This window comes from Ectopseudomonas toyotomiensis, from assembly GCF_900115695.1.
GTDB classification, from domain to species: Bacteria; Pseudomonadota; Gammaproteobacteria; order Pseudomonadales; family Pseudomonadaceae; genus Aquipseudomonas; species Aquipseudomonas toyotomiensis.
This window is the reverse complement of record NZ_FOXK01000015.1, coordinates 1-55731: the sequence shown is the minus strand read 5'-3', so window position 1 is coordinate 55731 and position 55731 is coordinate 1. Positions and strand designations below refer to the sequence as shown.

The following is a 55731-nucleotide window of genomic DNA, read 5'->3' as shown; positions in this document are numbered from 1 at the left end:
ACGTCAGCGCCGCCCACGCCGAGATGCGGGTGCTCGACCAGCTCGAAAGCGAACATGCGCAGGTCGACCGCCGAAGTCTGACCCTCTACGTCAGCCTCGAACCCTGCCTGATGTGCTACGGCCGTATCCTGCTGGCCGGCATCACCCGCGTGCGCTATCTGGCGCGCGACCGCGATGGCGGCTTCGCCCTGCATCACGGCCGCCTGCCTCCGGCCTGGGCCAATCTCGCTTCCGGCCTTGCTGTGGTTCAGGCCAAGGCCGATCCCTACTGGCTCGACCTGGCCAAGCAACTGATCGAGCGCCTGCAGGACCGACAAGCCATGCGCGAGCGCGTGCTCGCGGCCTGGCGCGGCGGTCGTTGAAAACCGTAGGGTGCGCCGTGCGCACCGAAATTTGCAGGCATCAGCCAGGGCCAGCGGAGCATTGGTGCGCGCGGCGCACCCTACGCCTAGTCCTTGCCCAACCCGTGCTGCCGTAGCTTGTTGGCGATGGTGGTATGGGAAACACCGAGGCGCTTGCCCAACTGGCGGCTGCTGGGATGATCGCGGAATAGCCGCTCCAGCACCGCCTTCTCGAAGCGGCCGAGAATATCGTCTAGGCTGCCTTCCACCGAGAACTCACCCAACGGCTGCGGCGCCCCGTAATCCGGCAGTCGGATATGCTCGGCCTTCACCGTGCCGCCATCGCACAGCGAAACCGCCTGGAACAGCACGTTCTCCAGCTGCCGCACGTTGCCCGGCCAATGGTAATGAGCCATGCGCTCGAAGGCCTGCGGCGCCAGTTTCGGCAGCGCGCAGCCGATCTGCCGGCTGGCGGAATCGAGAAAGTGCTCGACCAAAGGTGCCAGGCCATCGAGGCATTCGCGCAGCGGCGGGATATGCAGGCTGAGCACGTTAAGGCGGTGGTAGAGATCCTGACGAAACTCGCCATGGGCGCAGAGTTCGGACAGGTCGACCTGGGTGGCGCAGATCACTCGCACGTCCAGGTACACCTCCTCGTCGCTGCCCACACGGCGGAAGCAACCATCCTGCAGAAAGCGCAACAGCTTGGCTTGCAGACGCGGGCTCATCTCACCGACGCCGTCGAGAAACAGCGTGCCACCAGCAGTCAGCTCCAGCAGGCCAAGCTTGCCTTCCGGGCGCGCGCCTTCGAAGGCGCCGGGGCCGTAGCCAAATAGCTCGGTCTCGGCCATGGACTCGGGCAGGCCAGCGCAGTTAAGTGCCATGAACGGCGACTGCCCACGCGGGCTGGCCAGGTGACAGGCGCGCGCCAGCAATTCCTTGCCGGTGCCGGTCTCACCCTCGATCAGCAGCGGCGCATCCAGCGGCGCCATGCGCCGAGCTTCCTTGACCACCGCCGCCATCACCCTGGAGCTCTGGAAGATCGAGTCGAAACCACGCAGCTCCTGCTTGCGCACATGGTAGATACGCTCACCAACACGATCGGCGCGATGCAAGGTCAGCACCGCGCCAGCCAGCGCCTCGCTGTCGTCGTGTTCGTTCTGCAGCGGTGCGATATCGGCGAGAAACACATCGCCCTTGATCTTCACCCGCAAGCCGTTGATTCGCGTCTTGTTGGCGCGCACCAGCTCCGGCAGGTCGAAGTCCTCGGCGTAGCGCGACAGCGCCATGCCCGGTACCTCGTCCACACGCACACCGAGCAACTGCGCTGCGCTGCGGTTGGCGGCGACTATGCTGCCGCCCATGTCGATGGACAGCACCGGAAAGTCCAGCGCGCCGAGCAACGCATTGAGTTCCAGGTGACGCCGCTCGCTGGGCATCAGCCCCACGCGCTTGACGCCGAACACGCCGGCGATGGCCTCGAACTTCGGCCTCAGCGACTGGAACTGCAGGTTGATCAGATTCGGACAGTGTAGATAGATGGCATTGCCCTGCTCGCCACCGACTTCGCCCCGGGCAACGTTGATGCCGTAGTCGACCAGCAGGTTGAGGATGTCCCGCAGGATGCCGACACGGTTCTGGCAGTGGACCTTGATACGCATGGCTCAGGCTCTTGTTGTTGTAGCCGCCGGGTCACATAAATCGGAGATGGCGGCATAATTTTCGTCAAGAATATGTGACATCCAAACGCAGCAGCAAGCCGAAAAATCGCCATACCGGCAAGATCGTAATCAAAAGTTTACAGTTTCCCCGTGCAATCCTGAGCTGCGTTGCTTCTGGCCACCGTTTCAACCCGAGCAATCAGCGGCATGCTCTGGTCAAGACAAGAACAACAGCCCCCCAGAAGGAGGCAGCGATGAAGAGTACGCAGTACCTGGCACGGGAACCGGACGAGAGTGGCTTTATCCATTACCCGGAAAGCGAACATCAGGTGTGGAACACCCTGATCACTCGCCAGTTGAAGGTGATCGAGAACCGCGCCTGCCAGGAATACCTAGACGGTATCGAGCAACTCGGTTTGCCGCTGGAGCGCATTCCGCAGCTCGGCGAGATCAACCGTGTGCTCGAAGCCACCACTGGCTGGCGCGTGGCGCGAGTGCCGGCGCTGATCCCCTTCCAGACCTTCTTCGAGCTGCTGGCCAGCAAGCAGTTTCCCGTCGCCACCTTCATCCGCACGCCCGAGGAACTGGACTATCTGCAGGAGCCGGACATCTTCCACGAGATCTTCGGCCACTGCCCGCTGCTGACCAACCCCTGGTTCGCCGAATTCACCCATACCTACGGCAAGCTCGGTCTCAAGGCCACGAAAGAGCAGCGCGTCTACCTGGCGCGGCTGTACTGGCTGACCATCGAATTCGGCCTGCTCGACACCCCGGCCGGCCGGCGCATCTACGGTGGCGGCATCCTCTCCTCGCCGAAGGAAACCCTCTACGCGTTGTCCGACGTGCCCGAACACCAGCCCTTCGATGCACTGGAAGCGATGCGCACGCCGTATCGCATCGATATCCTGCAGCCGGTGTACTTCGTCCTGCCCGAGCTCAAGCGCCTGTTCGAGCTGGCTCACGAAGACATCATGGCGCTGGTGCATCAGGCCATGGCGCTGGGCTTGCACGCGCCGAAGTTTCCGCCGAAAGCCGCGTAGCCTTTTAGCTCCCCTCGCCCATTTATGGGAGAGGGGTTGGGGTAGAGGGTAGAAGCTATCAGCGCCCTCCCTCCAACCTTCTCCCGCTAGCGGGAGAGGGAGCTGTTCGATCCCCCCTTACCATCTATGCTCTGACCTCGAATACTCAAGGAGCCTGAAATGACCAGCCTTGCCCAAGCCCAATGCGAAGCCTGCCGCGCCGATGCGCCGAAAGTGACCGATGAAGAACTGGCCGAGCTGATCCGCGAGATCCCCGACTGGAACATCGAGGTACGCGGCGACCATATGGAGCTGGAGCGCATATACCTGTTCAAGAACTTCCGCCATGCCCTGGCCTTCACCAACGCCGTTGGCGCCATCGCCGAGGAAGTCGGCCACCACCCGGCCCTGCTTACCGAATGGGGCAAGGTCACCGTCACCTGGTGGAGCCACGAAATGCGCGGCCTGCACCGCAACGACTTCATCATGGCCGCACGTACCGACGTGCTGGCTGCCAGCGCCGAGGGTCGCAAGTGAGCCATTTCGCCAAGGTCACCCGCGTGCCGGGCGATCCCATCCTCAGCCTGATGGAAGCCTATCGCCTAGACAGCAACCCGGCGCGCCTGGACCTCGGCGTTGGCGTCTACAAGGACGCTCAGGGCCTGACGCCGATCCCGCGTGCGGTGAAGCTGGCCGAGCAGCGCCTGATCGATGTCGAGCAAACCAAGACCTACATCGGCGGCCATGGCGACGCGGCGTTCGGCACGCTCCTGAGCCAGCTGGTGCTCGGTGCGGACTCGGCACTGCTCGCCGAGCAGCGCGCCGGCGCAACGCAAACACCGGGCGGCACCGGCGCCCTGCGTCTGGCGGGTGATTTCATTCGTCACTGCCTGCCGGGGCGCGGTATCTGGCTGAGCGATCCGACCTGGCCGATCCATGAAACCCTGTTCGCCGAGGCCGGACTCAAGGTTGGCCACTACCCCTACGTCGGCGCCGACAACCGCCTCGACGTGGAAGCCATGATCGCCGCCCTGACCCACCTGCCCAAGGGCGACGTGGTACTGCTGCATGCCTGCTGCCACAACCCCACCGGCTTCGACCTCACTCCACGTGATTGGAAACGTGTGCTGGAGGTGGTCAAGGCGCGTGAGCTGCTGCCACTGATCGACTTCGCCTACCAGGGCTTCGGCGATGGCCTGGTAGAAGACGCCTGGGCGGTGCGCCTGTTCGCCACCGAGCTTCCAGAGCTGTTGATCACCAGTTCCTGCTCGAAGAACTTCGGCCTGTATCGCGAGCGCACCGGTGCTCTGATCGTCTGCGCCGGCGACGCCGAAAAGCTCGTCGACATCCGCAGTCAGCTGGCCTCCATCGCGCGCAACCTGTGGTCGACGCCGCCCGCCCATGGCGCTGCGGTGGTGGCGCAGATACTCGGTGACGACGAGCTGAAAGGGCTCTGGCTGGACGAACTGGAAGGCATGCGCCTGCGCGTCGCCAGCCTGCGCCGCGGCCTGGTCGAAGCGCTGGCACCCCATGGTCTGAGCGAACGCTTCGCGCATGTCGCCGAGCAACGCGGCATGTTCTCCTACACCGGCCTGTCGCCGCTGCAGGTGCAACGCCTGCGCGAGGAGTTCAGCGTGTACATGGTCGGCAGTGGCCGCGCCAACGTCGCCGGGCTGGATGCCAGCCGGCTGGAGCAGTTGGCCGACGCCATCGCTCGCGTCTGCGTGAACTGAGTTCACAGGCGGCAGGTCTTAATGACCGCCGCCTGCCCCCTTCCCGGCTATAGTGCGGTCATCGCCATTCACGACGGATTCGCCAATGGCCGTACCCAGCAACATCCTCTTTCGCGCCTACCAGCGCATCATCCACAGCCTGGCGTTCTACCCGACGCTGATCGCCAGCGGCTTCTTCCTGCTGTGCCTGCTGACCATGGCTGCCGAGTACCAACCGTGGATGATGGCGTTCAAGGATCACGTCGATCTCGGCCTGGTAAGCAATGCAGACAATGCCAGGCTGATCCTCGGCACGCTGGTCACGGGCATTCTGTCACTGATGGTGTTCAGTTTCTCGATGGTCATGGTGGTGCTCAACAATGCAGCCGCATCGCTGTCACCACGGGTGATTCCGGGCCTGGTCAGTAGCAAGGCGCACCAGAAAACCCTGGGCTTCTACCTCGGCACCATCCTCTACGCGCTGCTGCTGATCACCACCATCGAGCAGGGTAACAATGAGCGGATACCCAGCCTCGGCGTGCTCATAACCCTAGCCATGGGCATCGTCTGCCTGGGCCTGTTCGTGCACTTCATCCGCTCGATATCGCAGTCGATTCAGGTCGAGCACATCCTCGGCAACCTCTACAGCACCAGCCTGGCAAAGCTCGATGCCTGCATTGGTGGCCCGGCATCGCGCGACGCCGCACCACCGTGGCCGGCTGACAGCGACTGGGTCACGGTTAACGCGCAGCGCAACGGCTACTTCAAGGAGCTCAACGTCAAAGAGGTCAGCACGCTGCTGCGCCGCCATCAGGTGCGTATGACGGTAATCGCCCACCGCGGTTTCTTCGTCAGCGAGGGCCATCCGCTGTTTCGCCTGGAACGTCCGCTGGATGAAGCCGTGTGCCAGCAGTTGCTCGATTGCTTCGACTTCTTCATCGAAGAGTACGCCAGCACCCATTACTTCTTCGGTTGCCGGCAGATGTCGGAAATCGCCGTGAAGGCATTGAGCCCCGGTATCAACGATCCAGGCACGGCGATCAAGACGGTGGACCTGCTCAGCGTACTGCTGAGCAGACGCCTGGCGCTGTCCGAGCGAGACTTCGCCAGCCTGCCCGACGAGCCACCACGGCTGTGCTACCAGGAACTGTCGCTGGACCAGTTGCTGCTACAACTGCTGGGGCCAATACGCGTCTACGGTGCGGCGGATGTCAGCGTACTGGTCAGCCTATTGCAGGCCTTCAAGAACCTGCTGCATCGCCCCACCAGCACGCAGCAGCGCGCCGATCTGCTGCGCCACGCGCGCAGCGTGCGCGATACCGCCGAGCGCCATCTGACCGAGCGTCGCGAGCGCGAGGAAATCAACGATTTCATCACACGCATCAACCGCACGTTGCAGGACTCGGAGCAGCCGCTGATGCCTCTGAAGGTTGCAAGCGACGCCCCGTGATGGGGCAAAACGTGCCGCAGGGAAATTGCACGACCGTTTATCAGTAAAAATAATCCTTAAAAATCAAAAAGATAAAAAGCAATCACAAAAAACATGGCGTACTTCATGCTTGCCATCAGGGGCACAGTTCCCTAGGGTAGTTTGCATGTGGTCCCTGATTGCCCCCATCAGTTCATTGCTGAGCGGGGTCGCGTTACTCCTGCTCGGCAATGGTCTGCTCAACACCCTACTGACCCTGCGTGGCGTCGCCGAAGGCTACTCCACCACGATGCTCGGACTGATCATGTCCGGGTACTTCGTCGGGTTCCTCCTCGGTACCTGGCTGGCGACTCCGCTGGTCAAACGCATCGGGCACATTCGCGCGTTCGCCTGTTGTGCCGCACTGGCTGCCATCGCCGCCCTGCTCCATTTGCTGCTGATAAATCCCTGGGTCTGGCTGGGCCTGCGGGTGCTCTATGGCCTGGGACTGGTGACGCTGTACATGGTCATCGAGAGCTGGCTCAACGCCCAGGCACCCAACGAGAAGCGCGGCCAGGTGTTCGCCGTGTACATGGCGGTCAACCTCGGCGCCCTGGCGCTGGCCCAGCAGTTGCTGCACCTGGCCGACCCGGTGCAGTTCACCCTGTTCGCCATCGCCGCCATCCTCATCAGCGCCGCGTTGATGCCCATTACCCTCACCCGCCAGGCACAGCCAAGCCTGCCCGAAACACCACCGAGCAACCTGCGCCAACTGTGGAACATCGCGCCGCTGGCGATAGTCGCTGCCGGCCTCTCCGGCCTTGCCATGGGCGGCTTCTGGGGCATGGCGCCGGTCTACGCCAGCCTGGCCGGCTTCGATACGTCCGGCGTCGGTCTGCTGATGACCGCAACCATTCTCGGCGGCGCCCTGCTGCAATGGCCCATCGGTATCTACTCGGATCGCCACGACCGACGCCAGGTGCTGCTCTGGGTGGTGATACTGGCGGTCGCCCTGGCGCTGATCATGAGCCTGCTGCCAGCCGGCCCGCTGCTGCTAGGCGCCATCTTCATCTGGGGCGGCCTGGCCTTCGCCATCTACCCCATCGCCGTGGCGCAACTGATCGACCAGTTGCACAGCGACGAGATTCTTTCCGGCTCCGCCAGCTTGCTGATGGTCAATGGCATCGGCTCGGTGTGCGGGCCGCTATTGGCCGGCCTGCTGATGGAGCAGTTGGGCGCCAGCGCACTGCCGCTTTACTTCGCTTGCACCCTCGGCCTGCTGGCCGCCTACACCTTTTACCGGCTGCGCCATGTCAGCGATCTGGTCAGCGGCGACGCCGCACACTTCACGCCCATGCTGCGCACCAGCCCCACGGTATTGGAGCTGATGCCCGATGCGCCGCCACAAGACCACGAAGCCACGGAGGAACCTTCCCCCCACGCCTCCTGAACACCTGGCAGGCTGTTGAAAAACGACCTGCTGAAGGACGGCTGTTTCGGCAAGGCCCCGAGCCTACCCCAAGCAGCCAGAAACCCGGCCCCTCGGCCACGCGCATTCGCGCCGAGCCGCAGCGGCCACTTCTGGAGAAACAACGATGCTATTAGCTACCGATCTGGATGGAACCTTTCTCGCTGGCGACCCCGAAGATCGCCTGAGCCTTTATCAGACCATCGCCGCCCACCCCGAGATCAAGCTCGCCTACGTCACCGGGCGCAGCCTGGAGGCGGTGCTGCCGTTGCTGGCCGACCCGACGCTGCCGCAGCCGGACTACATCATCGCCGACGTCGGCGCGACGCTGGTGCATGGCGACAGCCTGCAACCGATCCAACAGCTGCAAAGCGTGGTCGATGCCCGCTGGCCCGGCGAAACCCAGGTGGCCAGCGTCATCGAGCCGTTCGGCCTGGAGCGTCAGGACGTGCCGCAGGCACGCCGCTGCTCCTACTTCTGCACGCCTGAACAGGCGGCCAACCCGGCGCTGCGCGAGATCGCCGATGAGCTGGGTTGCGACCTGCTGTACTCCGCCGAGCTGTACCTGGACTTCCTGCCCAAGGGCGTGAACAAGGGCAGCAGCCTGCAGGCCCTCGCCGACTGGCTGGAGCTGGGCCACGACCAGGTACTGGCAGCCGGCGATACGCTCAACGACCTGTCCATGCTCAGCGCCAGCTTCCATGGTGTATGCGTCGGCCAGTCGGAAACCGCACTGCTGGAAGCCACCGCCAACCACTCGCGCACTCTGCATGCCAGCCGCCCTGGCTGCGGTGGCATTCTCGAAGCCTTCGCCCATTTCGGCTTTCTCGGCGAGCACGGCATCGCTGCCGAACGCCGCCAGGCCGCGCAACCAGGCAAGGCCGAGCTGGTGATGGTCTATCACCGCCTGCCTTATGAGGAATACCGCAATGCCGCCGGCAAGCTGCAGCGTCGCCGCCCGACCTCGCCCAACGGCATCATTCCCACCCTGCTCAGCTTCTTCGGCGACGGCCGTCCCGGCTCCTGGGTGGCCTGGGCCGTACACGAGGACGGCGACGAGCCGTTCGACAGCCACACCACGGTGGACGCCGAGCGTTATCCCAAGCTCACCGCCGCGCGGGTCAAGCTGAGCAAGGAAGAAGTCGACATCTTCTACAAGCGCTTCTCCAAGGAAGCCTTCTGGCCGACCCTGCATACGTTCTGGGAACGCGCGATATTCAACGAGGACGACTGGCAGGTGTTCCTCAAGGTCAACCGCGCCTTCGCCGAACGCACGGCGCTGGAGGCCGCCGAAGGCGCCATCGTCTGGCTGCATGACTACAACCTGTGGATGGTGCCAGCCTACCTGCGCGAGCTACGCCCGGACCTGCGCATCGCCTTCTTCCACCACACCTACTTCCCCTCGGCCGACGTGTTCAACGTGCTGCCCTGGCGCCGGCAGATCGTCGGCAGTCTGCTGCAGTGCGACTACATCGGTTTTCACATTCCGCGTCAGGTGGAGAACTTCGTCGACGTCGCCCGTGGTGTGTTCCCGCTCAAGACGCTGGAGCGGCAGAGCTGCGCGCCGCGCTTCATCACCTATGGCTGCGCCGTGGGCCTGGAGCGCATGACCACCGCGCTGGACACCGGCACGCGCCAGGTCAAACTCGGCGCGCACCCGGTCGGGCTGGATATCGACCGCGTACGCAACGCCCTGGAAGCGCCGAAGATCAAGGAGCTGATGGGCCAGCTGCGTGAGGAAATGAAAGGCGTGAAGCTGATCCTCTCGGTCGAGCGCCTCGATTACACCAAGGGCATTCTGGAAAAGCTCAACGCCTACGAGCGCCTGCTGGCGGATAACCCCGAGCTGATCGGCAAGGTCACCCTGGTCACCGTGTGCGTGCCGGCAGCGCGCGAGATGAGGGTGTACGACGAACTGCAAACGCAGATCGAACAGGCAGTCGGTCGCATCAACGGCCGTTTCGCCCGCATCGGCTGGACGCCGCTGCAATTCTTCTTCCGCAGCCTGCCCTTCGAGGAAGTCAGCGCCTGGTACGCCATGGCCGATGTCATGTGGATCACCCCATTGCGCGATGGCCTGAACCTGGTAGCCAAGGAGTTCGTCGCAGCGCAAGGCCTGCTCGGCGGGCGTGGCGTGCTGGTGCTGTCGGAGTTTGCCGGCGCCGCGGCCGAGCTCAAGGGTGCGCTGCTGACCAACCCGCATGACCCGGCTGATCTGGCGCAGACCTGCTACCTGGCGCTGAACCTGCCCAAGAGCGAGGCCCAGGCGCGCCTGCGCGAGCTGTTCGATATCGTCTGCTACAACGACATTCGCCGCTGGGGCGAGGAGTTCCTCGCGGGCGTGCAAGTACAGGAAGAGCCCGAGCCGCTGACGCTGGTGAGCTAGATAGCTCATCGCGGCTGAAGCGGAGTGCCGCCCAGCCGCTCCTGCGGCCTGATTGGTCCGTAGGAGTGGCTGGGCGGCATTGCATTTAAGCTGCGAAGACGTGGTGTGGCCCGAATTGCATCCGGCCCAGGTTCGAGAACCTCGCCGTCAACCCTCCTGGGTATCGACCATGCAGTTGATCATCCAGGACACGCCGAAACGGTCGGTAAGCATGGCGAAGCGGGTCGCCCAGAAGGTCGCCTGCAGCTCCATCTGCACCGAACCACCGGCCGACAATGCCTCGTACAGGCGCTCGGCCTCCGGCACGTTGTCCACCTGCAGGGAAACGGAACACCCCTTGATCCCCTCATAGGGGTACTGCGGCAGATTATCGGAAGCCATCAGCAACTGTTCGCCGACGGTCAGGCAGACGTGCATGACACGCTGCTGGTACTCGGCCGGAACCTCCATGTCCTCGGGGCTGTCGGCGTAGCGCATCATCTCCAGCTTACCGCCGAAGATCTCGGCGTAGCGGTTGAAGGCGGCCTCGCACTGGCCATCGAACATCAGATAGGCATGCATCTTCATCGTTACTCTCCTTGATTTTCACTGCTCATGCGCGCGCGAATACGGTTTTCCTGCTCACGCAACTCGGGGGTGAACTCGGCGCCGAAATCCTCGGCCTCGAAGATCTGTCGAATCTCGATATCGGATTCGCCAGGCATGGGATTGGGGCAACGCTTGACCCAGTCGATGCAGGCCTGCAGCGACTCGACCTGAAAGATCCAGAAGCCAGCTACTAGCTCCTTGGTCTCCATGAACGGGCCATCAATCACCGTACGCTGCGCCCCGGAAAAACGCACCCGCGCGCCCTTGCTGCTGGGCTGCAGGCCCTCGCCGGCGAGCATTACACCGGCTTCCACCAGCTCTTCGTTGTAACGGCCCATGGCCGTCAGCAGCTCTTCGCTGGGCATCACACCGGCTTCGGAATCGGCCGTCGCTTTGACAATCACCATGAAACGCATCGCCTTTCTCCTTGTTCGAGTCGAAGTCGCGCGCAGGGTGTCTCCCTACGGCTGACAGTGAACCCAGGGCGGGGTTCTATGCAGTAGTCGAATGGGCGACGGAAGAATAGACAGGCACATTGAAAAAAGTTGGTGCGCGCGCACGCCGCTCAACCCGTAGGGTGTCGCGGGGCCGCCTAGGTCATGCGCACCGAGTCATTCACCGTACTCACAATTGTCCACCACAGCATCACCGCCCCAATCCGCCGGATATACGCCCTCCTTCACCAAACGATGAAAGCTCGACCACGGCCAATCCGCCACGCGCGGCACCAGCCCATGGCGCACCGGATTGAAATGCAGATAATCCAGATGCCGCTGGTAATCGTCTTCATCACGAATGCGGTGCTCCCAGAAGCGCCGCTGCCAGAGCCCCGACTCGCGGCGCAGGCTACGACTCAAACTGACCGTTCCAGGCACCGCCACTGCCTGGGATGTCAGACGTTTGATCATCGACCAGCGCGCCCCAAAATCTGCATCACCCTGGGGCATACGCCAAAGACAATGCAGGTGGTCCGGCAACAGCACCCAAGCCTCGATGACGAAGGGACGGTGTAAACGGACTCGTTCGATGGCGCGTCGCAAGGCTGCGCGCAATGGCGCATCGGTCAACACAGGGAGGCGCTGGTGGCTTACCAACGTAAAGAAATAGCAGGCGCCCGCATCGCGAGCGCGGCGGTAGTTGGACATTCCTTGTCTCCTGAATCTTTGCCGGCAGATTCAGGATAGTCGGCGGTGCGCGCGGCGCACCCTACAGGTAGAACAGCGCAATTCCCGTAGGGTGCGCCACGCGCACCGACTCCAACTCAAACGCGGAAGCGGCTGACCATGAACTGCAGCTGGCCGCCCAGGCGCGCCAGCTCGGCCGAGGATTTGGCCGTTTCGTCGCTGGCGGTGGCGGTCTGCTCGGAGACGTCGCGCACGCTGAGGATGCTGCGGCTGATTTCCTCGGCCACGGCGCTCTGCTCTTCCGCAGCGGCGGCGATCTGCTGGTTCATCGACTGGATGTTGGACACCGCGAGGGTGATGCTGCCCAGCGAGTCGCCGGCCTTGCGCGTCAGCTCGACGCTGCTGTCGGTGAGGGTGCGACTGTTGCGCATTACCGCGGCGACCTGCTGGGTACCACTCTGCAAGCCGGCGATCAGCGCCTCGATCTCCTCGGTGGATTTCTGCGTGCGCTGCGCCAGGCCGCGCACTTCGTCGGCGACCACCGCAAAGCCGCGCCCAGCTTCGCCGGCACGCGCTGCTTCGATGGCGGCGTTGAGCGCCAGCAGGTTGGTCTGCTCGGCCACCGACTTGATCACGTCCATCACGCTGCCGATCTTGTCGCTTTCCTGCTGCAGGCCGGTCATGGCCTCGGAAGAACGTCCGACCTCAGCAGCCAGACGCTCGATCTGCGAAATCACCTCGGCCACCACCTGGTCGCCCAGGCGCGCCTGGCCGTCCGCGTCGTTGGCCGCCTGCGAGGCCTGCTCGGCGTTGCGCGCCACTTCCTGCACGGTGGCGGACATCTCATGCATGGCGGTGGCCACCTGATCGGTCTCGCTCTTCTGGCTGTTGGCGCCAGCGCTGGTCTGCTCGGTGACCGCCGACAGCTCTTCGGCGGCGCTGGCAATCTGGGTGACGCTGTCGCGGATGCCGCCGATCAGCTCGCGCAGGGTCGTGGCCATGTGCTGGATGCCCTGCTGCAGTTGGCCCATCTCGTCGCGGCGATCGACCCGCACGCTGGCGGTCAGATCGCCATCGGCAATGCGCTTTACCGCGACCAGGGTGTCCTGCAATGGGCGGGTGATCTGACGGGTGATGATCCAGGCAGCCAAAACGCCGAACAGCAGGGCCAGCAGCGTGGCGCCGATCTGCAGACTACGCGCCTGGGCACTTTCGATGGCCATGCGCTCCATCTGGAACTTGTACAGCGTCTCGCTGATACGGACGATTTCGCCCTGCTGATCGGTCATTTCCTGACGGGTACGGGCGATATCGGCAGTGGCGGCCTTGAACGCCTGCACCGTCTGCTCGAACTGGCCGAGCGCCGTGGAGATCCGCCGTACAGCATCCTGCTGGGCGCTACCGAAAACCTGCTCCAGCGCAGCGAGACTGGCGCGTGCAGTGCCGATGCGCTCGGCAAGGGCCTGCTCGGTCTGGGCATCGGGTGTGCTTTCATAGCGCTCAAGCAGATAACGCAGACGCAGCAGCTCACCATGAGTGAGCGTCAAGGCCTGCAGCTGCTCGAAGCGACGACCGTCGTATTCCGGCAGCAGCTCCACGCTGCGACGCATCGCGCCCAGTAGTTCGCTCAGCTGCTGGTCTTCGCTATTCACCTGGCCACGTGCCTGCTCGGCGGCCGTGTAGGCTGCCCGCATACCCGCCAGTGAGCGCTGGTAATCCTGGTTGTAGCGGTCCTGCTCCTGTAGCAGCTTGACGTTGACCGGATTGGTGAAGGTCCCCAGCAGCTTCTTCTGCTGCTCGAGATAGAGGTTCAGGTTGGTCAGCAGACGCTCGCTGCTGGCGGCGTCGCCCTTTGCCAGCATGAACTGCAGGCGGGCGATACGCAGGTTGGTCAGCGTTGCATTGAGTTGGGTGATCTCGCTCATCCAGGTGCTGCGCTGGATCACGCTGCCCAGGCCGCTCCAGGCGGTCCAGGCCAGAGCCAGGGTAAGCACCAGCACCAGGCCGAAGCCGAGCGCGAGTTTGCGGGTAACGCTGAGATTAGCGAACCAGGTGTTCATGACAATTCTCCAACTGCGGATGTTTCAGGTTTCGCTGGAGAATTGTTTTTGTTGAAGCCAGCACGAGGGATCAGCTGACGTACCAAGCGACCACTACGGCACAGATTTTAAGCGGGTGTGACATTCTGCAGCGGCGCCGCCACCATCAGCGGCGCCACGCGCGCATCAGCCAAGCAGCTGCAGCGCCTCGACGCTGCATTGCTGGATGCGTGCCCAATCGCTGTTTTCCACCCACTCGCGCTGGAACATCCAGGTGCCGCCCACGCACATGACATTGGGCTGCGCCATGTAGCGCTGCAGGTTGTCCGGGGTGATGCCGCCGGTGGGGCAGAAACGCACCCCGCCGAAAGGCCCAGCCAGCGCCTTGAGCGCCGCGACGCCACCGCAGATCTCCGCCGGGAACAGCTTGAAGCGGCGATAACCGAGGGCGTAGCCGACCATCAGCTCCGACGCGCTGCTCACACCGGGCAGCAGTGGCAGCGGGTTGTCCAGCGCGGCCAGCAACAGCTCACGTGTGCTGCCCGGCGTGACGATGAACTGCGCACCGGCCGCGGTCGCCGCAGCGAGCATGTCTTCATCCAATACGGTACCGGCACCGACACAGAGCTCGGGACGCTCGGCGCGCAGGCGACGAATCGCCTCAAGGCCATGCTCCGAGCGCAGGGTCACTTCCAGCACGCGCAGGCCACCGGCGGCCAGGGCGTCGGCCAGCGGCAGGATGTCCGCCTCACGGGCGATGGTGATCACCGGCATGATCCGCGCCTGCGCGCAGATGCGGTCGATCTCGGCGATTTTTTCGGCCATGCGCGCGCGCTGGCCTTGGTCGAGGCTGGTCATGTCAGGGACACCAATGGATTTCAAGAGGGGAATTGAGGAAGGCGCGGATTGGCAGTTGGGCGATCTCGCCCGGCATCAGCGCCGCAGTCAGGACGTTCAATTTCGCCTGGCCCTGGATCGCCAGCAGCGGCAGGCGTGCGCTGGCCAGCACCGGCAGAGTCAGGGTCAGGCGTTGCGCCGGCTCGCTCGGGGCAAGCATCGGCAACACGCGGCGCGCGCAGTCCGGCTGCAACGCCTGGTGCAGATTGGGGCTATGCGGGAACAGCGACGCGGTATGCCCGTCGTCGCCCATGCCCAAGACCAACACGTCGATCGGCGCCAGCTCCGCGACCGCGGCATCGGCCAGCTCGGCCGCCTGTTCGAGGTTGCCAGCGACCTGATAGAGACTGAGAAAACGGGCTTCGGCAGCCGGGCCATGTAGCAGATGACGGCGCACCAGTGCCTCGTTGCTGCCGGCGTGGTTGACCGGCACCCAGCGCTCGTCGGCCAGGCTTACCAACACCTGCGCCCAGGGCAGCGCCTGCTGCGCCAGCGCCTCGAAGAACGGCACCGGGCTGCGCCCGCCGGACACCACCAATGTGGCCTGACCACGACTGGTGATGGCCTGACGCAACGCATCGGCCACGCGTACAGCCAAGGCCTGCGCCAGTTGTTCGGCGTCGTTATGCGCGCAGGCCTGCACGCCTGGCGGCAGTTTCAGTTCAGAGATCGCCATACCAACTCCTGCCATCTCGGGTGATCAGCGCGACCGACGCCATGGGGCCCCAGCTGCCGGCTGTGTAGGGTTTTGGCGCCTCGCCGAGACGATGCCAGCCGTCGATCAACTGATCGCACCACTGCCAGGCGTATTCGATCTCGTCCTTGCGCACGAACAGGTTCTGGTTGCCGCGCATCACTTCCAGCAGCAGACGTTCGTAAGCATCAGGGATGCGCGCACTGCGGTAGGTGTCGGAAAAACTCAGCTGCAGCGGACCACTGCGTAGCTGCATGCCCTTGTCCAAGCCCTGATCCTTGGTCAGCACCTGCAGGGCGATACCTTCGTCCGGCTGCAGGCGGATGATCAGCTTGTTGCCGATCAGTTGACGCTGCTCCGGGGCGAAGATGTAGTGCGGCGGCGCCTTGAAGTGGATGACGATCTGCGACAGCTTCTGCGGCATGCGCTTGCCGGTGCGCAGGTAGAACGGCACGCCGGCCCAACGCCAGTTGCGAATGTCGGCACGCAGGGCGACGAAGGTTTCGGTGTCGCTCTGGGTGTTGGAGTTCTCTTCCTCCAGATAGCCCGGCACCGGCCGTCCATCACTGCTGCCGGCCACGTACTGGCCACGCACCACGCGCTGGCCGAGCTGCTCGACGCTGATCGGCTCCAGCGCCTTGAGCACCTTGACCTTCTCGTCGCGGATGCTGTCGGCCGACAGGTCGCTGGGTGGGTCCATGGCGATCAGGCAAAGCAGCTGCAGCAGGTGGTTCTGGATCATGTCGCGCAACTGCCCGGCCTGATCGAAGTAACCCCAGCGCCCTTCGATACCGACCTTCTCGGCCACGGTGATTTCCACGTGGGAGATGTGGTTCTGGTTCCACTGGGTTTCGAACAGGCTGTTGGCGAAGCGCAGGGCAATCAGGTTCTGCACCGTCTCCTTGCCCAGGTAATGGTCGATGCGATAGACGCGGTTCTCCGGGAATACCTGGGCCACGGCATCGTTGACCGCACGCGAGGACGTCAGGTCATGGCCGATCGGCTTTTCCAGCACCACCCGCGTGCCCTCGGCCAGCCCCACGGCGGCCAGATTGGCGCAGATGCCGCCATACACCGAGGCAGGCGTGGCGAAGTAGGCGATCAACTGATCCTGCGGGCTGACATGCTCAAGCAACGCCGCATAGTCCTCGGCCTTGAGAAAATCCATGCCCAGGTAGCTCAGGCGTGCGAGGAAGCGCGTCAGGTCGGTTTCCGTCAGCTCCTTGGCTGGTACGTGCAGGCGCAACGCCTGTTCGATGGCGCGCAGGTGGCCACTCGGCTCGCCCGTTTCACGGGCCAGAGCGAGGATGCGCGTAGCATCGTGCAGCAAACCGGCACGATCGAGCTGGTAAAGCGCAGGAAACAGCTTGCGCAAGGCCAGATCGCCGAGCGCGCCGAACAAGGCAAAGGTGCAGGATTCAAGCTTCATCGCGGGCATGAGTTTGTTCTTTTATCAAGATGAACTAGAAATACCGGGTGATACTGCATTTATCAAGGAAAAATATTGTTATAGCAACAACATTATTCACAATACCCGATAAGTCAGTGGTGACCTTGGGGCGGCATCAGTAGGATAGGCCGGTTGTTTTACCGCCCATCGCCTGTCGCCAAGCCCGTTCAACCGCCTGTTAGGAGCCCCTATGGACCGAGTGCGCAACCTGCTGGAACAGATCCAGAGCCGCCTTGACGACCTGAACAAGGCCGAACGCAAGGTCGCCGAAGTGATCCTGCACGATCCGCAGCAGGCCACGCGCTTCAGCATCGCCGCACTTGCCCAGGCGGCGGGTGTCAGCGAGCCGACGGTCAACCGTTTCTGCCGCTCGTTCGGCGCCAACGGCTACCCGGAACTGAAGATGCAACTGGCGCAGAGCCTGGCCAGCGGCGCCGCCTATGTCAGCCGCGCGGTATCGGCCGACGACGGCCCCGAGGCCTACACCCGCAAGATCTTCGGCAGCACCATCGCCTCGCTGGACACTGCCTGCCAGAGCCTCGACCCGCAGCACGTCAGCCGCGCCGTCGACCTGCTGATCCAGGCGCGGCAGATACATTTCTTCGGCCTAGGCGCCTCGGCGTCGGTGGCACTCGATGCGCAGCACAAGTTCTTTCGCTTCAACCTGGCAGTGTCGGCGCATTCCGACGTGCTGATGCAACGCATGATCGCCTCGGTGGCGCACACCGGTGATCTGTTCGTGATCATTTCCTACACCGGGCGCACCCGCGAGCTGGTGGAGGTGGCACGCCTGGCGCGCGAGAACGGCGCTTCGGTGCTCGGCCTTACCGCTGCCGGCTCGCCCCTGGCCAAGGCCAGCACCCTGAGCCTGGACATTCCACTGCCGGAAGACACCGACATCTACATGCCGATGACCTCGCGCATCATCCAGCTCACCGTGCTCGACGTGCTCGCCACCGGTGTCACCCTGCGCCGTGGCGTGGACTTCCAGCCGCACCTGCGCAAGATCAAGGAAAGCCTGACCGCCAGCCGCTATCCGGCGGATGAAGAGCCGCTGTAAGGCGTTTACAGGAGCCAGCGCCCCTCGAAAAAGCGTCGCCGACAAGCCGGCCCCTACAGTTCTGGTGCGCTGGACGCTTCTGGTAGGCTTGCCGGTTTTTCCGAACCTGCCAGGAAATCCGCCATGCCAGCACTGATTGCCCTCAGCCGTTTCATCGGCAACACCTTCGCCGTCTGGGTGTTGCTGTTCGCCGTCATGGCCTTCTTCCAGCCCAGCTGGTTCCTGCCGCTGACCGCCTGGATCGTGCCGCTGCTCGGGCTGATCATGTTCGGCATGGGCCTGACCCTCAAAGGCGCGGACTTCCAGGAAGTCGCCCGCCGCCCGCTAGCCGTGCTGCTCGGCGTACTGGCTCAGTTCATCATCATGCCCTGCACCGCCTGGCTGTTGTGCCAGGCATTCGCCCTGCCGCCGGAAATCGCCGTAGGTGTGATCCTGGTGGGCTGCTGCCCAGGCGGTACCGCCTCCAACGTGATCACCTGGTTCGCCCGCGGCGACCTGGCGCTGTCGGTGTCGATCACCGCCGTCACCACCCTGCTCGCCCCGCTCGTGACCCCGGCACTGATCTGGCTGCTGGCCTCGGAATGGCTGCCGGTGTCGTTCAGCGCCATGTTCATTTCCATCCTCAAGATGGTGCTGCTGCCCATCGCCCTCGGCCTGATCACCCAGCGCCTGCTCGGAGAACGGGTGAAGACCGCCGTCGAGGTGCTGCCGCTGATTTCCGTGGTGAGCATCGTCGCCATCGTCGCCGCCGTGGTCGCGGCCAGCCAGGGCAAGATCGCCGAATCCGGCCTGCTGATCATGGCCGTGGTGACGCTGCACAACGGCATCGGCCTGGGCCTGGGTTACCTGGCCGGACGCCTGTTCGGCATGTCGCTGGCGCAGCGCAAGACGCTGTCGATCGAAGTCGGCATGCAGAACTCCGGCCTCGGCGCCGCCCTGGCCAGCGCCCACTTTAGCCCGCTTGCCGCAGTGCCCAGCGCGCTGTTCAGCGTCTGGCACAACCTCTCCGGCCCGCTACTGGCGACCATTTATCGTCGGATGAGTCAGGATTCAGAGAAAAGCTCCAACTGAATCAACAAGTTCCGCTGATCCGGCGCGCCTTGCCCCGCCCCCGCCAATGTGCACAATAATGGCGCACGCGAGGACGACCTCCGCACCCTGAACGCAGGGTGACCCACCCGGGGACGGCCCCTTTCAGGGCTCACTGGAGGTTAGCTATGTCCTGGATCATTCTGCTGCTCGCCGGCCTGTTCGAGGTCGGCTGGGCCATCGGTCTGAAATACACCGAAGGCTTCACCCGCCCCCTGCCAACGCTGCTGACCGTCTGCGCCATGCTGGTCAGCCTGGCCCTGCTCGGCCTGGCCATGAAGGAACTGCCCCTGGGCACCGCCTACGCCATCTGGACCGGCGTCGGCGCCGTGGGCACGGTGATCGCCGGCATTATCCTGTTCGGCGAATCCATGGCACTGCTGCGCCTGGCCAGTGTCGCACTGATCGTCTGCGGGCTGATCGGGCTCAAGATGAGCCACTAGAAAAGCGGGTGCGCTACGAAACCAGATAATCCGTAACGTGCGCCATGCGCACCAGAACGCCCCCGAAACCTCGGTGCGCACGGCGCACCCTACGAAGTCAGGTGATCCGTAGGGTGCGCCGCGCGCACCTTCATCAACGCCAATCCCCACGCAAGGCCGCCACCTGCGCCTGCAACGCCTCGCGCTTGGCCTGCTCCGGAGCAATCGGCGTTCCCGCCACCAGGCACACCCGCGACCACAGGCGTTTGAACAGCCCCTTGTGCGGATCGCGACTGAAAAAGCTGCCCCACAAGCCCTGCAGCGCCATGGGAATCACCGGCACCGAGTTCTCTTCGAGAATACGCTCGACGCCCGACCTGAACTCGTCAAGCTCACCATCAGCGGTCAGCTTGCCTTCGGGGAAGATGCACACCAGCTCGCCATTGCGCAGGTACTCGGCGATCTTCTTGAACGCGGCGTCGTAGATCAGCAGATCCTCGTTGCGCCCAGCGATCGGCACGGTGCCGGCGGTGCGGAAGATGAAGTTGAGCACCGGCAGGTCGTAGATCTTGTAGTACATGACGAAGCGCACCGGCCGCCGCACCGCGCCACCGATCAGCAATGCATCGACGAAGGACACGTGATTGCACACCAACACCGCCGGCCCCTCGCCGGGAATGGCGTCCAGGCCCTTGTGCTCGACCCGGTACATCGAGTGTCCCAGCAGCCAGATGAGAAAGCGCATGCTGAACTCGGGGACGATCTTGAAGATGTAGCTGTTGACCGCGATGTTCATCAGCGACACCACCAGAAACAGCTGCGGAATCGACAGCCCGGCGACGCTCAGGAACAGGATCGCGACGATGGCCGAGGCCACCATGAACAGCGCATTGAGGATGTTGTTGGCCGCGATCACCCGCGCCCGCTCGTGCTCGGCGGTGCGCGACTGGATCAGCGCATACAGCGGCACGATATAGAACCCGCCGAACAGACCGATGCCGAGAATGCAGCCGAGAATCCACCAGGCCTGGCCATGGCCCAGCAGCGCCAGCCAGTCATGCGGCGCGGCGCCCTGCGGGAAACCACCGGAGAACCACCACAGCAGCATGCCAAACAGGGTCAGGCCGATGGAGCCGAACGGCACCAGACCGATCTCCACCTTGTGCCCGCTCATGCGCTCGCAAAGCATCGAGCCCAGGCCGATGCCCAGCGAGAACACGGTGAGGATCAGCGTCACCACGCTCTCGTCACCGTACAGCCACTCCTTGGCGTAAGCCGGAATCTGCGTCAGGTAGATCGCGCCGAGAAACCAGAACCAGGAGTTGCCCACCAGCGAGCGCGACACCGCCTTACGCTGGCCCAGGCCGAGCTTCATGATCACCCAGGACTGACGGAAGATGTTCCAGTCCAGCGGCAACGTCGGCATGGCCGCCGCTGCACGCGGAATACCCTGGCTGGCCAGGTAGCCGAGCAGCGCCACACCGACCACCGAGCCGGCGACGATGGGCGCATAACTGCTGCTGGCCATCATGATCCCGGCGCCGATGGTGCCGGCCAGAATCGCCAGAAACGTGCCCATTTCCACCAGGGCGTTACCGCCCACCAGCTCCTCTTCCTTCAGGTGCTGCGGCAGGATCGAATACTTCACCGGGCCGAACAACGCCGACTGCGTGCCCATGGCGAACAGCACGGCGAGCATCAGCGGCAGGTTGTCCAGCAGCACCCCGGTAGCGCCGGCGAGCATGATGCCGATCTCGGCGAACTTGATCTTGCGGATCAGCGAGTCCTTGGCGAACTTCTCGCCAAACTGCCCACCGAGAGCGGAGAACAGAAAAAATGGCAGGATGAACAGCAAGGCGCAGAGATTGACCAGCAGATCGCGGTCGGCGCCCGTGTTGAGCTTGAAGAGGATGGCGAGAATCAGCGACTGCTTGAAGATGTTGTCGTTGAAGGCGCCGAGCAATTGCGTCACGAAAAACGGCAGAAAGCGCTTCTTGCCGAGCAGGGCGAACTGCGATTGTTGGGTCATCGTCCATGGTCCTCGCGGGGGTAGATTTGCCCGCACAGGCATTTGACTGCAATTCCACCCACGAAAGCCACAGGGCAAATGCGAACGCCTTGGCGGTTCGCCTCTTCGTGGCAGGGGCTTTCGGCTCGGGCATCCTGCTTCGCTCTACCTCCTGCATCCATGCAGTCGCAGCCGCGATGCTTTCGCCGCTGAAGCGCCTCCCACACCCGACGGCCTCGGCCCGGTAGGGTGCGCTGCGCGCACCAAGACGCCGCCGATTACCCGGTGCGCACGGCGCACCCTACGAGGCCTTCCCCCCTATCGCGCCGACAAACGTGCGCCAAACGCAGCGCAAAAAAAAACGGCAGCCCAGTCGGGCTACCGTTCTCGAACTCGGAGAAAACGTCAGTGCCCTCGCACTGACTACAACCTCACCTGCACTCCCTGGGGAATGCCAGCGCAGTCTGACAAAAGCCAGCCTCAGCGTCCGTTTAGCTTTGTTAACTGCCTGCAAAGAAATGTAAACGGCGGATGACTGCACGGTCCGCCACGCGGCACAATCGCGCCCATGAACGCTCGCCACCCTGCCTGCTGCAGCCCGCTCGACACGCACAACCCGCTGCCAAACTCGCTTGCCGGCGCGCAGCTGATCAGCACCCGTTTCGACCCCACCCTGTTTGCCGAGGACGATTTCGCTCGCTGCGATATCGCCCCGGTGCGCGGCGTAGCCAAGCGTCAGGCCGAGTACCTGGCCGGACGCCTGTGTGCCCGCGAGGCCCTGCGCCGCGTGACCGGCCAACCCGGCGTGCCGGCCGTCGGTGCAGACCGCGCGCCGCAGTGGCCACTCGGCGTGGTCGGCTCCATCACCCACGGCGACAACTGGGCGGCGGCGCTGGTCGCCCTGCGTGAGCAATGGCGCGCCCTGGGCCTGGACGTCGAGCGCCTGCTACCGGCCGAACGCGCCCAGCGCCTGCAGGGCGAAATCCTCACCCCCGCCGAAGTGCAGCGCCTGCAAAATCTGGACGACGAGACCCGTGCCGCGCGTATCAGCCTGACCTTCTCGCTCAAGGAGAGCCTGTTCAAGGCGCTCTACCCGCTGACCCTGACGCGCTTCTATTTCCATGACGCCGAGTTGCTGGAGATGGACCACGACAGCGCACGCCTGCGCCTGCTGATCGACCTGCATCCGGACTGGCGAACGGGCACCGAGCTGGATGGCCAATTCGCGCTGTTCGATAACAAGGTGCTGAGCCTGGTGGCCTTGGCGGCGTGATCATGCAGCACCCACCATACGTGGATAACTCGGTGCGCGCGGCGCACCCTACAAAACCGCGATATCCCACGCTTCGCCGGTAGGGTGCGCCATGCGCCCGGCCCAACACGCAATCGCGCTCTACTCCCCCTGCTGTCGCGGCCACACCAGGCTGAAACGCGCGCCACCGAGGCTCTCGCTACGACCGATCTGCGCCCGACCTCCGTGCCAGTAGATGATCCGGCGCACGATGGACAAGCCCAGGCCATGCCCGCCAGAGGCCCGCGTGCGGCTGTCATCGAGACGCAGGAAAGGACTGAACAAACGCTCCCAGGCCTCCTCCGGCACGCCCGGCCCATCGTCCTCGACGTCGATGCGGCAACGCTTGTAGCCGACCTGACAACTGATCAGCACCTTGCCTTCGGCGTAGCGCATGGCGTTGCTGACCAGATTCTGCAGCGCGCGGTGCAGGTAGCGCGGCTCGGCCTCGACCCAGCAGGCGCCCTCGGCCAGCACGCTGAGCACCGCACCACACTCCACACGCACCTTGTTGCTCAGCGGCGCCAGCTCGTCGATCACCTGGTCGATCAGCGCCTTGAGCTCCACCTGCTGGAAGTTCAGTGCCGGCGAACCCTGCTCCAGGCGCGCGTAAGTCAGCATCTCGTCGACCAGCTTGTCGAGGTCCTGAATATCGCTGTCCATGCCATCCATGTACTTGCGCCGGGCACTTTCGTTCGGCGCATCGGCGATCATCTCCAGACCGAAGCGCAGCCGCGCCACCGGCGTGCGCAGCTCGTGGGACACCGCGCGCACCAGCTCGCGCTGGGTGCTCAGTGATGTCTGCAGGTGTTCGGCCATGGCGTTGAAGCTGCTGGCCAGGCGCCCCACCGAGTCCGCGCCACGCGTCGGCACGCGGGCATCCAGGCGGCCGCTGGCGATATGCGTGGCCGCACCTTCCAGCGCACGCAGGCGCTGCTCCAGCGAGCGCACCAACAGATAGACGATCAGGCCGATCAGACTCAGCCCCAGCGCACCGATCAGCACCAGCAGCTGCGGCGGATAAGGGTTCATCTGATACAGCGGGCCGATCTCCAGCACCCAGGGCGTATCGACGATGCCGGAGAACACGTAGATGGAGTCGCCGCCCTTGCCCAGCGCCATCACCGTATCGCCCTCGTCGATGCGCCGACGCTGATCGAGGTCGATGGTGGCCTCTTCGAGCCGCACCAGCTGCAGGTCGAAGCCGAACTGCTTGGCCGCCTTCAGCTCAGCCAGGCGCTGCGGCTGCTCATGCACCGGGTAGCGCACCAGTTCGTCGATCAGCAGGTAGTTGGTGGCCCGCGCCAGTTGCTCGCTGATCTGCTGGATCTCGCCAGTCAACAGCAGCGGCTGCTTGCCATCGAGCAGGCCATAGACCTTGGCCGAGTGCGGGCCGGTCTGTTGCACCAGCACGTGGCCGCGCTGCAGGCGATTGCGCTCGCTGCTTTCCAGCGGCACCTCGCTCAGCGCCTGCAGCTCCAGGGGGATGCCGAGCAGACGCGACCACACCACCAGGGCGCGCCTGCGTTCTACCTCGTTCATCGGCAGCAGATTGTCCGCCATCAGGCGGAAGGTGCCGCGCGCCAGCCCTTCGCGATACTGATCGCCGCGCACCTCGTTGGCCAGGTGCAGGGTGCCGACCCCCAGCAGCGCCACCAGCACCAGCGCGGCGAGCATGCCGCCATAGATGCGCAGGAAGATCGAGTTCATGGGCGCCCGATCAATCGCGCAGGATCGGCGGCGCATCACCGAACGGCAGCGCTTCGGCGGCCTCGGCGACGAACAAGTAGCCCTTGCTGCGCACCGTTTTGATCATCCGCGGATGCATAGGGTCATCGCCGATCTTCGGGCGGATGCGCGAAATGCGCACGTCGATGGAGCGGTCTTGGCCGTCGTACTCGATACCGCGCAGGGAATTGAAGATCTCCTCGCGCGAGAGGATGCGCCCGGCATTGGCCGCCAGCAGCCAGAGCAGATCGAACTCGGCGCTGGTCAGCTCGATGCCCTGCTCACCCAGCCAGGCTTCGCGCATGGCGCTGTCGATAGCCAGCGCGCCGAACTGCAGACGCCGCGGCTGCCCCTCATCACGCTCGCTGTCGCTGCCCTCACGACGGCGTAGCAGCGCACGAATGCGTGCCAGCAGCACACGCGGGCGCACCGGCTTGCACACATAGTCATCGGCGCCCATCTCCAGGCCCAGCACCTGGTCCATATCGTCGGTACGCGCGGTGAGCATGAGGATCGGCCCCTTGTAACCGCTGCGCACCTTGCGGCAGATGCTCAGGCCATCTTCACCCGGCAGCATCAGATCGAGGATCACCAGATGCGGTTGCTCGGCGAGAATCCGCGCCGCCGCACGCGCGCCATCGGCTTCGATGGCCACACGCAGACCGTTGCCCTCCAGATACTCGCGGGTCAACTGCGCCAGGCGCTGGTCATCCTCGACGATGAGAATCTGCCACGCTTCTTGTTCCACACCCTTTCCCCTTCGCATAGCGGCAAGTGCCGCAAACACCGCCGCCATTCTAGGGGCTGAGCGCGTCTCGGTGCGAGCGACAAACCAGCGCCCAGACCTGGCGCCTGGTTAAGCACAGCACATGCCAAAAGCACTATATATAGTGGTAGTCTGTGCGCCGCCGAACAGCTTCACCACGTCGCTGAAAACCTTCCGCCAGGAGCGACGAACGGTCATTAGCAGCCAGAGCCAGAGAACACGCGGGCTACGCTGTTAACACCCACAAGGCACTCACAGCTTATCCACAGGCTGTTCTTTTTCTAGCGCCTTGCAATGCCTCCAACAGCGCACTATCTTGTATCCCCATCGCGCAGCACCCACCAGATGTTGGGTTAATGCAGAAAACGGGACACAAAAAGAACGAATCGCGCAAGCCCTTTTCACAGGGTTTTCCAGATGTCCCGGCTAATCGTTTTGCCCTAACCCAGGCCTGGCCTGGGTTACAGCCACGCAGCAACGCCAGACGCTGCGCGTGAGCCGGTCAGACAGCGGTCTTATCCGCCAGTCGACCACTATATGTAGTAGGCGGGGTGTGGTAATGCCCCGCTGTGACTGATGCGCCAGGACGGCACTTGAAGTCGTGCCTAACCTGCCCGCTCTTGCGACACCCCGTACCCGGCCCCGCCGCCGCGTGCGGTTCAGTTGTTAATGGAATGAACGGCGGACAGGGCACGGTTTCTAATCGTGACGTCCAACCAAAAATTACAGAACACGGAGATCTCCATGCATACCGACACTACTCGCGAGAACCCGCAGGCCGTGGCGCCGCAGGCCGCTGAATCCTCCCAGGATCTGGCTGCCACCGCGCCCGGCCAACTGCGTGTGATCAAGCGCAACGGCACTGTCGTCCCCTACACCGATGACAAGATCACCGTCGCCATCACCAAGGCCTTCCTCGCAGTAGAAGGCGGCACCGCAGCCGCTTCGTCGCGTATCCACGACACCGTCGCGCGCCTGACCGAGCAGGTCACCGCTACCTTCAAGCGTCGCATGCCGTCCGGCGGCACCATCCACATCGAAGAGATTCAGGACCAGGTCGAACTGGCCCTGATGCGCGCCGGCGAGCAGAAAGTCGCCCGCGACTACGTGATCTACCGCGAAGCCCAGGCCAACAAGCGCAAGAGCGCCAATGCCGGCAGCGACATCGCCCAACCGCACCCGAGCATCCGCATCACCACCGCTGGCGGTGAACTGCAGCCGCTGGACATGGGTCGCCTGCAAACCATCATCCGTGAAGCCTGCGAAGGCCTGGCCGAAGTCGATGGTTCGCTGATCGAGCGCGAAACCCTGAAGAACCTGTACGACGGCGTCGCCGAGAAGGACGTCAACACCGCCCTGGTGATGACCGCCCGTACCCTGGTCGAGCGTGAGCCGAACTACAGCTACGTCACCGCCCGCCTGCTGATGGACAACATCCGCGCCGAGGCCCTGAGCTTCCTCAACATCACCGCCAGCGCCACTCACCACGAGATGGCCGAGCTGTACGCCAAAGCCCTGCCGGCCTACGTCGAAGCCGGCGCGCAATTCGAGCTGCTCGACCCGAAACTCAAAGAGTACGACCTGGAGAAACTGGGCAAGGCGCTGAACCACGAGCGCGACCAGCAGTTCACCTACTTGGGCCTGCAGACCCTGTACGACCGCTACTTCATCCACAAGGACGGCATCCGCTTCGAACTGCCGCAGGTGTTCTTCATGCGCGTGGCCATGGGCCTGGCCATCGAAGAGCCGAAGAACCGTGAAGACCGCGCTATCGAGTTCTACAACCTGCTGTCCTCGTTCGACTACATGGCGTCCACCCCGACCCTGTTCAACGCCGGCACCCTGCGTCCGCAGCTGTCCTCCTGCTACCTGACCACCGTGCCGGACGACCTGTCGGGCATCTACGGCGCCATCCACGACAACGCCATGCTGTCCAAATTCGCAGGCGGCCTGGGCAACGACTGGACGCCGGTGCGCGCGCTGGGCTCCTACATCAAGGGCACCAACGGCAAATCCCAGGGCGTCGTGCCGTTCCTCAAAGTGGTCAACGACACCGCCGTGGCGGTCAACCAGGGCGGCAAGCGCAAGGGCGCGGTCTGCGCCTACCTGGAAACCTGGCACATGGACATCGAGGAATTCCTCGAGCTGCGCAAGAACACCGGTGACGATCGTCGTCGTACCCACGACATGAACACCGCCAACTGGATTCCGGACCTGTTCATGAAGCGCGTCTTCGAAGACGGCAAGTGGACCCTGTTCAGCCCGAGCGAAGTACCGGACCTGCACGACCTGACCGGCAAGGCCTTCGAAGAGCGCTACGAGTACTACGAAGCCCTGATCGAGTACGGCAAGATCAAGCTGTACAAGACCATCCAGGCCAAGGACCTGTGGCGCAAGATGCTCTCGATGCTGTTCGAGACCGGCCACCCCTGGCTGACCTTCAAGGACCCGTGCAACCTGCGCAGCCCGCAGCAGCACGTGGGCGTGGTGCACAGCTCCAACCTGTGCACCGAAATCACCCTGAACACCAACAAGGACGAGATCGCCGTCTGCAACCTGGGCTCGGTCAACCTGGTCAACCACATCGTCGACGGCAAGCTGGACATCGAGAAGCTCGGCCGCACCGTGAAGACCGCTGTGCGCATGCTCGATAACGTCATCGACATCAACTACTACAGCGTCGACCAGGCACGTAACTCCAACTTCAAGCACCGTCCGGTCGGCCTCGGCCTGATGGGCTTCCAGGACGCCCTGTACCTGCAGCACATCGCCTATGGCTCCGACGCTGCCGTCGAGTTCGCCGACAAGTCGATGGAAGCCATCAGCTACTACGCCATCCAGGCCTCCTGTGACCTGGCCGAAGAGCGCGGCGCCTACAGCACCTTCGAAGGTTCGCTGTGGAGCAAAGGTATCCTGCCGCTGGACTCGCAGCAGATCCTGATCGAAGCCCGTGGCCAGAAGTACATCGACGTCGACCTGAGCGAGTCGCTGGACTGGGCGCCGATCCGCGAGCGCGTGAAAAAAGGTATTCGTAACTCGAACATCATGGCCATCGCGCCGACCGCGACCATCTCCAACATCATTGGCGTGTCGCAGTCCATCGAGCCGACCTACCAGAACCTGTACGTGAAATCGAACCTCTCCGGCGAATTCACCGTGATCAACCCCTACCTGGTACGCGACCTGAAGAACCGCGGCCTGTGGGACCCGGTCATGGTCAACGACCTGAAGTACTACGACGGTTCCGTGCAGCAGATCGAGCGCATCCCGCAGGACCTGAAAGACCTGTACGCCACCGCCTTCGAAGTGGAAACCAAGTGGATCGTCGACGCAGCCAGCCGTCGCCAGAAGTGGATCGACCAGGCTCAGTCGCTGAACCTGTACATCGCCGGCGCCTCGGGCAAGAAGCTGGACGTGACCTACCGCATGGCCTGGTACCGTGGCCTGAAAACCACCTACTACCTCCGTGCCCTGGCTGCCACCAGCACCGAGAAGTCCACCATCAACACCGGCAAGCTCAACGCGGTTTCCGCCGGTGGTGACGAAGGCTTCTCGGCCAAGGCCCAGGCGCCTGCCCAGCAGGCAGCTCCGGCCCCGGCGCCCGTACCAAAGGCCTGTGCCATCGACGAACCCGACTGCGAGGCGTGCCAATAAGCGCGCGCATCTGAGCGGCGCCCGCGTCGTTGCCTGGTAGGCCGGCCCCCAGCCGATCTACCAGGCGCCTAGCGCTCACTCGCTCAGCTACACGCTCGAACGTCTGACGCAGTTTTAAAGCAGAGCAACAGTCAGTCCCCTCTCCCGCTTGCGGGAGAGGGTTAGGGAGAGGGAAGGCTTTTTGTAGGAGCGGCTTCAGCCGCGAAGCTCGCGGATAAATCCGCTCCTACCGAGTCTCACCCCCTCCCCACCAAATTCCCGCCCCTCCTCCTCCGGGTCGAGGGGCAAGGGTCAGCCAGCAATCCACCGCCTGCTGACCAGTGGTACCCGTTTACCCTTGCGCGCATCACGCAACGGAACATAATTCAAATTATCTGTATATCCATACAGGCCGGTTTATTCACCGGCCCTCACGCAGGAGCCAAGCCATGCTGAGCTGGGATGAATTCGACAAGGAAGACGGCGCAGAAGCAGCCGCCGCAAGCAACGCCAACGCACAAAGCGCCGGCACCAATTTCGACAAGCTCGACAGCGAAGCTGCCGGCTCGGTCGAGCAGGCCCGCGCTGTCGACGCCAACGACTCCGACGCCGTGGCCCGCGCCAAGAAGGCCCTGAACGACCTCGACATCCAGGAAGGCCTGGACGACCTCGAAGGCGCCTCCGCGCGCGTACAGGTCGGCGACAAGCAGATGATCAACGCCCGCGCCGACCTCAACCAGCTCGTACCCTTCAAGTACGACTGGGCCTGGCAGAAGTATCTGGATGGTTGCGCCAACCACTGGATGCCGCAGGAAGTGAACATGAACGCCGACATCGCGCTGTGGAAATCCACAGACGGTCTCAGCGAAGACGAGCGCCGCATCGTCATGCGCAACCTCGGTTTCTTCTCCACCGCCGACAGCCTGGTTGCCAACAACCTGGTACTGGCCGTGTACCGCCTGATCACCAACCCCGAGTGCCGCCAGTACATCCTGCGCCAGGCCTTCGAGGAAGCGATCCACACCCACGCCTACCAGTACTGCATCGAATCGCTGGGCATGGACGAAGGCGAGATCTTCAACATGTACCACGAGATCCCGAGCGTCGCGAAGAAGGCGTCCTGGGGCCTGAAGTACACCCGCTCGATCTCCGATCCCAAGTTCGAGACCGGCACCCCGGAAACCGACCGCCAGTTCCTGCGCAACCTGATCGCCTACTACTGCGTACTGGAAGGCATCTTCTTCTACTGCGGTTTCACCCAGATCCTCTCCATGGGCCGCCGCAACAAGATGACCGGCACCGCCGAGCAGTTCCAGTACATCCTGCGTGACGAGTCCATGCACCTGAACTTCGGCATCGATGTGATCAACCAGATCAAGATCGAAAACCCGCACCTGTGGGACGCCCAGATGAAGGACGAAGCGACCCAGATGATCCTGCAGGGCACCCAGCTGGAGATCGAATACGCGCGTGACACCATGCCGCGCGGCGTACTGGGCATGAACGCCGCGATGATGGAGGACTACCTCAAGTTCATCGCCAACCGCCGCCTGACCCAGATCGGCCTGAAGGAAGAGTACCCGGGCACCACCAACCCCTTCCCCTGGATGAGCGAGATCATGGACCTGAAGAAGGAGAAGAACTTCTTCGAGACCCGAGTGATCGAGTATCAGACTGGTGGGGCGTTGAGCTGGGATTGATGGCTCGCTGACATCAGAGTAGATTGCCCCTACACCTGCCAGGGATGTTGGGGTTGAAGCTTAAAGAGAAGCCCCGCCTAGTGCGGGGCTTTTTCTTATCTGGAGGTATTCGTGCTTACATTCAACACACAGTTTCCAGTAAACAGCGAAAGCAGTATCGAAGACTTACTGGAAACAATAAAAACATGGCAAACTAACAGCCCACATACCACTTTACCTAAAGAAGATATAAAAGAAATATCCCTAACAGAAGACGCAATAGTAAAAAACAAAAACGAATCACTTCAAACACTGACACTACACAAAGACAAATCAAGCCTTCTTGGTGCAAAACACACTACAATCCAAGATTCTATCCGATGGACTACAGAAATCGTTGGATCTAAAAAAGAGTACTCCTTCTGGGTTTCAATCCAAGTCTCTTGCGATAACTCACTGCCCACCCACAAGATCCCAAACACTAAAAAGCCACACATCATTAAACTCATCCTAGAAAATCTAGGTGGTGGTTTTGACGGGGATCTAAAAGTACAAAAGCAACCCACAGAACTCAACAGCAAACAAATAGATATCGCAAAGAATATAATCACTGGCGAGTCTTCAAATCTAATGCCCACCGTTTATGTGAGCACAACCAATGATGACCGCCCTTTAGTAAACACCGAAAAACTCGCTTACCACTTATAAGGGATGGCTCATTTATTGACTGAGCCAAACCGTGACTTTTCATTCAACTTAAAACACGAAACCAAGCAAAATAATGCCTATGGCGGGGCGGTGGCAATTTACTGGCCAGAAGGACTTGGCAAGTATTTATTCTTGCCTTGGGGAAAATATGAGGACCCAGAGCAGATAGAAATAGAGGCCCAGAAAGTCATCAGGAGCGCCCTGCTGTCAATGAGACCTCTAAAAGAATGCACATGGCAACATGTCAACGAGCAGAAGACAAGGGCAGCTATTGAAGCTTTAAAATCAGAAGGTTCTGTAGAAATTGATCAGTACATTGCACTCTTCGACTCAGAGACTGCCTCGCTCCGGGAAGAAATATCCAAACTTGAAAGAGAAAACCAAAGACTAAAATCTCAAGCATTCTCAAGAAGCTCTGAAAATGAACAGATTGACCTAGTCGTACCAAGCCTCGAAACAGACCTATATCATGGCGAACATCAAAATATTATAATTGAAGCTTTAGAAAACCTCACATCATCAATACCAGATAAATGCAGAAGAAAAAAAGACGTCATTAAAGGCATCTTGGAGAAAAATAAAAAAATAGATGCAAAGCTAGAAATAACAAAAACAATCAAAGAGACACTAAGCAACTATCAAAGGATGGATGAAAAAACCAGAAGAACCCTTGAGCGACTTGGTTTTACGATCACGAGCGACGGCACCCATTACAAATTACTATTTAATTCTGACAGCAGATACCCAATAATAATTGCCAAAACCCCAAGTGATTTCAGGGCGGGAAAAAACACGGCAAGCGATATAAATACAATTTTATTCTAAACCTAAAGATATATTGGGGACAGAAATATTGGGCAGATATTGGGGACAGATTTATTTTCTGCGCCACCCTCTTCTACTGGTTTCGCCCTTACGGCGAGTCACTTTCTCTTTGCTCGCGCGAAAGAGAAAGTAACCAAAGAGAAAGCGCGCCCGACATCCGGGTTTCGCTACGCTCAACTCCCCTCGCTCCGGCGCTGCTCCGAGGGTCGTCGCGAAGGGCCATCCCTGGCCCATCGCTCCTCGTTTGGCATCCATGCCAAACGCCCCTCTCCACAGCACCTCCACTCGGCCTTCTGACGGGATTCGGGGATCGCGGTGTCTGAACGATTTTTTGGAAGACGGAGCAAAAGCAAAGACAAAGCGAGAGCATCGTGGCTGGCTGTAAGCGCGCGGCAGATTTGGCACTGCCTTGCGCTATGTTTGGCACAGGCTGGCCGCGCCGCAGGTCGAGCGTTTTGCACTCTGATTGGCATACGCCCCCCCTCAGACCGCTGCCATCGGGCGGATATCGATGGTGAGGCCGCTCGCAGTTCCGCGCACCTGAATGAATGAGCTACCGGCAGGCATTTCGACCTGCGCCCCGTTAGGGTAAGGCCGAGAGACCGGCAGGTTGCACATGACCGGGCGCCCGAGAACACCTCCGAACAGCAGCCCAGCCGCGCCGTCGAACCGGAGCGTTATGTCAGCGCGGTGCCCGCCGTAGAAGAACTCATCTATGGTGATCTGCAACTCCTCAAACATCGCGGGCGGTTGCCAGTCCAGTACAACATCACGCCAAAGCCCGATGGCGTCATTTGTATCGCTCTCGTGCAAAGGGACCGGGGCCAGTTGTACCCAGTCACCCTCATGGCTTGTGCCAACCGACATATAGAGCCGTCGTGTGTCCACGTCGATGTAGTGGAGTTGCAGCGCGCTAGGGACAGTGGCAGGTGGGCCGCTCCCTTCGATGATGTGCGTTACGTTGTCGCCAGCCATTTCAGGCCTCCTTCACAAGATAGTTACCCTGGCCGTCGACCAGGTAGTTACCCAGGCCATCGACCAGGGCTCCTTCGGGCATATCTCCACCGCCGCCATGCTCCAATGCCTCAATGCGGCTGAGCAAACTGGCTAGCTGGTTTTGAATACCCGTCATATGTCCCGCAGTGACCGGCGCGTAGACCAACGCCCCAGCAGGCCAGGATTGCGCTACGGTGCCTTCGGCTCCGCGCACCAAATTGACGCTACCGCCAGTGGTCCCGACGGCTACGATGACCTCGGCAACTTGCGATAGCGGATTAAAACTGCCGGTAATGACCAACGTACAGCGGTCCCCATTCGCTAGCCCAAGTCGTGCTAGCGCGGGATTGGGGATCGGAAGAGCCGTACCGCCCGCTGGCAAGTCGGCGCCTAGAACATAGGCCCAGTGATTGACGAATTTCATAGTCACACCCAGCAAACAGGATTGATGGCGTCCCGCACGTTTTGCCCGGTTATGGGGTTGTGCGAGCCGAACAGATGGTTAAGTGCTCCACTTCGAGAAACTGAGCCCGGCGCTATGCCGCCGCGTGTGGCGACCTTGCCGATGGTGGTTCGGTCGCTTACCCCTGGCCGCTTATCACGCACGGCCAGCGCAACCATTTGCGAGCTGTAGCGCATAGGGACGATCTCGAATGCTCGGCCAACAAGCTCAGGCTCCGTAGTTCCTGCCAGGATTACGGGTTGCCATGTGACCCAGTTCGTCCTGATACCGCGCCCTGCATAACTGCCCCCAACCGCGACGCTTTCGGCGCCTGGGGCGCTGCTTGATACGCTCGATGAAAAAACCTCGACTCCATCTAGCAGGATCGTTTCGGTGCGTGACGCCGAGTTAGATGACGATGATGAGCGCTCCTCGACTGCACCGTTAGCAGGCCCGGCCACCAGTGCCAAACTGGCCTGGTAGCTCGCGCTCATACTGGCCTGTACGGACATAACCACTCGGCTGGTTTCAACCCCGGCGTCCAGCAACCGAATGGTCGTGATAGAGCTTGAAGAGCTGGAGTAGCTAGCGTTCAGCTGATAGTTGCCGGGCGTGATCAGTTCATGCCCGCCTGGGTGCCCATATGGGTTATGGCGTGTAACTGCTGGGGATGACGACATAGAACTGTCCAGCGCCGCGCCGAACGTATCCTCGACAGTTATCGCCACACGAATCTCTGCCACATTACCGGCGTCATCGTAGTACGCCCCAACCAGTCGGCCGGACTCCCGGTAGCTCCAACCGCCTGGTTCCTGGTCCAGGTAGGAGGGGGTGTTGCCCACTGACAGAGAACCGCCATCTTCCCCTCCGATCCCTGTCCACTCAGCCGGGCCGCTGGCTGTCTGCTCCCAGCGCACTGCCATCGCAGCAGATAGTTGCCGCCAAGCAGGCCGGGCTGGATTGCTTGCCGTGCCGATCACCTGTGCGGGGGTGCAGATGCATTCGTACTCCCCACTCCATTCGCCCTCTACCTGCGATAGCCGCAGCTCCCATAGCTCAACAAGGGGAATCCGGCACGGCGCGAACCACGCGGGATCGTCATTGACGGACTGGGGATTGCGTAAGTACGTAGCGACAAGCGCACGGGTGCCGTCCGGCATAGCGTCCACCACTACATATCCATACGTGCCCAGAGGGAACTGGTTTGGAGCGTAGCTACCGACCAGCGTCATGGTCACATGGACTGCTTCAAGCGCACTTCTGTCGCGCCCAAAAACCAGGCTATTCAACCTCAGCTGGGAAATGCCAGATACCATGCGCACCAACCAGTTGCGCTCGCCCCCGTGGACGATCCAGCTTGCGCTGTTGAGGCGCTGGCCATAGAGAACGCGAGCTACGGGGCTTAGCAATACCTCCGGCAGCCAGGTCATGCCAGCGGCTGCATCAGCTGATTGCTCAGCCTCGGTACGCTCCAGTTCCCCGGCTCTCGGGTCACGAAAACGAACAACATCACCCGGCAGCGCAAAGGCAGAGGGGCTGACCATATTCTCCCAATAGGCAGGCGCCAACAGGTGTTGGCTGCCGTTAGCCAATTCCACGCCGACCCTGACCTCTCCAGCCGCAGCAGGCAGGGACATGAGTCCATGCCACGGCCAGCCCAGAAGCCGAAGGCGGCCAGGTATTTGGTCAGCAATAGGTTGATCAAACATCAGTCGGAGGCTCCTTAAATTCGAACAGCACCTCGTCGCCGTTGCCGTCCTCCACCGTCAAGCGCTGCAGGGGTTGCACCTCTATTACCAGTAGAAACTCACTGCTGTAAAACTGCGTCTTCCTGCTGAAGTATTCGCGGCTGTTCTCCTTTTCGGTGAACGGTCCTACAGCGCCGCCCCCAACTGCTTCGGCTTGCCGTGGCTCTCCGACCCCACGGCGGGCCGGCAGTGCGCCGCGAGGCTCTAACGCTTCCAGGTCGCCTTTGCGGCTGCTCGCACTACCTGCGACGGCGCGCAGGTCTGTTCTTACTTTCTGGCTAATATCGAGTGTCATCACAGCTCCAGTGGGTCAGCGGGAATTGCGACCTGGTATTCAGCGGTTATCGAAACCTTGTGTTCGTCGCGCAGCGTTTCGGGGATTTCCGGTGCAGTAATGGCGAAGCGGCGCGGGTACGGCTCTTGCCCCACGTTGTTGTCGATCATCGAGTAGTTACCCGCGAAGCCGTCCCGCTCTTCATCAAAAGGTGGGCTGTTTGAACGCCCTCCAAGCTGCGTAGACAAGGCGGTCACACCGCCAGAAATGGGCGGCGAGGTAGAGTGAGCAGGCATCACCAGCAGGTCGCTACTGCCGCCACCACCGTCCATGATTGCGACGCCAATAGCGGTGGCGGCCATACCACTGTCCAAGTCGAAGGTGTCATAGAGTCGGCGGCACTTACCGATGCCGAACGCGCCCTGATCATCCAGCTCTATGGTGTGGATCAGGTCTAGACCCAGCGCCATGCTGGTCAGCGTTTCGAACATGAGCGTTGTGGTGCGGCTGGCCTGCCAGAGCTTTACTCGGCCCTGCTGTAGGGTGCAGGCACCGGCAAGCAGCCGGCGCTCATCCTCTCGGGCATCCTCATGACCACTGGAGCCGTCCGAGAAAACGCCACTTTCCCACTCGCTGGCACGGTCGCGGCCAACTTCAAAACTGAAGCTCTCCCGCGATACATTCTCGCCTGAGGTCGCGACACCGGGTTGGTGGACCAGTCGTAGCGTGTACGTCTCGGTGACGCTCTGGCTCCAACGTCGGCCAGCTGTAAATGAAGCGGCAAGCACCAAGTCTGTAAACTTGTTGATCCACGGCAACGGCGGGTTGCAGTAGACCCCGGTGGGCGGCAGCATCGTGTAGCTCCCCCCCAGCATGGTCTGGCCGCTGCTCTCAACGGCCGCCCGGATCATGTCCCTGTCTGGCAACTCGGTGGTGTCAGCGCGATAGCTACAAAACCCCTGCAAACCACTGAATCCAGCCATCCCTGGATGAACCCAGCCATAGCCTCTATTCAACTGATGCAACCGGGGAAAGCGAACGGTGAAGGTGATCTCCACCACGTTGATCATCTTGGAAACATCGCCCAGCTCGACCTTCACGCTGCCGTCGAGCGTTGTGTCAAAACCAAAGCGAAAATGGGGCGTCTCTGCGCGCTGCCAATCAGTGATGCGAATGTCGCCCAAGGCCGAACAGTCCATGCTGGCCGGGCGGCTGGAGAGGCGCTCCAGGGCGTAATCCCACCGGCTACGCCCCTCGACAGCATCGAAGATATCGGCCGACCACAACCCACCCACTAGCGCGTCGATCTGCGCGACCTCCATGGCGCCAACACGCTGCTGCAGGGCATCACTGCATTCGCATATCAACAGGCGCGAACGCGGGTTGAGTTTGGGCAGCGTGATACGGCCGGTGAATCGCCGCGATATCAGGCGCCCCCCGAGACTCTCGCTGATGTAGTCGATGGTCACGGGCCGGCCATACCAGTCCTCGCGACGGAATACACCATCGAGCATCAGGGTGAAGTCGGCCAAGCCGGCCACACCTTCCTCCCGGTCAACCTTCACCGTGCCGACCAGCCTATGACTGAGGTCAACGCCATCGATACGCACACGCAGGCGCCAGCGCCAGGCCAAACCGAGCGGGAAACTGTAAGGGACGCCGGGTTGCGGCTGCTCGCCAACAGGCTCGACGATGACGCTATCGGGCAATGTCGGCCATGTGATCTGTAGCTCGCCGGTCTCAGGATTGGGGCCGACCTGAACAGGCGCCTCGCTCGACGGCGCGTAGAACATAGCGAGCGGTAGAGAAGCGAGAGGGGCGGCGCCAATCATCAGACTTGCTCCGCAACCAGGGACCAGTTGTAGCGGCCTGAGGCTTGGTCGAACTCGCTTACAGGGCCTTCTGTAGAAACCAGCAGGCGCGGCAGGTAGCAGAAGCGATAGCGCACGGCGCCGGTTACCGCCGCAAGCTGGGCGTTGCCTTCACCTATCACCAGGGTGGTCTCGATCCATTGGTCACCCAACTGGGCCAACGCCCACGGCGCCTCGTCGGTACGCCATGCGATACCTGGAGGCAGCTCAATACTGGTTGAGGCTGACTCGATGCCACGGGGTTTGACGCACAGCAGCTCCAGGTGCTGCGAGTAGTCGAGCAGGTCAAGTCCGGGGTCTAGCTCGCCCGTACCGGCAGCCGTGGTGCGCCACTTGCGCCAGTGGGTGAGCTTGACGCCCGTACCGCCCGAGAGCCTGGCAAGCGTGCTACCGCCTATAGGTTCGTAGTTCTGCCGGATCGCTCCAGCGTGCTTAGAGATGGCGACACCGCCGAGCACCAGGGCCAGAGGGTTCATGGCGTGCCCCCGAGCTTGCGACGCGCATAATGCAGGTCATCGGACAGACGCCGTACCTCGCTCGGCGCGCCCTCCAGCGCATAGCTGCCGCCCCAAGGCATGGCCAGGTTAATGGGCTGACGCTCGCCTACACGGTCGAGCGATTGCGGGAAGTCGGGGAAATCCGGGAGGTTGACGGCGCGCTGTGGCAGATCACCCGTGCTGTTGAGGTACTCCAGATTGGCCGCGCCCAGGCGCTGAGCGGCCCAGGCGTTTACCACGAACTCGCGGCGCGAGGCAGCCAGCAGCACGCTGTCACTGGTCGGGCTGCCAGGGCCATCGACCCAGCCTCCGGCTGCACGTTTTACCGGCTCCGTACCGAGCACCTCGGCAGCCTTCTTGTCCGCCTCGCTCAGCGCCTTGCCGTCCGTGCCGACGTAATTGACCGGAATCACCATGTATTGCTTGAGGCGTTCGGCCAGTGCCTTGGCTTGCTGTTCCAGGTATTCGGCCGACTGCTCAAAGCCGGTGAACTCGATATTGATGCGCTTGAACGCCTCGGCCTGGGCTAGCAGGTCATCCATGCGGACCTTGATTTCGTCAACGCGCCCTTGAGCGTCGATCCGTTCAACGTCCGCAGTCACTTCATCCAATCGAGCAGCCTCATCGGCTAGCTTTGCCAACTGTTGTGCAATACCAGCAAAGCCATAGGTGTTGGCTCCGGCCTGCTGCAACTCACGCAGCACCTCGGCGCCAGCGCGGGCTTGGCGAATGGCCTCCTCAGTGTCACCACGTTGCAGCGCCTGACGTCCCGCCGCCTGCGCGGCTGTAACGTCGCCAAAGGTGGCTGGCCCCGTGTCGGTCGGCGCGCGCATATCCTTGACGAGCTGATCGAACTCTTTGGCCAGCTCGGCGCGGGCCTTCATAGCCGCCTGGGTCTTTTTGTTGGAAGCGTCCAGCGCCTTGGCGGCCTCGTCGTAGGCGAGGATTTCCTTACCCAGCGCGTCCTGAATAGATTTCAGGTTGTCGGCCTTGATCTTGGCCAGGGTGTCGGTATGGCGGCGCTCGGCGGCTTCGCGCTGTGCGTGGGCGTTCTGCAGGCCCTGCAAGGCTTCACGGTACTGCCGCGCGGTGCGCGCCGATGCCAGGGCGTCCGGGCTTACCGTGCTGATGTCTGTGTGCTGGCGGCTCAGTAGCTCGGACTGCTTGCGGTAGTGTTCCTCGGCAAGGCGAAGACGCTCGGCGTAGGCCTGGCGCTCCGTTTCGGTCATGCGTGCAACACTGGCCGCAGGCATTACCACAGTGTCAGCGTATTCCACCGTGCGGGTAATGGTGTCCTGCAGCGCCTGCTCGTAATCGCGCTGGCTTTGGGTTAACTCCTGGTTCTGTTTGTACAGGTCATACAGCTCAGCCAGGTTGCCGCCCGTCCAGCTCACCACGCCCAGGGCCAGGCCGCCCTTGGCCAGCTTGGCCACGTCGGCCAGGGTGCGCAGCTTGGGGATCAGCGAGGTGGCGGCGGTGCCTACGGTGCTCATGCCTGTTGCGGCGGCGCCTGCGGCGGCTGGGGTGGCGGCCATGTGGCCGAGAAATAGGCCGAATGGGTTGCGCAAAGCCAGAATTACCGCACGCATGCTGAGCAGACTGCTCACCAAGAAAATTAGGCCAGCGGTTATGTTCCTGATCGGAGATGGCAGAGCATTGAACGCATTCAATGCTTCAGTTGCCCCTTGGACTAAAGGCAGAAAGGCGGTGGCGGCTTCGCCCAGTTGCAACTTCAGCTCACCCCAGCTCGCATTAAATCTATCCAGCTCGGCCTGGGGCGTGGCGGCCATCTTTTCATAGGCAGCATCGAGCGCGCCGCTGGCGTTGCCCATGGCTTCGACCTCGGCCTTGAGACCGGCCATGTTCTGCGTCAGGGCCAGCACGGCGGTACGTGCTTCCACATCCGGCAGGATCTCGCGTAACGCCGCCAGGCCCAGGTTACGGCTGGCGATATCCTCCAGCGTCGCGGTCAGGCCACGCCACTCGATACCCAGCCCGGCCATGGACTTGGCGGCTGCTTCGCCCGGCGCCGCCAGGGCGTTGATGGCCCCTTTGAGTGCGGTGGTGGCTTGCGGCGTGCGGATGCCTGCCTTGGTCATCAGGGCGATGGCGGCGGCAACTTCGGAGAACTCCACACCTGCCGCCTTGGCAGTGGGCAGGGTGTCGCCGATGTAGCTGGCCAGCTCGGGGAAGGTGGTGACACCGTCACGCACGGCCAGAAACAGCTGGTCATAGCGCAGGCCGAGGTTATCGATGCCCTCGCCGTAGGCGTTGACCACTGCCAGGCCACCGCGCACGGCCGTGGCGGTATCGGTTACGCCGGCCACGGCGGCGCGGGTGGCCAGCTCCAGGGTCTGGATGCTGTTATCCGGGCTGACGCCCGAGGACAGGATGTCGTAGAGCGCCGCCGCCGACTGCGCCGCTTCCTTGCCCATGGCCTGGCTGAGCTGGCGCACGTCGGTGCTCAGGGCCTGGAACTGCGCCTGGTTCAAATCGGTAATGCTGTTGACCTCGCCCATGCGCTGGGCGAACTGGGCATAGAACTTGAGCACCGCGCCACCGGCATAAACCATGGCGCCCATGCTGGCTGCAGCAGCGCCCACCTGCAGGCGGGCCTGGGTCAGGCTCTGCGCCCAGCCATTGGTGCCTTGTTCCAGCTCGGCCACGCGCTCGCGCAGGCGCACCTTGGCCTGGGCCAGCTCGGCGCTGGTCAGTTGCCCGGTGCGGGCCAGCAACTGGTACTGGCGCTGCAGTTGGACGATCTCCCCGCGAATCTCTCGGTGCGGGCGAACGCCCAGTGCATCGCGGGCACCAGCAATACGCGCCTGCTGGTCGGCGGCGCGGCTGGCCTGTGCCATATCCGCCGCTAAACGCTTCTGCTCGTTGCTCAGTTGGTTGGTGTCGACGCCCGCATTCTTGAGCGCGGCCGACAGTTGCGCGAGCTGGCCTTTCTGGCCTGCGATGGCCTGCTCCAGGTTGCGCGCCTCGGTCGTTGCTGCGCGGTAGGCGTTCTGCTGGTCGCGGGTGGGCTTCTCGGTGCGGATCAGTTCGTCGCGCAGCTCACGCACGCGCTGGCGCGTTGCATTGAGCTGTGCCTCATTCTGGACTAGGCTTGCCTGCAGGTCGCGAAAGGCGCCGATCTGTCCCAGCGGCTGGCGCAACTGGTCGACCAAGGCTTTATAGCCGGCCTGGAAGGTCTGCAGAGTGCGCCGGCCCTGGTCGGCATCGACGGATACTGAGAGACGGACATCAGTCATGAAACTTCACCACATTGTCTTCCTGGTCGTATTGGCACTGATGGTTCTAGCGCCAACCTTTCTCTTGAAAGGCATGGCCTATGCCCTGGTAGTGCTGCTGGTACTTTTCGTGCCGATCACCATCGCCAGTTGGTTCGTGCCTCGTAAGCGGTGATCTTGTGAAAGCCTTCCCGCTGCTCGGCCTGCTGCTCTGCCTGGCCATGTTTCCGCGCTTCACCGCCTCGGCTCTGGCGCTCACCGTGCTGGCCGGCCTGGCCATCTGCCTTGTGGCGCTGTTCCTTAGCGCCCTGTTTGCGCCTTCTCGGCCGCGCTAGTCGCTTCTTCCAACGCCGCCAGGAACGTGCCCCAGGGGTACGTCCACACCTGGCTGTGCCCGTGCCGGGTCAGTGCGCTGGCGTTTCGCTCAAGTCGCTGGAGAGCCTTTCGAGGATCTGGCGCCCGGCGCTTTCGATCCGATCCCGTAGGCCGAAAAAATCAGGGTTCACCTCCCGGCAACCGTCGAACACCAGGCGCAGTTGGCTGGGCGTCAGGCTCTCGGCCTGGCCCGCCGGCAGGTCGGTCATGACGTACAGGTCGGCCAGGCTGACCTCCTGCAGCAGGGTGTCGTCTACCGGATCGTGCCCGCCCTCGGCGGTGCGCTTCATCCAGGCGCGAATCTCGCCCACGGTCAGCTCGCGAACGGTCACCGCCAGGTTGGGCAATTGAATGGTTTTGCTCAGGGTCATGCTCATGCGTGCAGGCTCCAAGGCCGGGCCGTTGCGGCCCGGCGTTATGGGTGGTTACAGCCAGGTGATGCTGTAGAACGGCGACTCGCCGGCCGGGGCGTTGGGATTTGCCAGCACCTCGCCCTTGGCCAGCAGCTTGCCGGGGTTTTCGGCATCGATCAGTGCCAGCTCTTCGGCGGGAGGTGCCTTCCAGCGGTACACGCGAACGATGCAAGGGCGGTTGCCCTCGGCTTCGTTGATGCCGTCAAACAGCAACTCGTACTCTTCGCCGGCCTCGACCAGCGGTTCGATACGCTTGGCCGCTTTGCTGACGTAGGCGATGGTCGCCGGAGTCGCTTCGGTAATAACCGTGCTGTCAGCGGGCACAGAGACACCGGCCGGGGAGATGCGTACAGCCGCCAGCGGAATTTCGCTGCTGTCACTAGCCTTGGTCAGCACGACACTGCCAGCGCCAGGGAACTCGGTCGGGCTGAGCATGCCTGGTGCGAGCACAATTTCTTCGCCGCTGACGGTTTCAGACGCAACGTCCACGACCTTGCCCTGCAGGGCCATGGCCATGTTCTCGTCCGTCCACTCCTGCATCTGCACGTCGAGGCTCACGCCGTCCGGGGTGTCCAGGGTCGCCAGGTTGCCGCCACCAGGCTTACGGTGCTGTTTCCACACCTGCTGGTTGTTGCGGTGAGCCAGCTTCAGCGTCTCGACGTCACCGAGGTCGCGAAACAGCGCGGCGGTAATACTGTTACGGCGGGCATGCACGATGCCTACGCCCTTGAATACCTTGGGTGCTGCCATGATCAGTTCCCCTTCACACGTTCGCCGACCTTCAGGCGGTCAACGATGATTTCGGCATCGCGCTCGGAGACGCTGATAGTTGCGTCCTTGCCGTGCAGTTCGCCCTTATGGCGGTGGCCCCCCTCGCGGGTGATCTTCACCTTGACGGTCTTGGCCTGTTTGCCCGCTTCGGCGGGAGTCTCGGTAGTGCTCATGTGTCCTCCTAGCGGACGCGTGGGTGTTGGAACTTCACCGGCCAGGTGATCACCCAGCCGGCTGTGCCTGCCGCATCGAGCGCGGCGTTGTAGAGGTTGGCGCTGCGCACGTCTTTGGCATTGATGCTGTCCTGTAGCGCCAGGCCGCAGCGGCTGGCCGGCAACGCGGCCTGCAGCACGCCGGCCACCTGCAGAACGTTGAGGGCGCGGGTGTCTTTCTTGCCGTTGTCGCCGGCCAGCACCACCACCACGACCTGGCCAGTGGTGATCAGCTCGCCACGGCCGGTGACCTCGAAGCGCAAACCCTCCAGGGCAATGCGGCAGGCGCGAGCGGCGGTGGCGTAGCGCTTGAGGTCGGCCGGGGTGAAGCGGCCGCCATGCAGCGCCACTTCCACTTTCTGGCCGGCCTGCTGGTAGCACTGTTCGGCCCATTCCTTGATGCCTTTCAGCACCTCGTCGGCGGTGTACTCAGTCACTTGCGATGTCCTCCAGGTAGTCCTCGACCAGGCCCACCACGTCGTCCAGGTCTTCACCCTCCAGGCCGAGTAGCTCGCGCTGCTCTATGCCACGTTCAGGGTCGCCGTACTGGTGGGTGGCGACGTAGACCAGCGGGCTGCCGATCAGCGCGCTGTCGCCTTCAACCTGGTGCGTGATGCTGTCCAGCAAGTGGCCATCGCCTTGCAGCAGGCTCTGGCCGCTGTGCCGCGTTTTAGCGTATTCGGTCGACCACTCCGGCCAGGGCAAGCCGGCCGGGCTGGTCTTATCGACGGCAATGCGGCGGCGCGTCTGGCTCTCGACCTCGGCGCCGATAGCCTCCAGCAGCGGCGTCGTGTCGAGCTGGGCCAAGCGCTCCAGGCGTCCAACCAGGCGCGGATCAGCCAGCAGGTTGGTACGAATGCCCGCGCCGCTCACAGCAACCGCCCGAAGCGCACGGGTTGGGCTTCAAACCATGCGTCACCGCTGGTTTCCTGCTCGGGCGGGGTGGCCAGACCGAGCGATGCGGTGCCAGCGGCCACGCGCTTCAAGTAGTCGACGGCATCCTCATAGCGCTGGCGTTTGTCCTCGGTTAGCTGGCCACCCTCGGACGACATGCGGTACAGGGCAATATCGCCACAGACCCGCACCAGCACGTCTGGCACCTGCGGCAGCGGCAGGCGATGTTTCACGCCCACATAGCTGTCGATTTCGGACGTGGCGGCGGTCAATGCGTCCTCAACCACGTCCGCATCGATATCGCCGTCCTGGTCACGGTCAGCCACAAGCAGCACGGCGTCCAGGCCGTACTGCTTGATCAGCGCCTCAAGGGTCGCGTAGGCCATGGTTATGCCTCGCCGTCCTGCTGCGCGGCCGGTTGCTCGCCGGCTTGCTCGTCCTGAGCGGCAGGCGTGTCAGCCTCGGCTTTGTCAGCCGCTTTTGCGGCTGGCTTAGCGGCTGGCTTGGCCGGCGCTTTTGCAGCGGGTTTGGCACCGGCCTTGGCTGCCTTCGGCTTGGCCGGCGCTGCCCTGGTCGGCTTGGCCGGGGCCGACTTGGCACCTTCCTGGGCGGTGTTGCTGCCAGTGTCACCAGGCTCCGAGCCGCCACCTTGGCCAGCACTCTGCTGCGCCGGGCCAGGCAGTTCGCCATCGATCAGCTCGACGGTAAGCACCGGGTCGGCCTGGAGCTTTGCCAGCATGCTTTCGGTGAAGCGCTCGGCCGGGTGGTCGGTGGCAAGCCGGGGGTGGCTGATGCCACAGCGCCGGTAGCCGTCCCGTTTTGACTTGATACGAACGATCATGGCGGCGCCCCCTTAGACCAGCTCGTCGCATACGAACAGCTCGGCCGTGCCGGCCCATTCGTTGCCACCGTTCTCGTCCTTGACCAAGAGCTTGCGTGCCTGCGCTTCCAGTTGCGGCGGCACGACCAGGAGCGTCGGCTTGATCTTCATCGGGCGGCCGCCATCAGCGGTGAAGCCCTGCATGGCAGCGCGGGCTTTGCCGTAGTTATCGCCAGTCAGCGGTTGCTGAGAGGCGTAGGCCATCTGCCAGAAGCCAAAGCCGGCGTTGCAGCGGTAGCGCACGCCATGCACGTAAACGTCATGGTTGAACACATGGTCGCTGTTGTTGGGATCGGTCTTGCTGGTGATCTCGGGCTTGGTGCGTTCCTGGAAGATCAGCGGCTTGATCGCGCGCGTGGTGTCCAGCAGGAACCAGGCCGGGCCGGGGTCAGCGGCTGGCACGTCCATATTGCTGACCGAGGTCACGGCGCCAGTGCCATCGGTGTTCTCGTAGACCGGGTGTTCTTCGTCGAAGAAGTTCTGGCCGTCGTAGCAGGCGGTGGTAAAGCCTGCCTTGAGCAGCTCGAAAACCAGCGACTCGGGGTGGTACGCAGCGGCGCGGCCCATCTCGGTGAACATCGGCATGAACACGCCAGCCAGGTCGTCCTCGACCTTGTCGCGCTCGATGGTGACGGTGCCCTCGAACTTGCGGTTTTTGATGGCGTAGCCGTGCGCCGCCATGTCCTTGAGTACGCGGGCACCGATCCACTCGCGCAGGGTCGGGAACTGGCCCAGCCACGGGTAGATGTTCTCGCTGGTGGAACTGGGCACCAGGGTGGCCACCTTGGCCCACTGGGTCGTTTGCTGGGCGGCTGCCAGCGCCTTCTGGTACTCGGCGCGGTAGCCGGCGAACAGCGCGGCCAGCAACGCGGGGGTAATGGACACTGCCATGTTATTGAGCCTCGCTGATGTGTTTGCGGTATTGGTCGTCGCTCATGCCGAACATCCGCGCGGCTTGCTGCTGCTCGGCGTTGAGCGCGGTTTTGTTCTGCTCGTCCACCTTGCCTTCGGGCACGACCGTAGCCGTCACCGAGGGCGCCGCTTTGACGAACTCGCGGAAGCGTTCCAGGCCGCCTTCCTCCTGACAGGCCGCCAGGTGGTAGCCCTTGGTGGCCGGGGTGATCTTCCCGGCGTTGAGGGCCGCGTCGATTTCGGTGTTGATGGCCTTGTCATGCTCGGCCTTGTCGCGCTGCTTGAGCTGCTGTTCGGCGTTGAGGGCGCGCTGCTCCAGGGCGTTGTAATCGAGGCGCGGCACGTACAGATTCAGTGAAGGCACGCCCTCGGAGTTGAGGGCAGCCTTTTCCTTGGCCGCCGTCAGCGCGTTGATGGCAGCGACGGCGTCCTCTTCCGTCGCGGTTTCAGGCAAGCCCAGGGCTGCCCGGATGGCTGCTGCGAGCATCGGGATGTTCTCCGTGGTGGGTTGTTCGGCGTTGAGCGCCTTGGTCAGCAAGTTCGGCTTGTTGACCAGGCCAAAGCTGCTAAAGCGGTGGATGCGGCCGGTGTCGTCGTAGGTGAAGACCGGCGAGATGTAGCGGTACTCGCGCTCGGCGATGGCATTGCGGGCCTTGGCAGTCCACTCCACGCGGGCCTCAATGGCGCCGCGCTCGTTGATGCGGTACTCACGCGCCCAGCCGGATGCCGGGGCGTCTTCGCCTTGCGGGGCTTTCAGCTCGGTGGCGTGTACGTAATCAAACGGCAGGTCAGCGCCTGCGGTGTGCGCCTTGGTGGCTGCCAGCACCTGGGCCGGGTCATACGACCAGGTGCGGCCATCGCGGCCGGTCACTGTCGGGCCAGGCGGCAGCACCTCGACCCACTCGGGCACGTCGGCGCTCAGCTCGAAACAGAGGGCTGTGGAGGTGGTGCGATTGAGTGCGGCGGTTTGAGTGTTCATGCCGCCATGGTCGGCGGCATGAGGGGGGCGGGATTAGGGGACGGGTGTCAGTAACTGCACAGGCTTTCAGTCGTCATCGTTACTGTCGGCTTTTGGCCAACTAATCGAGACTAAGTTCGCTCCGGTGATACCTGAGCGCCCCTCACGAGCATTGATCTCCATGATCACATGCTTGATACCGAACGCCCCGTCCTTGAGGATGCTGATCTGCTGCTCTGAAAGCACTCCAGGAGCCGCGTCGACCATGAGCTGCCGGCCGTCAGCAGTTCTGGTTACAGCAAAGCGATAGGTGCCGCCGAACACTTTGGGGAACTTGACCTCGTTGATTTCAAACTCGCCATCAAGGCGAATTTCTTTGGCCTGGACGCGTGGGGTCGGCACGATCTCAGCGGCGCGCGCGCCAGTAATGATGGATTGATCTGCGATTTTGATGTTGTCCTCAGCCTTCAAGCGTTTGGATAAATCACTCTTGAAGTCATCCAACGCCTCATGAGTCTTTTTCAGCTCTGGCTGCTGTGTCAGTGCTTTGGTCACCATCTCCAAGCGTTTGGTTTCTTCTTGGGAGAGCGTGACAGTGGTTTCCTCACCATGCAGTCGCTCTTTCGTCTGCAGCCAATCCTTCCAGCCGACAGACGTTGTCAGCATGGCCCCAACGGAAACCAGCAGGATGAGTACCTGTTTGCCGTCCATTTTTGAACTCTTCACGATCTCGTTCAAAGCCTTGCCCAATTCAGTGATGAATTCGGTGCTGCCTTTCTCAATGACCACAACCAATTCCAATTGGTCACGATCATCTTGTTTCAGCGCTCTCGTATCCTCTGTCTGGTATTTGGCCCGACAGTAGATGCGATAGATCTCCTTCTGTAGCTCAAGGATGGGGGGCATCACCCTGGTAGGCACGGTGCCGTTGAAGTCCTCCCCCTTGATGGTCAGCCGAAAGACTGGCCAGCCTTCAAAGCTGATCTGAGCAGTCTCGCTAATCTCACCGGCAAGCGCCTGCTGCAGCGCTGTCCATGCTTCCTGTTCGTTCTTGATCGTTATTTTCTCAACAGCAGCCATCGGGCCTCCCTGGTCTATTCGGGCACTACAGATCGTTAATCCTCACCGATTTGCAGTCAAATAGCCATTAGGCAGCCACGCAGGCCGCGTTAGACCGGCGTTAGAAACTGTTTTCGAGCCTCACCCCTAGCCGTGGTAGCCATTGACCGCCGCTCGTTGCGTGGCGGGCCGTTTTGGCGGGGTCAGCTTTCGGCCGATACTGCGGCCTCTTTCTCTTCCAGGAGCTGCTGCGCCCTGGCCAGCCGGGACACCTTGCCGGGGTTGTACGCCCAGCCAGGCTCTACGCCTTTCGGCACGCTGACGACCTGGCCCGTCCGCTGGTTGACGTATTCCTGCATGCCCAGGTCTGGCGCTGTAGTGGCGTAGCTACCGGACGCCTGCAGGCGCTCGGCCTCGCGGCGGCTCACCTGGCGAACCCAGCATTTGCAGCCCCACCCGTTTGGCGGGAAGTGCGTCTCCCACCACGGGTCATCGGCGCGCAGCAGGATGCCGGCCCAGCCCACATGCTCGGGGCGGTGCTCTCGGCTCGGGCCGAGGGAGTACAGCAAGTAAGGGTGCGTCCTGGTCGTGCGCTCGATGCGCTCCCACTGGCCGGCCGCATGGGCCTGGCGCAGGTTCACGTCATAGATGGTCTTCAGCCGTCGCGGGCTGCCCAACTGCACCTCGCTCGTTTCCCCGGTCAGCGGGTCAAGCAGTTCGCCACGGCCCCACCAACCGAGCTTCTCCAGGAGCGGCTGCAGGTCGCGCTTGAACTCTGCGAAGGCCTGGCCACCCTCGATGGCCTCGTCCACTGCTGCGCGGATCGCCTCCAGGATGTCCAGGCGCATGGCCTTGGCCACCGTCCATGCCGTGGCGTGCTCTTCCTGGAACACGTCACGGTGATCGAAGCCCACCCGGTAGCCCTTGGCGCGCAGGTAGTCGAGCGCTTCCTTTGGCACAGGGACGGGCAGCGGCTCACGGGTTGGCCCGGTCATAGCTGGTCGCTCACGTCGCCCTTGGCGCGGGCCTTGAACGTGGCCAGGGCCAGGCGCTCGATCAGGGCGCTGTCGTCCATCTGGTCGAGCAGGCCGGCCAGGCCGGCGCGGAACTCGTCGAAGGTTTCAACCTTTTGCGCCAAGGCTTGCACGGGATCGAGCACGGGTTTCATCACCGGCACCCAGTCGCCAAGCTCGTCGGCCACCAGTTCGTCCAGCTCGTCACGCGTCGGCTGCTGCTCAGCGTTGAGCGCCTTGTGCTTACCGCAGGCCGGACAGGCGCAAGGTGTTTGCTGATGGTTCAAGGCCAGCGGCTGCATGGAATGCTGCGGGCGCAGCACCTGGGCGCCAGACTGGGGCGCAGACAGGCCGAACTTGTCCAGGATGGCCGAAGCCTCTACCGGCAGCCCTCGGTCAATGAATGGCCCCAGGGCATCGGCCAGCGCCTTCAAGTCCTCGGCCTCGGTCACCTGCAGGACGATGCGCGGGTAGCGATCCTGCGGGCCGTAGTTAAGGTCGATAAAGGTTTGCACCAGGTCGCGGTTCAGGGTCGCGGCCAACTGCTTGGCATCGGCGCGCAGAATGTCCATGCGCACTTCGTTATGCACGTTGGCCTGGCTCTGGCTAGACCCATCATCGGTGGTCATGGTCTGGCCAAGCACGCCCTTGCTGATCTGCTTGTCCAGCCATTCGGCCATGCGCTCGAACAGCTCGGCACCGCCTGCTGCGTTGGCGATTTCCTGGAACTCGATCTTCATGCCTTCCGGCATCACGGCTGCGGCATCGGCAGCGAGCTGGGCCACGGCGCGGCGTAGTACGGCGATATCGTCAGACTTGGCACCCGGCCCATAACGACCAATGCGCAGCGGCATGCCGTATAGCTCGGCAAAGCGCATCCAGTCCTTGAGGCCGAACGCCTTGCACATGAACGACACGGCCACCAGGCGCGCGACGCCGCCACGGATCGGCAGGCCTGACTTCAAGCGCGGTTTATGGACGATCAGCTTGCCAGGCGGAATCTCCAGCCCATCACCGCCCTCGCTGCGCAGTTGCAGGCGCTGGCCGGTGACCTTGTCGAACTGGAACCAGCGCGGGTCGCGGTGCTCATAGCGGGTTGGCCAGAACTGGCCGCCGATCAGTTGCCAGATAGGCTCGGCCACCGAGAAGCCCTTGCCGATGGCATCGAGCAGGTCATCGAGCATGTCGCTGAACTCGGGCGCCTCGACCAGTTCGCGCACAACGTCCGCCAACTGCTCGTCGTGCTCGTCCTCGCTCGCGGCCTCGACAACGACCGGCAACCCGGAGACGGCCCGCTTGCGCGTGCCCAGCACGGCGGCATAGTGCGGGTCTTTCTCCTCCATTTCCTCGGCCAGGGTCAGGTAGGAGTAATGGTCGCCCTGGGCGGCGGCATTGAGGATCGAGCGCAGGCGCGCCGGGTCGAGGGTGGCGGAGACAGACTCGACCGTCCAGGCTTGATAGACGCCCGTAGTGCTGGCTTGCACCAGCTCCTGGAGCAGCTCGGTTTTGTGAATCGGCCGGCCCTGGGCGTCCACGATCACGGATTCAGCCATTACCACACACCTCCCACGTTGCGGCCACCGCTGAACGTGTCGTCATCATCGAATGAATTGCTATTGCTGGAGCGCACGGCCTCATAGCCGTACTGCTCGATGTCCATGCGGCTGGCGAAGCGGGCCAGGGCGATGGCAATACCGGCGTCGCCGTGGCGCTGCGCCGCGCCTTTTTCGTTTGTCCTGGACTCGGGGATTCGGGCCACGCCCTTGACCATGCGGAATGCGCGCAGGTCGGCTATCACGTCACGATCCGATGGCAGGTCGTACAGCGTTCCGTCATCGAGGTCAGCCTTGAGGCCGGGCATGTTGTCTCGATACCAACCCTCGGTAAGCATTACCTGGCTGATGCGGTTGTGGCCGTACTGCACGGCCGCCGCCTCGGCCAGCGCCTGGCCATTGCCCCGCGCGTCGTTGGCTCCGGCCATGAAGTTAGGCAGGCGGTCGACGATGTAGAACAGGATCTGCTCTTGTTGCTTGAAAGGGACGTTTCGCAGCTCGACCATGAAGGGCGGTCGCTTGCGGCTGTCCTGCTCCTGGAGCAATGGCACGATCACAGAAAGGTCGCCGCTACGGGCGAAGTCCATACCGTAGAAACTCCAGGCACCGGCCGGCAGTTGTGCCAAAAGCGGTGCTAATTCACGCTCGCACCAGGCCAGGCTATCAACCAGCCGTAAGGGCTCGGCGATGACTTCATACCCAACAGGGTAAGAGAGCCGCAGCACCGGCACGCTGGAACGGCTCCGAGCTTCCAGGATCGCAAGACTTAGGAAGGTGCCACCGCCCTGGCTTGGTACGCAGTCCAGTTCCTCGTCGGCAGCGTCGCTGTAGTAGCTGTAAACGTCCTTTACCCACTCCAGCTCTTCGGCCTCGTCCCAAGGGATGCCTTTGCGCAGGCAGACGCGCTTGTACAAGCCATCGGCCACTGCCTCTTTGAAGGTGCAACGGAACAGCGCCCCCTTGCGCTTACCGGCCCGTATCTCATCAATCAGCTCGTTGAACGGATTGTCGGTGCCGTTGTGGGTACTGATCACATGCACCTCACCGCCCCAGATGAGCAGCGCCAGTGCAGCCTTGAGCAGTTCCGCCAGGTCGGAGTGGAACGCCGCCTCGTCGATCACTACCACGCCCTGGCGGCCCCGCAAGTTGCTTGGCCGACTGGTCAGGGCAACAATGCGATAGCCCGAGGGGAACGTGATGGTGTAGGTCTTGATGTTCTTATCTGCGTCCTCGTCGTGCCAGATAGCTTCCTCGATCTCGCCCGCCGCATAGTTGAACGCACGCGCCCACATGGCGCAGGCCTGGATGTATTCAACAGTCATGTCCTGGTTGTAGCCCAGGTAATAGACGTTCATGCCCCCGGCCACCGTGGAGCTGGCCGCGACCAACACGTTGTCGGATGCCTCCGCCCAGGTCAGGCCGATACGGCGGCTTTTCTCGCCAACCTTGAGGGGCGCCCGCAACTTGACCCAGCGCTGCTGATACGGGAGCAGGACGACTGGCACGCCGGGCACCCGGCCGCCCGAAACGGCCTCATGCAGTGGCGATAGCTTGTGCTCGATGTTGGCACTCACGATGCCACCCCGAGAATTTCTCGGCGGATCGCCTCGACAGTTTCGGCATTGAGGCCGCCTTTCTTGGCGATCTTTTCGACCTGCTCAGCGGCAGCCTGGGCCTTTGCCCGCACCTCGCTCTGCCACTTCTTCTGCACGACAGAGGCTCGGCCCAGCTCGGCCACTGCCTTTGCCACCTTGGGTAGGTCGAACTGGCCATCCTCGGCCAGCAGCAGCTTGAACAGATGTTCCTGCACCAGGCGCATGAGCGCTTCGTTTACTGCGCCTTCTTCATCCGGTGCGGCGGCTACAACCGCGCGGGCCTGCTCGCTGGCCATCTTGAGCGCAGACAAGCGCCCCTCGAAGTTCTGGCCATAGGCGTGCAGCGCCGACTTGCCAATGCTGTAGCCGCGCTCGGCCAGCTCGGCCGAGAGCAGCTCATAGCCCGAGAAGTTGTTCTCGATCAGCGCCTGGTCAAGCCAGGCTTTTACCTCGGCCGGTAGCTGGCCGACCTTGCTACGCGGTGGCATAGGTTCACCCTCGCGCCGGCCGGGCGATGCCCGGATTGCACTCGATGGTGTACTCAGCGATGTCTACGCCGTAGTGGGTCAGGCCTGTAACCCAGACGCCGCTTGGCTGTTTGTCGATGGTCACCAAGCTACGGTCTTTGAGGTAGTCCAGCTCGCGGCGTACTTCGTGCTGGGTCGCATCGCTGTAAATGCCCTGGATGGTGGAGAGCACCAACGCTTCATGCGGGTCTACCGGGCGTGCGTTGTTGAGGGTGAGCAGGATGTACCAGCGCATCGACTCACGGCGAATCTTGGCGGCATCGATCATTGTTTGGCTCCTTTCATCTGGACGACTTCAAGTTTGTCCCGTAGCCCGTCCAGCTTGGCTTCGATCACTGTTTGGTTGCGCACGTAGTCCTGGCGGTGGACGTAATGCAGGGGCAGTTCGGCCTGGAAGCGCAGGAAGTCGCGCTCCAGCTCAGCCAGCTTGGCAATCTCTTTTTCCTGCGAGGCGAAGCGCTCACCCAGGCGCTTCTCCATCTGGCTCAGCAGCAGCTTGACCAGGCCGAATACCAGCGAGCTGAAAATGCCTAGCAGCGTGATGGCCCAGGTCACGGCCTGCGTAAAATCCATCACCATCAGTTGCCCTCCACGGCGTCGATCAGAGCGTCCAGCTGCGCCGCTGTGTTGCGGCACTGCTCGGCGTACTGGATGTGATGTCCCAGGAGAGCGGCCTGGCTGATGCCTGAGTCGAGCTGCTCAGCGGCTCGGGCTTGGGCGACTTGCGCAGCAGCTCGCTCGGGATCTGCGGCGGCGGGCAAAGCAGCTGGGGCTCTGGCTCCGGTGGATTCGTCCCACACGCGGACAAAGCCAGCAGTGAACACGCAAGCAGGCAGAGGCTTAGGCGGCGCGTCGAGCGCCTCCCGGTAAAGGTCATTGACACGGGCAATCTCCCCAGAGAGTCGGTCGGTGGTTTGGCGGTGTTGGCGTTGTTGCTCGGCCAGGTCTGACGCGAGTTTGTCGTTGCGGGCCTGCTCTTCCTGCAGGCGTTTTGCGGCGGCTTTGGCACTTGCTTCGGCAGCGCGGGCGCGAGCCAGCTCCTGTTCCTGGTACTCGCCGCGTAGCTTCTCCAGGGCTAGGGCGCCCTTGGTTTGGGCAGAGTCGTAGCCGTGGCGGTAGGCGATGTAATTGATGGCCAGACTCAGGGCGGCGAAGAACAACACGGATAGCAATGGACGCGTGGCCAGCCAGGTCATAGGCCCACCTCGCACAGTTCGCGCTCAGCCGCCCGGCGCTTGACTAGGCCGCCAAGCTGGCGACCCTTGGCATACACCCAACGGCTCAGCTCCGCGCAGGCTCCAGCCACGTCGCCAGCATTGAGCTTGCGCAGCAGGGTCGAGCGCTCGAAGGCTCCGGCGCCGACGTTGTAGACGAACGACCCGAGGGCGGCACGGCGGGTGTCTGGCTGTGGATTGCGGCTCAGGCGGTCAACTGCTGCGATGGCCTCACCGAGTTCGGCGGCCAGCAAAGCATCGCACTCGGCGGCAGTGCGGGTCTGGCCCAGCGTTACCCCGGCTGTGCTGCCATAACAGATGGTGGGGATGCCTACGGGGTCGAGGTAGGCAGCCAGGTTGCGCCCCTCGTAGTAACCCACCAGCGGCAGCGCAATGGCCATGGCGCCACCGATGACGCGCGCTTTCAGGCTCATGCAGCCCCCTTGCCGACAACGGCGCGTAGCTTGGCGATGGCCGCATTGCCGACCTCAGGGGCGGATTTGGTCACGCGCCGTGGCTTCGGAGAGGCATCGCGGCGCTGTGCGGCCGTCGGCTTCTCGCGCGCCTGTTCTTCCCGGCCAGCTCGGTGGCGGCGGTAGGCGGCTACCTTAGACCAGGCGCTATTTACGTGCTCTTCAACTAGAGCGCGCCAGTCTGCCGGGCAACGTCCCATCAGCCACTGGCGCCCATCGAGCGACGGCTCGGCAAGTACGGCGGCAGCGTATGCGTGGGGGCTGGTGAGAGTGCTGGGGTCTAGAGTGTTCATGCCGCTATGGTCGGCGGCATGAGGGGGCGGGATTAAGGAACGGGTGTCAGTAACTCAGTTGAACAGGTCGGGCGTTGACGGGACTGCTAGCTCGGGCAGGCGCTTGAGAATGCGCCAGATATGGCGGTCGCTGAGCTGGTAGGTGCGGGCCAGCTCATTAACAACGGTATTTGCACTGACACCCTCGCGCGTCGCTTGTTCAAACTGGCGATGAATCTCGGCATCGCGCAGCGCGATCAATGCGGCATCGCACTTGGGTATGTAGATCGTCTCGCGCTCGCTGGCATAGCGCCCGAGCTTCTCGGCCGCTTCCTCGCCAACGATCTCGGCCAGTGCTGCCACGCGGGCCTGGCCATTGCGGCCAACGCCCTGAGCAAAGAACCAGGACGTGCCGCCCAGCTCGGCTACAAGCTTCATCGTTGCAGGCAGGCCGACGACCTCGGCAATGCGTTGCACGGTCGGCGGCAGTAGCGCGCGGGCCTGTTCCAGTTTCATAGCGTCCGCCCGTGACGCTTTGCGTCCAGGGCCAGCGCAGTGATGATGCCGCGCAGTTGCTCGCCGTCGCACCACTCCAGGCGCTCGACCTGGTACATGCGCTCGGCCAGGGCATCGGCATAGTCCCAGGGGCGCCCGGCCTCGGCCAATTGCGCCTCGATCTTGCCGACCAGCTTGGCCCGCTCGGCTGCAGGCTTGGGCTTGGCGCGCCCGGTCGACGCCTTGGGCTTGAAGCCCAGGCGCTCCAGCTCGACCAGGACGCGCCCGACTTGGCGTGGCGTCAGGTCTTTGGACGACTCGACGCCGACCGTGCGTTTGAGAATCGCGCGGTAGGTGTCATCGTCCAGGCCGAGCTGGCGGCGGGCGATCTGAATTTTCGTCTTGCCTGTGCTCATACAAGGTTCCTCGGGTCGAGTGCCGCGCGCAGGGCAGCAGGGTCGCGGCGGGCCATGTTGGCCACGTAGCGCACGGCCAAGGTCAAGCCTTCCTCGACCTGCTCGAAGCCTCCGGCCAGGCGGATGCACTCCATGTCGTCGCGGGTGCCGGCGTACGTCTCCCACTTGAACGTCTCGGCGCCAACGTCCGCACGATGCTGGGCATCACGCTCGCGTTTGCGGCGCTGCCGGGCCGTATCCTGGGCGCGGACTTTCGCAGTTCTGGGCTTCTTCTTTCTCGTGCTCATGTGTGGCTGCTCATCAGTACCGGGCTACCACGCCCGGCAGACCTTCGCCCCTAGCGGGGCTAGGTTTCGCTTAGGTCAGGGCCAGTTGTTCTTGGCCAGCTACGCCGTGATTGAGTCGCACGCCGCTGGCTGCCCTGATGCCTGCTGTAGCATCGCTAATAGCCCGCTGACTCAAATCCTTGGTGCTGCTGTTGCGGTCGATAGGCTTGCCGGTGATCAACTCGGGGTGGTGCTTGAGCATGTAAGCCTCGGTCGCAGCTGATGGCGCGGCGCCTGCGAACTGCAGCACCTCTTTGCGCACAGCCCACACCCAGCCGTCGCAGAACTGGTCGGCCCGCTTGGTCTTGTTGGC

Annotated in this window: 58 protein-coding genes and 1 other RNA gene (1 of these 59 only partly in view); 17 read left to right on the top strand and 42 right to left on the bottom strand. The window is 62.8% G+C overall.

The features are described 5' to 3' along the window. On the top strand, positions 1–362 hold the 3' portion of the coding sequence (locus BM186_RS24280) for a nucleoside deaminase (RefSeq protein WP_074918918.1). It extends 193 nt beyond the left edge of the window; the window shows 362 of its 555 coding nt (coding positions 194–555); its start codon lies beyond the left edge, outside the window; its stop codon occupies positions 360–362. A gap of 86 nt (positions 363–448) precedes the next feature. Here the strand turns inward: BM186_RS24280 and BM186_RS24275 are convergent, their stop codons facing one another. Further along, a complete protein-coding gene (locus tag BM186_RS24275; protein ID WP_072426263.1) occupies positions 449–2002 on the bottom strand; it encodes a sigma-54-dependent transcriptional regulator in 1554 nt (517 codons plus the stop codon). Positions 2003–2256: 254 nt separating this feature from the next. On the opposite strand from BM186_RS24275, the gene phhA reads away from it, so the two are divergent. From phhA to ggpS, 6 genes are all read left to right on the top strand, one after another. Further along, positions 2257–3042 carry a phenylalanine 4-monooxygenase gene (phhA, locus tag BM186_RS24270; RefSeq protein WP_074918909.1) on the top strand — a complete coding sequence of 262 codons (786 nt, stop codon included), beginning with the start codon at positions 2257–2259 and terminating at the stop codon, positions 3040–3042. A gap of 159 nt (positions 3043–3201) precedes the next feature. Beyond that, positions 3202–3558 carry a 4a-hydroxytetrahydrobiopterin dehydratase gene (locus BM186_RS24265; RefSeq protein ID WP_074918907.1) on the top strand — a complete coding sequence of 119 codons (357 nt, stop codon included), beginning with the start codon at positions 3202–3204 and terminating at the stop codon, positions 3556–3558. Then, on the top strand, positions 3555–4754 hold the full coding sequence (locus tag BM186_RS24260; RefSeq protein ID WP_074918905.1) for an amino acid aminotransferase: 1200 nt from the start codon (positions 3555–3557) through the stop codon (positions 4752–4754). The genes BM186_RS24265 and BM186_RS24260 overlap by 4 nt, the downstream gene beginning before the upstream one ends. A gap of 85 nt (positions 4755–4839) precedes the next feature. Further along, on the top strand, positions 4840–6183 hold the full coding sequence (locus tag BM186_RS24255) for a DUF2254 domain-containing protein (protein ID WP_074918903.1): 1344 nt from the start codon (positions 4840–4842) through the stop codon (positions 6181–6183). A 145-nt stretch (positions 6184–6328) separates the two neighbouring features. Then, a complete protein-coding gene (locus BM186_RS24250; protein WP_072426268.1) occupies positions 6329–7591 on the top strand; it encodes an MFS transporter in 1263 nt (420 codons plus the stop codon). A gap of 145 nt (positions 7592–7736) precedes the next feature. Next, positions 7737–9995, top strand: a complete 2259-nt coding sequence (gene ggpS / locus BM186_RS24245; protein ID WP_072426269.1) for a glucosylglycerol-phosphate synthase — start codon at positions 7737–7739, stop codon at positions 9993–9995. Positions 9996–10142: 147 nt separating this feature from the next. Here the strand turns inward: ggpS and BM186_RS24240 are convergent, their stop codons facing one another. The 7 genes from BM186_RS24240 to zwf all read right to left on the bottom strand — a co-directional run bounded on the left by BM186_RS24240 (position 10143) and on the right by zwf (position 16775). Next, entirely contained in the window at positions 10143–10562 is a 420-nt protein-coding gene (locus tag BM186_RS24240; RefSeq protein ID WP_074918901.1) for a VOC family protein, read from the bottom strand. Positions 10563–10564: 2 nt separating this feature from the next. Continuing rightward, entirely contained in the window at positions 10565–10999 is a 435-nt protein-coding gene (locus tag BM186_RS24235) for a YciI family protein (RefSeq protein ID WP_074918899.1), read from the bottom strand. Between the two features lie 195 nt (positions 11000–11194). Next, entirely contained in the window at positions 11195–11728 is a 534-nt protein-coding gene (locus BM186_RS24230) for an REP-associated tyrosine transposase (protein ID WP_074918897.1), read from the bottom strand. A 116-nt stretch (positions 11729–11844) separates the two neighbouring features. Next, on the bottom strand, positions 11845–13767 hold the full coding sequence (locus BM186_RS24225; protein WP_074918895.1) for a methyl-accepting chemotaxis protein: 1923 nt from the start codon (positions 13765–13767) through the stop codon (positions 11845–11847). Between the two features lie 165 nt (positions 13768–13932). Next, entirely contained in the window at positions 13933–14604 is a 672-nt protein-coding gene (locus BM186_RS24220) for a bifunctional 4-hydroxy-2-oxoglutarate aldolase/2-dehydro-3-deoxy-phosphogluconate aldolase (RefSeq protein WP_072426274.1), read from the bottom strand. Between the two features lies 1 nt (position 14605). Next, positions 14606–15319 carry a 6-phosphogluconolactonase gene (gene pgl / locus BM186_RS24215; RefSeq protein ID WP_074918893.1) on the bottom strand — a complete coding sequence of 238 codons (714 nt, stop codon included), beginning with the start codon at positions 15317–15319 and terminating at the stop codon, positions 14606–14608. Beyond that, positions 15306–16775 carry a glucose-6-phosphate dehydrogenase gene (gene zwf / locus BM186_RS24210; protein ID WP_074918892.1) on the bottom strand — a complete coding sequence of 490 codons (1470 nt, stop codon included), beginning with the start codon at positions 16773–16775 and terminating at the stop codon, positions 15306–15308. Before zwf ends, pgl begins: the two co-directional genes overlap by 14 nt. A 202-nt stretch (positions 16776–16977) precedes the next feature. Between zwf and BM186_RS24205 the strand changes: the two genes are divergently transcribed. The 3 genes from BM186_RS24205 (at position 16978) to sugE (ending at position 19379) form a co-directional block, all read left to right on the top strand. Then, positions 16978–17847: a MurR/RpiR family transcriptional regulator gene (locus BM186_RS24205; protein WP_017674884.1), complete on the top strand. Its 870-nt coding sequence runs from the start codon at positions 16978–16980 to the stop codon at positions 17845–17847. A gap of 123 nt (positions 17848–17970) precedes the next feature. After that, positions 17971–18918 carry a bile acid:sodium symporter family protein gene (locus BM186_RS24200; protein WP_074918890.1) on the top strand — a complete coding sequence of 316 codons (948 nt, stop codon included), beginning with the start codon at positions 17971–17973 and terminating at the stop codon, positions 18916–18918. A 146-nt stretch (positions 18919–19064) separates the two neighbouring features. Next, a complete protein-coding gene (sugE, locus tag BM186_RS24195) occupies positions 19065–19379 on the top strand; it encodes a quaternary ammonium compound efflux SMR transporter SugE (protein ID WP_045735020.1) in 315 nt (104 codons plus the stop codon). Between the two features lie 133 nt (positions 19380–19512). On the opposite strand, the gene BM186_RS24190 is transcribed toward sugE, so the two are convergent. After that, complete coding sequence (locus BM186_RS24190; RefSeq protein WP_074918888.1) at positions 19513–21387, bottom strand: MFS transporter; 1875 nt, start codon at positions 21385–21387, stop codon at positions 19513–19515. Positions 21388–21934: 547 nt separating this feature from the next. Between BM186_RS24190 and BM186_RS24185 the strand changes: the two genes are divergently transcribed. Further along, complete coding sequence (locus BM186_RS24185) at positions 21935–22639, top strand: 4'-phosphopantetheinyl transferase family protein (protein WP_074918886.1); 705 nt, start codon at positions 21935–21937, stop codon at positions 22637–22639. Between the two features lie 120 nt (positions 22640–22759). Here BM186_RS24185 and BM186_RS24180 read toward each other — a convergent pair whose 3' ends face one another. Together BM186_RS24180 and BM186_RS24175 are read right to left on the bottom strand one after the other, a co-directional pair. Further along, a complete protein-coding gene (locus BM186_RS24180) occupies positions 22760–24367 on the bottom strand; it encodes an ATP-binding protein (protein WP_074918884.1) in 1608 nt (535 codons plus the stop codon). A gap of 10 nt (positions 24368–24377) precedes the next feature. Beyond that, positions 24378–25133, bottom strand: coding sequence for a winged helix-turn-helix domain-containing protein (locus BM186_RS24175; RefSeq protein WP_072426281.1), 756 nt, complete (start codon positions 25131–25133; stop codon positions 24378–24380). A 762-nt stretch (positions 25134–25895) separates the two neighbouring features. Here BM186_RS24175 and BM186_RS24170 point away from each other — a divergent pair. From BM186_RS24170 to BM186_RS26475, 4 genes are all read left to right on the top strand, one after another. Further along, a complete protein-coding gene (locus BM186_RS24170; RefSeq protein WP_074918883.1) occupies positions 25896–28805 on the top strand; it encodes a ribonucleoside-diphosphate reductase subunit alpha in 2910 nt (969 codons plus the stop codon). Positions 28806–29233: 428 nt separating this feature from the next. Further along, complete coding sequence (locus BM186_RS24165) at positions 29234–30484, top strand: ribonucleotide-diphosphate reductase subunit beta (protein WP_037000242.1); 1251 nt, start codon at positions 29234–29236, stop codon at positions 30482–30484. 111 nt (positions 30485–30595) lie between these two features. Next, positions 30596–31171, top strand: coding sequence for a hypothetical protein (locus BM186_RS26480; protein WP_139228038.1), 576 nt, complete (start codon positions 30596–30598; stop codon positions 31169–31171). Positions 31172–31186: 15 nt separating this feature from the next. Further along, the gene (locus tag BM186_RS26475; protein WP_139228037.1) at positions 31187–31996 is read left to right on the top strand and encodes a hypothetical protein; all 810 of its coding nucleotides are present in this window, start codon (positions 31187–31189) and stop codon (positions 31994–31996) included. Between the two features lie 483 nt (positions 31997–32479). Here BM186_RS26475 and BM186_RS24160 read toward each other — a convergent pair whose 3' ends face one another. From BM186_RS24160 to BM186_RS24130, 7 genes are all read right to left on the bottom strand, one after another. Next, entirely contained in the window at positions 32480–32971 is a 492-nt protein-coding gene (locus BM186_RS24160) for a hypothetical protein (RefSeq protein WP_074917522.1), read from the bottom strand. A gap of 1 nt (position 32972) precedes the next feature. After that, positions 32973–33416: a hypothetical protein gene (locus BM186_RS24155; protein ID WP_074917524.1), complete on the bottom strand. Its 444-nt coding sequence runs from the start codon at positions 33414–33416 to the stop codon at positions 32973–32975. A 2-nt stretch (positions 33417–33418) separates the two neighbouring features. Then, positions 33419–35071: a hypothetical protein gene (locus BM186_RS24150; RefSeq protein WP_139228021.1), complete on the bottom strand. Its 1653-nt coding sequence runs from the start codon at positions 35069–35071 to the stop codon at positions 33419–33421. 64 nt (positions 35072–35135) lie between these two features. Continuing rightward, positions 35136–35477 (bottom strand): hypothetical protein, encoded by a 342-nt coding sequence (locus tag BM186_RS24145; RefSeq protein ID WP_074917531.1) that lies wholly within the window; start codon positions 35475–35477, stop codon positions 35136–35138. Beyond that, positions 35477–37288, bottom strand: coding sequence for a hypothetical protein (locus BM186_RS24140; protein WP_099481842.1), 1812 nt, complete (start codon positions 37286–37288; stop codon positions 35477–35479). The genes BM186_RS24145 and BM186_RS24140 overlap by 1 nt, the downstream gene beginning before the upstream one ends. Continuing rightward, positions 37288–37803 carry a hypothetical protein gene (locus BM186_RS24135; RefSeq protein ID WP_074917534.1) on the bottom strand — a complete coding sequence of 172 codons (516 nt, stop codon included), beginning with the start codon at positions 37801–37803 and terminating at the stop codon, positions 37288–37290. The genes BM186_RS24140 and BM186_RS24135 overlap by 1 nt, the downstream gene beginning before the upstream one ends. Further along, positions 37800–41081 (bottom strand): phage tail tape measure protein, encoded by a 3282-nt coding sequence (locus tag BM186_RS24130; RefSeq protein ID WP_074917537.1) that lies wholly within the window; start codon positions 41079–41081, stop codon positions 37800–37802. Before BM186_RS24130 ends, BM186_RS24135 begins: the two co-directional genes overlap by 4 nt. On the opposite strand from BM186_RS24130, the gene BM186_RS26710 reads away from it, so the two are divergent. Continuing rightward, positions 41080–41235 (top strand): hypothetical protein, encoded by a 156-nt coding sequence (locus BM186_RS26710; protein WP_158234286.1) that lies wholly within the window; start codon positions 41080–41082, stop codon positions 41233–41235. The genes BM186_RS24130 and BM186_RS26710 overlap by 2 nt on opposite strands. Before the next feature lie 4 nt (positions 41236–41239). Then, on the top strand, positions 41240–41395 hold the full coding sequence (locus BM186_RS26705) for a hypothetical protein (protein WP_158234287.1): 156 nt from the start codon (positions 41240–41242) through the stop codon (positions 41393–41395). A 69-nt stretch (positions 41396–41464) separates the two neighbouring features. Here BM186_RS26705 and BM186_RS24125 read toward each other — a convergent pair whose 3' ends face one another. From BM186_RS24125 to BM186_RS26695, 24 genes are all read right to left on the bottom strand, one after another. Further along, positions 41465–41812, bottom strand: a complete 348-nt coding sequence (locus tag BM186_RS24125) for a hypothetical protein (RefSeq protein WP_074917540.1) — start codon at positions 41810–41812, stop codon at positions 41465–41467. A gap of 48 nt (positions 41813–41860) precedes the next feature. Then, positions 41861–42598 (bottom strand): phage tail tube protein, encoded by a 738-nt coding sequence (locus BM186_RS24120; protein WP_074917544.1) that lies wholly within the window; start codon positions 42596–42598, stop codon positions 41861–41863. A gap of 2 nt (positions 42599–42600) precedes the next feature. Next, entirely contained in the window at positions 42601–42792 is a 192-nt protein-coding gene (locus BM186_RS24115) for a hypothetical protein (protein ID WP_074917548.1), read from the bottom strand. Positions 42793–42800: 8 nt separating this feature from the next. Next, complete coding sequence (locus BM186_RS24110) at positions 42801–43268, bottom strand: hypothetical protein (protein ID WP_074917553.1); 468 nt, start codon at positions 43266–43268, stop codon at positions 42801–42803. Continuing rightward, positions 43261–43704, bottom strand: coding sequence for a phage virion morphogenesis protein (locus tag BM186_RS24105; protein WP_074917557.1), 444 nt, complete (start codon positions 43702–43704; stop codon positions 43261–43263). Before BM186_RS24105 ends, BM186_RS24110 begins: the two co-directional genes overlap by 8 nt. Continuing rightward, on the bottom strand, positions 43701–44111 hold the full coding sequence (locus tag BM186_RS24100; RefSeq protein WP_074917559.1) for a gp436 family protein: 411 nt from the start codon (positions 44109–44111) through the stop codon (positions 43701–43703). The genes BM186_RS24105 and BM186_RS24100 overlap by 4 nt, the downstream gene beginning before the upstream one ends. 2 nt (positions 44112–44113) lie before the next feature. Continuing rightward, positions 44114–44566, bottom strand: coding sequence for an HI1506-related protein (locus BM186_RS24095; protein ID WP_074917563.1), 453 nt, complete (start codon positions 44564–44566; stop codon positions 44114–44116). Between the two features lie 12 nt (positions 44567–44578). Further along, entirely contained in the window at positions 44579–45496 is a 918-nt protein-coding gene (locus BM186_RS24090) for a Mu-like prophage major head subunit gpT family protein (protein WP_074917566.1), read from the bottom strand. 1 nt (position 45497) lies between these two features. Next, on the bottom strand, positions 45498–46496 hold the full coding sequence (locus tag BM186_RS24085) for a phage protease (protein WP_074917569.1): 999 nt from the start codon (positions 46494–46496) through the stop codon (positions 45498–45500). Between the two features lie 66 nt (positions 46497–46562). Then, a complete protein-coding gene (locus BM186_RS24080) occupies positions 46563–47555 on the bottom strand; it encodes a hypothetical protein (protein WP_074917572.1) in 993 nt (330 codons plus the stop codon). 182 nt (positions 47556–47737) lie between these two features. Then, the gene (locus BM186_RS24075; RefSeq protein ID WP_074917574.1) at positions 47738–48529 is read right to left on the bottom strand and encodes a phage head morphogenesis protein; all 792 of its coding nucleotides are present in this window, start codon (positions 48527–48529) and stop codon (positions 47738–47740) included. Continuing rightward, entirely contained in the window at positions 48526–50100 is a 1575-nt protein-coding gene (locus BM186_RS24070) for a DUF935 domain-containing protein (protein WP_074917577.1), read from the bottom strand. The genes BM186_RS24075 and BM186_RS24070 overlap by 4 nt, the downstream gene beginning before the upstream one ends. Beyond that, positions 50100–51674 carry a hypothetical protein gene (locus tag BM186_RS24065; protein ID WP_241519903.1) on the bottom strand — a complete coding sequence of 525 codons (1575 nt, stop codon included), beginning with the start codon at positions 51672–51674 and terminating at the stop codon, positions 50100–50102. The genes BM186_RS24070 and BM186_RS24065 overlap by 1 nt, the downstream gene beginning before the upstream one ends. Next, entirely contained in the window at positions 51671–52183 is a 513-nt protein-coding gene (locus BM186_RS24060; protein WP_074917580.1) for a DUF3486 family protein, read from the bottom strand. Before BM186_RS24060 ends, BM186_RS24065 begins: the two co-directional genes overlap by 4 nt. Before the next feature lie 4 nt (positions 52184–52187). After that, the gene (locus BM186_RS24055) at positions 52188–52490 is read right to left on the bottom strand and encodes a hypothetical protein (RefSeq protein ID WP_074917583.1); all 303 of its coding nucleotides are present in this window, start codon (positions 52488–52490) and stop codon (positions 52188–52190) included. Then, the gene (locus BM186_RS24050; RefSeq protein ID WP_074917585.1) at positions 52487–52801 is read right to left on the bottom strand and encodes a hypothetical protein; all 315 of its coding nucleotides are present in this window, start codon (positions 52799–52801) and stop codon (positions 52487–52489) included. The genes BM186_RS24055 and BM186_RS24050 overlap by 4 nt, the downstream gene beginning before the upstream one ends. Beyond that, a complete protein-coding gene (locus tag BM186_RS26700) occupies positions 52801–53418 on the bottom strand; it encodes a hypothetical protein (RefSeq protein ID WP_083431629.1) in 618 nt (205 codons plus the stop codon). The genes BM186_RS24050 and BM186_RS26700 overlap by 1 nt, the downstream gene beginning before the upstream one ends. Then, entirely contained in the window at positions 53415–53870 is a 456-nt protein-coding gene (locus tag BM186_RS24040) for a lysozyme (RefSeq protein WP_074917591.1), read from the bottom strand. The genes BM186_RS26700 and BM186_RS24040 overlap by 4 nt, the downstream gene beginning before the upstream one ends. Next, positions 53867–54202 carry a hypothetical protein gene (locus BM186_RS24035; protein WP_074917595.1) on the bottom strand — a complete coding sequence of 112 codons (336 nt, stop codon included), beginning with the start codon at positions 54200–54202 and terminating at the stop codon, positions 53867–53869. The genes BM186_RS24040 and BM186_RS24035 overlap by 4 nt, the downstream gene beginning before the upstream one ends. 54 nt (positions 54203–54256) lie before the next feature. Next, on the bottom strand, positions 54257–54697 hold the full coding sequence (locus BM186_RS24030) for a Mor transcription activator family protein (protein WP_074917598.1): 441 nt from the start codon (positions 54695–54697) through the stop codon (positions 54257–54259). Next, positions 54694–55092, bottom strand: a complete 399-nt coding sequence (locus BM186_RS24025) for a gp16 family protein (RefSeq protein WP_074917600.1) — start codon at positions 55090–55092, stop codon at positions 54694–54696. The genes BM186_RS24030 and BM186_RS24025 overlap by 4 nt, the downstream gene beginning before the upstream one ends. After that, positions 55089–55379 carry a hypothetical protein gene (locus BM186_RS24020; RefSeq protein WP_074917603.1) on the bottom strand — a complete coding sequence of 97 codons (291 nt, stop codon included), beginning with the start codon at positions 55377–55379 and terminating at the stop codon, positions 55089–55091. Before BM186_RS24020 ends, BM186_RS24025 begins: the two co-directional genes overlap by 4 nt. Next, positions 55380–55451: hammerhead ribozyme type II (locus BM186_RS24015), an RNA gene on the bottom strand. It abuts the gene before it with no gap. After that, a partial coding sequence (locus tag BM186_RS26695; protein WP_455550118.1) for a DUF7168 domain-containing protein occupies positions 55450–55731 on the bottom strand: 282 nt, incomplete at its 5' end. The genes BM186_RS24015 and BM186_RS26695, both read right to left, overlap by 2 nt.

Excerpts from the sequence above, each read along its gene's own strand:
- BM186_RS24070 (WP_074917577.1), bottom strand. The coding sequence starts at position 50,100 with ATGGCTGAATCCGTGATCGTGGACGCCCAGGGCCGGCCGATTCACAAA.
- BM186_RS24240 (WP_074918901.1), bottom strand. The coding sequence starts at position 10,562 with ATGAAGATGCATGCCTATCTGATGTTCGATGGCCAGTGCGAGGCCGCC.
- BM186_RS24130 (WP_074917537.1), bottom strand. The coding sequence starts at position 41,081 with ATGACTGATGTCCGTCTCTCAGTATCCGTCGATGCCGACCAGGGCCGG.
- BM186_RS24090 (WP_074917566.1), bottom strand. The coding sequence starts at position 45,496 with ATGGCAGTGTCCATTACCCCCGCGTTGCTGGCCGCGCTGTTCGCCGGC.
- BM186_RS24250 (WP_072426268.1), top strand. The coding sequence starts at position 6,329 with ATGTGGTCCCTGATTGCCCCCATCAGTTCATTGCTGAGCGGGGTCGCG.
- BM186_RS24150 (WP_139228021.1), bottom strand. The coding sequence starts at position 35,071 with ATGTCCCTGCCTGCTGCGGCTGGAGAGGTCAGGGTCGGCGTGGAATTG.
- BM186_RS24025 (WP_074917600.1), bottom strand. The coding sequence starts at position 55,092 with ATGAGCACAGGCAAGACGAAAATTCAGATCGCCCGCCGCCAGCTCGGC.
- BM186_RS24160 (WP_074917522.1), bottom strand. The coding sequence starts at position 32,971 with ATGGCTGGCGACAACGTAACGCACATCATCGAAGGGAGCGGCCCACCT.
- BM186_RS24235 (WP_074918899.1), bottom strand. The coding sequence starts at position 10,999 with ATGCGTTTCATGGTGATTGTCAAAGCGACGGCCGATTCCGAAGCCGGT.
- BM186_RS24120 (WP_074917544.1), bottom strand. The coding sequence starts at position 42,598 with ATGGCAGCACCCAAGGTATTCAAGGGCGTAGGCATCGTGCATGCCCGC.
- BM186_RS24165 (WP_037000242.1), top strand. The coding sequence starts at position 29,234 with ATGCTGAGCTGGGATGAATTCGACAAGGAAGACGGCGCAGAAGCAGCC.
- BM186_RS24095 (WP_074917563.1), bottom strand. The coding sequence starts at position 44,566 with ATGATCGTTCGTATCAAGTCAAAACGGGACGGCTACCGGCGCTGTGGC.
- BM186_RS24205 (WP_017674884.1), top strand. The coding sequence starts at position 16,978 with ATGGACCGAGTGCGCAACCTGCTGGAACAGATCCAGAGCCGCCTTGAC.
- BM186_RS24100 (WP_074917559.1), bottom strand. The coding sequence starts at position 44,111 with ATGGCCTACGCGACCCTTGAGGCGCTGATCAAGCAGTACGGCCTGGAC.
- BM186_RS24020 (WP_074917603.1), bottom strand. The coding sequence starts at position 55,379 with ATGAGCACGAGAAAGAAGAAGCCCAGAACTGCGAAAGTCCGCGCCCAG.
- phhA (WP_074918909.1), top strand. The coding sequence starts at position 2,257 with ATGAAGAGTACGCAGTACCTGGCACGGGAACCGGACGAGAGTGGCTTT.
- BM186_RS24145 (WP_074917531.1), bottom strand. The coding sequence starts at position 35,477 with ATGACACTCGATATTAGCCAGAAAGTAAGAACAGACCTGCGCGCCGTC.
- BM186_RS24190 (WP_074918888.1), bottom strand. The coding sequence starts at position 21,387 with ATGACCCAACAATCGCAGTTCGCCCTGCTCGGCAAGAAGCGCTTTCTG.
- BM186_RS24170 (WP_074918883.1), top strand. The coding sequence starts at position 25,896 with ATGCATACCGACACTACTCGCGAGAACCCGCAGGCCGTGGCGCCGCAG.
- BM186_RS24115 (WP_074917548.1), bottom strand. The coding sequence starts at position 42,792 with ATGAGCACTACCGAGACTCCCGCCGAAGCGGGCAAACAGGCCAAGACC.
- ggpS (WP_072426269.1), top strand. The coding sequence starts at position 7,737 with ATGCTATTAGCTACCGATCTGGATGGAACCTTTCTCGCTGGCGACCCC.
- BM186_RS24225 (WP_074918895.1), bottom strand. The coding sequence starts at position 13,767 with ATGAACACCTGGTTCGCTAATCTCAGCGTTACCCGCAAACTCGCGCTC.
- BM186_RS24265 (WP_074918907.1), top strand. The coding sequence starts at position 3,202 with ATGACCAGCCTTGCCCAAGCCCAATGCGAAGCCTGCCGCGCCGATGCG.
- BM186_RS24185 (WP_074918886.1), top strand. The coding sequence starts at position 21,935 with ATGAACGCTCGCCACCCTGCCTGCTGCAGCCCGCTCGACACGCACAAC.
- sugE (WP_045735020.1), top strand. The coding sequence starts at position 19,065 with ATGTCCTGGATCATTCTGCTGCTCGCCGGCCTGTTCGAGGTCGGCTGG.
- BM186_RS24075 (WP_074917574.1), bottom strand. The coding sequence starts at position 48,529 with ATGACCGGGCCAACCCGTGAGCCGCTGCCCGTCCCTGTGCCAAAGGAA.
- BM186_RS24080 (WP_074917572.1), bottom strand. The coding sequence starts at position 47,555 with ATGGCTGCTGTTGAGAAAATAACGATCAAGAACGAACAGGAAGCATGG.
- BM186_RS24155 (WP_074917524.1), bottom strand. The coding sequence starts at position 33,416 with ATGAAATTCGTCAATCACTGGGCCTATGTTCTAGGCGCCGACTTGCCA.
- BM186_RS26700 (WP_083431629.1), bottom strand. The coding sequence starts at position 53,418 with ATGACCTGGCTGGCCACGCGTCCATTGCTATCCGTGTTGTTCTTCGCC.
- BM186_RS24040 (WP_074917591.1), bottom strand. The coding sequence starts at position 53,870 with ATGAGCCTGAAAGCGCGCGTCATCGGTGGCGCCATGGCCATTGCGCTG.
- BM186_RS24220 (WP_072426274.1), bottom strand. The coding sequence starts at position 14,604 with ATGACCAGCCTCGACCAAGGCCAGCGCGCGCGCATGGCCGAAAAAATC.
- BM186_RS24125 (WP_074917540.1), bottom strand. The coding sequence starts at position 41,812 with ATGAGCATGACCCTGAGCAAAACCATTCAATTGCCCAACCTGGCGGTG.
- BM186_RS24035 (WP_074917595.1), bottom strand. The coding sequence starts at position 54,202 with ATGAACACTCTAGACCCCAGCACTCTCACCAGCCCCCACGCATACGCT.
- pgl (WP_074918893.1), bottom strand. The coding sequence starts at position 15,319 with ATGGCGATCTCTGAACTGAAACTGCCGCCAGGCGTGCAGGCCTGCGCG.
- BM186_RS24050 (WP_074917585.1), bottom strand. The coding sequence starts at position 52,801 with ATGGTGATGGATTTTACGCAGGCCGTGACCTGGGCCATCACGCTGCTA.
- BM186_RS24275 (WP_072426263.1), bottom strand. The coding sequence starts at position 2,002 with ATGCGTATCAAGGTCCACTGCCAGAACCGTGTCGGCATCCTGCGGGAC.
- BM186_RS24060 (WP_074917580.1), bottom strand. The coding sequence starts at position 52,183 with ATGCCACCGCGTAGCAAGGTCGGCCAGCTACCGGCCGAGGTAAAAGCC.
- BM186_RS24180 (WP_074918884.1), bottom strand. The coding sequence starts at position 24,367 with ATGAACTCGATCTTCCTGCGCATCTATGGCGGCATGCTCGCCGCGCTG.
- zwf (WP_074918892.1), bottom strand. The coding sequence starts at position 16,775 with ATGCCCGCGATGAAGCTTGAATCCTGCACCTTTGCCTTGTTCGGCGCG.
- BM186_RS24230 (WP_074918897.1), bottom strand. The coding sequence starts at position 11,728 with ATGTCCAACTACCGCCGCGCTCGCGATGCGGGCGCCTGCTATTTCTTT.
- BM186_RS24255 (WP_074918903.1), top strand. The coding sequence starts at position 4,840 with ATGGCCGTACCCAGCAACATCCTCTTTCGCGCCTACCAGCGCATCATC.
- BM186_RS24055 (WP_074917583.1), bottom strand. The coding sequence starts at position 52,490 with ATGATCGATGCCGCCAAGATTCGCCGTGAGTCGATGCGCTGGTACATC.
- BM186_RS26710 (WP_158234286.1), top strand. The coding sequence starts at position 41,080 with ATGAAACTTCACCACATTGTCTTCCTGGTCGTATTGGCACTGATGGTT.
- BM186_RS24085 (WP_074917569.1), bottom strand. The coding sequence starts at position 46,496 with ATGAACACTCAAACCGCCGCACTCAATCGCACCACCTCCACAGCCCTC.
- BM186_RS24140 (WP_099481842.1), bottom strand. The coding sequence starts at position 37,288 with ATGATTGGCGCCGCCCCTCTCGCTTCTCTACCGCTCGCTATGTTCTAC.
- BM186_RS24030 (WP_074917598.1), bottom strand. The coding sequence starts at position 54,697 with ATGAAACTGGAACAGGCCCGCGCGCTACTGCCGCCGACCGTGCAACGC.
- BM186_RS24135 (WP_074917534.1), bottom strand. The coding sequence starts at position 37,803 with ATGAACCCTCTGGCCCTGGTGCTCGGCGGTGTCGCCATCTCTAAGCAC.
- BM186_RS24200 (WP_074918890.1), top strand. The coding sequence starts at position 17,971 with ATGCCAGCACTGATTGCCCTCAGCCGTTTCATCGGCAACACCTTCGCC.